Origin of the sequence: Ruegeria sp. HKCCA5463 (assembly GCF_013034175.1) — a bacterium.
GTDB lineage: Bacteria > Pseudomonadota > Alphaproteobacteria > Rhodobacterales > Rhodobacteraceae > Ruegeria.
In genome coordinates this window covers 1129941-1186850 of sequence record NZ_WQFL01000001.1, presented here as the reverse complement: position 1 = coordinate 1186850, position 56910 = coordinate 1129941, and the positions used below count along the sequence as shown (strand labels likewise).

The window sequence follows — 56910 nt, the reverse complement described above, 5'->3', positions numbered from 1 at the left end:
CTGAGCGTGGTTGCAACCGATCATTGCGCCTTTACAACCGAACAGAAACGCTTTGGCGTCGGGGATTTCACCAAGATCCCGAATGGCACCGGCGGGCTGGAAGACCGGATGCCGATGCTGTGGACACATGGGGTCAACACTGGGCGTCTGACACCGAACGAATTCGTGGCTGTCACTTCAACAAACATTGCCAAGATATTGAATTGCTATCCTAAAAAGGGTGCGGTTCTGGTCGGGGCGGATGCTGATCTTGTTGTCTGGGATCCTGAGAAAAGCAAGACAATCAGCGCCGCGTCGCAGCAATCTTCGATCGACTACAATGTGTTCGAGGGCAAAGAGGTCAAAGGTCTGCCGCGCTTTACTCTGACGCGGGGTCAGGTGGCGGTGCATGACGGTGAAATCCGGACGCAGGAAGGTCATGGGGACTTTGTCGCGCGTGAGGCGAACACCACCGTCAACAAGGCGCTGAGTACCTGGAAAGAGCTGACCGCCCCAAGACCCGTCGAGCGGACGGGAATTCCGGCGACCGGTGTTTGATCAGTTGGGGCCGCTTTGCTGGCGGCCCTGACACCACTCTTTTCAAGGCAATAAAATGAACACTGAAAGCACGACCCAGCCCGTCATCGAGGCAAGGCAGCTGGACCTGACATTCCAGACCAATGATGGGCCAGTACACGCGCTTAAAGACGTGAACCTGACAATCGACAAGGGCGATTTCGTCAGTTTCATCGGGCCGTCCGGCTGTGGCAAAACCACCTTTCTGCGCTGTATTGCAGCCCTTGAGACTCCCACGGGCGGGACGCTGACCGTCAATGGCATGACGCCTGATGAGGCGCGTCGAAACCGGGCGTACGGGTATGTCTTTCAGGCGGCGGGCCTATATCCCTGGCGTACCATTGCAAAGAACATAAAACTGCCTCTTGAGATCATGGGATACCGTGCTGCCGAACAGGATGAACGAGTGAGAAAGGTCCTGGAACTAGTTGATTTGGAAGGGTTTGGCGGCAAGTTTCCCTGGCAGTTGTCCGGTGGGATGCAGCAGAGGGCCAGTATTGCTCGGGCCCTTGCGTTCGACGCGGATATCCTGCTGATGGACGAGCCGTTCGGGGCGCTGGATGAGATTGTGCGGGACCATCTGAACGAGCAGCTTCTTGAGCTTTGGGCGCGTACGGAAAAGACGATCGGATTTGTGACGCATTCCATTCCCGAGGCGGTTTATCTGAGTACAAAGATCGTGGTGATGAGCCCACGGCCCGGGCGGATCGCCGATGTGATTGACAGCCCGCTGCCCAAGGAACGGCCGCTGGACATTCGCGACACCCCGGAATTCATCGAGGTCGCGCACCGTGTGCGCGAAGGTTTGCGGGGTGGGCATTCCAATGACGGCTGAGTTGAATGCGGATAAGATCCGGCGCGCGGCGCCAGACGATGTGTCAGCCTGCGCCAGGGTTGTTCATGACTGGGCCACGCAAACAAGCTGGATGCCCGACGAACTTCCTGTCGACGAGCTGGCAAAGCTGATCAGCGACGCATTCGACAGCCGCGAAATGTGGGTCGCAGGTGATCCGGTCGATTGCTACATGTCAGTGGACCCGGCACAGAATAAAATCGGCGCGCTGTATTGCAGCCGGACGGGGCAGGGTATCGGCAAGCGCCTTGTCGACAAAGCAAAAGAGGGCCGAAATTTTCTCTGGCTGACGACGCACCGGCCCAATACGGCGGCGCAACGTTTTTATCGCCGTGAAGGGTTTGAAGTGACGGCCGAGGAACCCCCTGTGCCGCCGGATACCGTGCCCGTCTATCGGATGGAGTGGCGTGCATGAAGCAAGTCATCGCCGTATTCACCGTCATCGCCGCAATTGTTCTGTTCTGGTACGTGGCCTGTATTCCGATGAACATAAAGGGCGTGTTGACCGAACAAGAACGCGCGGGGGCCATCGTGCAGCCGCCATCCGCCAAGGACCGGCGGGACATGTCTGAGGTTGGTCTTGTTTTGAACAACACATTCGCCATCCCGGCCACGTGGGAACAGGACAGGCCTCGTTTGCCGGCCCCGCATCAGGTCGCCGTGGAAATGTGGGAAACGACGGTCCAGAAAAAGATCACTTCGAAACGGTCGCTGATCTATCATGGCTGGGTCACGCTCAGCGCGACGATGCTTGGGTTTGCGATTGGCACCGGCCTGGGGATCCTTCTGGCCGTGGGTATCGTGCATAGCCGCGTGATGGACCTGTCGGTCATGCCATGGGCCATTGTCAGTCAAACCATTCCGATCATCGCGCTGGCGCCGATGATCATTGTGGTGCTGTATTCCGTCGGTATCCAGGGCATCATTCCCAAGGCGATCATATCGGCCTATCTGAGTTTCTTTCCGGTTGTCGTCGGCATGGTCAAGGGCCTGCGCAGCCCCGATGCGATGCAGCTGGACTTGTTGCGGACATATAACGCCAGCCGGTCTCAGGGCTTTTGGAAGCTGCGCCTGCCGGCATCCATGCCGTATCTGTTCACTTCGCTGAAAATCGGGATCGCTGCGTCGCTGGTCGGCGCCATTGTTGGTGAGCTTCCGACAGGGGCTGTTGCTGGTCTGGGCGCGCGGTTGCTTGCCGGCAGCTATTACGGTCAGACGGTACAGATCTGGTCGGCCCTGTTCGCGGCTGCCATTCTGGCGGCGTGCCTGGTTGGGTTGCTGGGGCTGATTGAACGGGCCGTATTGAAACGGATGGGGATGGCGCAATGATACTGGTTTTGTGTGCTGTCCTGCTTTGGCTTTTGGGCTGGTGGTTGAACAGCCGGTTGGCCAGCGGGCCTTATGCCGACACCCGAATGGTGCGGTTTCTGGCCCCGCTGATCTTTGGCCTGACGGTCATCGGGATCTGGGAGCTTCTGGTGCGCGGGCTTGAGGTTCCTCTGGTCATCCTGCCAGCGCCGTCGGTGATTGCGGTACGGTTTGCGGACAGCCTTCCGATCCTGTGGGCTGACTTTGTGCAGACCATCATCAAGGGCGCGTTCAGCGGATATGTCATCGGGTGCACCGCGGCCTTTCTGATGGCGATTGCGGTGGATCGCTGGGATTTCCTGCGTCTGGGCCTGTTGCCGGTCGGCAATTTCGTGGCCGCCCTGCCGATTGTCGGAACCGCCCCCATTCTGGTGATGTGGTTTGGGTTCGACTGGCACTCCAAGGCGGCGGTGGTGGTTGTGATGGTGTTCTTTCCGATGCTCGTCAACACCGTGGCGGGCCTGCGGGAAGCCACCTCGATGCAGCGCGATCTGATGGAGACCTATGCCGCAACCTATTGGCAGAGCTTCATGAAACTGCGTTTGCCCGCTGCGATGCCTTTCATTTTCAACGGGTTGAAGATTTCCACCACTTTGGCACTGATCGGCGCTATCGTGGCCGAGTTCTTCGGTTCACCGACACTTGGTATGGGGTTCCGGATCTCTACCAGTGTCGGGCAATTGTCGCTGGACATGGTCTGGGCTGAAATCGTTGTTGCGGCACTGGCCGGCACGGCCTTTTATGGGCTGGTGGCGGGGATCGAAAAAGTGGTGACCTTCTGGCACCCGTCACAGCGCGGATAAAACAAAGAAATCAACAGACCCCGAAATTGGGGCACAACAAGCAACTAGGAGAAATGAAGATGAACAAGCTACTCAGCGGGGCGGTTGCCGCCTTTAGCCTCGCAGCCAGTGCGGCGCTGGCGGCGGATGAGGTGACATTGCAACTGAAATGGGTCACGCAAGCACAGTTCGCGGGCTATTATGTTGCCAAGGACAAGGGCTTTTACGAAGAAGAGGGGCTGGACGTCACCATTCTGCCCGGCGGGCCTGACATCGCTCCGACGCAAGTGATTGCAGGCGGTGGCGCCGATGTGACCGTCGAATGGATGCCTGCCGCGCTGGCTGCCCGTGAAAAAGGGCTGCCGCTGGTGAACATCGCGCAACCGTTCAAAAGCTCGGGCATGATGCTGACCTGCTGGAAAGACGCCGGGATCTCGTCGCCCGAAGACCTCAAGAACCGCACGCTGGGTGTCTGGTTCTTTGGCAACGAGTTTCCCTTCATGAGTTGGATGAGCCAGTTGGGCATCAGCACCGATGGCAAAAGCGAAAACGGAGTGGAAGTTCTGAAGCAGGGCTTCAACGTCGACCCGTTGCTTCAGCGTCAGGCCGATTGCATCAGCACCATGACCTACAATGAATACTGGCAGGTCATCGATGCCGGTGTCAGCCCGGATGAGTTGGTGACCTTCAAATACGAAGACCAGGGCGTGGCAACGCTGGAAGACGGTCTCTATGTGCTGGAAGAGAACCTGAGCGATGCGGCTTTCGCCGACAAGATGGAGCGGTTCGTGCGCGCGACGATGAAGGGCTGGAAATATGCCGAGGAGAACCCGGACGAAGCGGCGGAAATCGTTCTGGAAAACGATGCAACCGGTGCCCAGACGGAAGAGCACCAAAAGCGTATGATGGGTGAGATCGCCAAGTTGACCGCAGGGTCGAACGGCGCGCTGGACCCGGCTGATTTCGACCGCACCGTCAACACATTGCTGGCAGGCGGGTCTGATCCGGTTATTACCAAAAAGCCCGAAGGGGCCTGGACACATCAGATCACCGATGCTGCACTGAATTGATCTCAGCCTTTCCTTAGGGAATTGAAGCGCGGTCCCAAGCGGGGCCGCGTTTTTCATTCTAAATGCCGGATATGTGTCTGTACTCGACCTGAAATCAGAGTAGTATTTACCTGTAAACGAACGCATTTCATACGAAATGTGAACTTCACGGGATAAAATGCAGGGATTTGCATCAGAATTCAGCTCTGCCATCGCGCTGATCTTTGAGGGAGACTCAGAGCTGTGGGCGATTGTGCTGTTGTCCCTAAAAGTATCCGTGTTTGCGGTTCTGATTTCTGCCCTGATCGGCATGCCCGTCGGTGCCGCCCTGGCTGTGGCCAGGTTTCCGGGGCGGCGGATGCTGATCGTTCTGATGAATGCCCTGATGGGGTTCCCGCCCGTGGTCGTGGGGCTGCTGGTCTATCTGATGCTGTCCCGTTCCGGCCCGTTGGGTGTGCTAGAGCTTTTGTATACCCCGACGGCCATGATCATTGCGCAGGTCGTGTTGGTCACTCCCATTATCGCGGCATTGACCAGGCAGGTGGTCGAAATGCTGGCCGAGGAATATTCTGAACAGCTGCGATCACTGGGCGTGTCGCGGCTGGCATCGGTTCCCGTGCTTCTCTGGGATGCGCGGCTGGCACTGGTTACGGCCTTGCTTGCGGGGTTTGGGCGCGCCATTGCCGAGGTCGGCGCGGTGATCATCGTGGGCGGCAACATCAATCATGTGACGCGCGTGATGACGACGACGATCGCGTTGGAGACGTCAAAGGGAAATCTGGCGCTGGCTCTGGCGCTGGGGGCAATCCTGATTGGGATCGCGGTGGCCGTGAACGCGATGGTCAGCGCGGTCAGCCTGCGGGCCGAACGGGAAGGGGTACGTCATGCGTGACCTGTTCTGCGACGCGGTGAATTGCCTGAAAGTCGAGAACCTGCAAATCCGAAGTAACGGCAAAGCGTTGTTGGACGTCTCGTCATTGGTTCTGGATGGGCCGGGGCCAACCTTGATTCTTGGCCCCAACGGTGCAGGCAAAAGCCTGTTGCTGCGCTGCCTGCACGGTTTGATCACGCCGGATCGGGGGCAGGTCGTCCAGGATGGAAAACCGCTGGGCGCGGCACAGAAAGCCCGCCAGGCGATGGTGTTTCAGAAACCGGTTCTGCTGCGTCGATCAGTTGCGGCAAACCTTGACTTCGTTCTCAAGCGTCAAGGCATGGGGCGAAGGGCCCGTAAGGCCCGTATCGCCGAATTGCTGGCCGAAGGCGGGCTGGACGGCAAGGCCAGACAACCCGCGCGGTCATTGTCCGGGGGAGAGGCGCAGCGATTGGCGATTCTCCGTGCGCTGGCGCTGGACCCCGAGACCTTGTTTCTGGACGAGCCCACCAGCGCGCTGGATCCAAGCGCGACCCAGATGATCGAACGAATGATATTGCGGGCATCGGCTCGGGCCGTGCGGATCGTGATGGTGACGCATGATATCGGTCAGGCACGTCGTTTGGCCTCGGACGTGGTCATGATGCAGGGCGGGCACGTCGTGGAACATGGTGTGGCAAAACAGGTTTTGAATTCACCCGAAAGCGATGCGTCGCGCCGCTATTTGGCGGGCGGATTGGTTACCTGAAACAGAGAAAGCGGAGAGAGTGATGTTCCGAAAAGCAATTCGGGCAGCAGCGGTGGCTTTGGGCCTGTTGACCAGCGCGGTTTCGGCGGAAGAGCCGTTTATTGTGGTGCAGTCGACCACGTCCACACAGAACTCGGGACTGTTGGAATACATTCTGCCGTGGTTCGAAGCCGATTCAGGTATCGATGTCCGTGTCGTGGCGGTTGGAACCGGTCAGGCCATTCGCAACGCCATCAACGGGGACGGGGATGTTCTTTTGGTTCACTCCAAACCGGCCGAGGAGAAATTTGTTGCTGACGGTTGGGGCGTAGAACGGAAGAATCTGATGTACAATGATTTCGTTCTGGTCGGCCCCAAGTCTGACCCTGCCGGAATTCGCGGCGGCACCGATGTGTTGGCCGCGCTGTCGAAAATCGCCGAGGCCGAAGCGCCGTTTGCATCACGCGGTGACGACAGCGGAACACACAAGGCTGAACTGGGCTATTGGTCCGCAGCCGGGCTGGACCCTGCCGAGGCTTCGGGTGCGTGGTATCGCGAGACCGGATCTGGTATGGGCGCGACGCTGAACGTGGCCAGTGGAATGGATGCCTATACGCTGACGGATCGGGCCACTTGGCTGTCGTTTGGGAACCGGGGAAATCTTGAGGTATTGGTCGAAGGGGATCCACGCCTGTTCAATCAATACGGCGTGATTCTTGTAAACCCTGACAAGCACGCGCATGTGCGGGCGACGGCCGGCCAGCGTTTCATCGACTGGCTGACGGGGCCGGACGGGCAGGAGGCGATTGCGTCGTTCAGGCTAGACGGGCAGCAGGTGTTCTTTCCGAACGCCGACTAAGCCGGCCTGCGGCGGGCGCATCCTGACAAGGTAAAAGGCGGATGAGGGCTCAACCGCTGGCACCGTTGTGGTGGATCGTGCCCAGGCCCGACAGGTCGTAGCCACCGAATTCACGGGCCCTTTGCGCAAATTGATCCGAGCGCAGCAGCGTTATCAGTTTCTGCATTGGCGGATCAAAATATGACCTGCGCCAAATCGCCAGATCCAGCCTCTCGGAATGGGTGGGGACGAAACCCAGGTTGTAAAGCCCTGCCAAAGCCCCCAGCCCAAAGCCGGCCTCGGCCTTTTCGCCGTGAAGGGCGATGGCCAGTTCCTCTTCGGTGCGTGCGCAGCCGGGGGTTGCGTCCAGATCGTCTCGGCTCATTCCATGGGCTTCCAGCTGGCTATCGAACAGGTGTTGGCTGGCCGCACTGTCCTGACGCATGATCACGCGGCGCGATTTGAGATCCTTGAACGATTTGATATCCGATATGCCCGGGGCAAGAAGCAGCCCGCGCTTGCGCCGGGCGACTTCGTACAACACCACCGGCCCTTCGCCCAAGGCGTCCCGCAGGGATTTTTCGTTGAACCCTCCGTCTTCGTGGATATGCAACACGGCCGCCTGTGCGCTGCGTTCGCTCAGCCGTGTCAGCCCGTCAAAAGAGCCGTCGTAATAGGTGGCAAGCCCTGATCCGCTTTCACGCAGCGCCCAGTCCAACAGAGGATCATGGCTGCCTGCTACAATCGGAGGCAGGGGCGGTTCGGCCACCTGCGGACCGGATCGCGACGCGTTGAGCCAAGCAACGATCTCGGCCCGCGGGAACAGCAGCTTGCCCATGGCGCGAACACAGGGCACCTCGCCCGAGGAGGCAAGATCATAGGCTTTGCGCTCGCCGATGCGCAGCAAATCGGCCAGTTCGCGGGTGGTCAGGTATTGCGACATTCAGTCGAGGCGAACGGCAGAGCCGGACGTGGCGTCGGCGGCGGTGAATCCGATCCGATCCAGCACGACAGGGGCTGCCACTGCAATGACGACCATCGCGGCGACCGCGGCAAGAAAGGCTTTCATGGTCTCCTCCAGTTCAGTTCCGGGCACCCGTTGCGCGGCGCAGAAAAGCAATAAGATCCTGACGATCCTGAGCTTGTGTAATTCGCTGCATCGGCATCTTGGACCCCGGAATGTAATGGTCAGGCCCTTCGTCGAAAAGAGCATTTATCGTTTCGTCATTCCAAATGATATCAGAGCCTTGCAGCGTATCCGAGTACAAATATCCCGGTAACGTGCCCGCGCGTCTGCCGAAAACCCCGTGCAAGGAGGGACCTGCGCGGCGTTGGCTGTCGGGTGTCAGGCTGTGACAGATCGAGCATTTCCGCGCGAATTGACGCTCACCATTGTCCATCTCGTCGGGGTTTTGCAGAAAACTCGGCTCGGCAGAAGCCATCTGTTGCCGGTCGGACAAGGTGGTGACTGGCCAACTGTACATGGCCTCGTCAATTCCGCCCGCATGGATGTTTTCACCATCGACCGAAAAGGCCAGGGCCCAGACTGGCCCCCGCAACGTTGCGCGAAAGTCCTGCGCGATGCGCCAGTCCGAGGTATCGATGACCATGATATAGCCTTCACCGTCGCCCACGGCCAGAAACCGACGATCCGGGCTGAGCGCCATGGCAAGGATCGGGCGACGATCCAGAGTGAAATCGCGTTCTTCACCGGTGGAAAGGTCCAGTATTCGGGTCACTCCATCAACAGCACCGTAAGCGATCCAGTTGTCCTGTTCATTCAGGACCAGTTCGTTGATGCCGAACCCGTGTTCGATGAGCCGGGTGATCTCTTGTCCACTCCTTACGTCCCAAATGCGCAGCGATCCATCCATGCCCGCTGAATAAAGCTGTGTGCCGTCTGAAGAAAACACCACGGCGTTCACACCGCTTCCGGTCGGCCCAAGAGTTGTGTGGGCGGTTCCGTTAACGGGCCAAACCCCAATCGTTCCGTCCCAACTGGCGGTTGCGACGTGGGTCTTGGACGCTGCCAGACCCACGATCTTGCCCTGATGTCGCCCAACCACGTCGCCGCCGGGCCACTTGCGCAGGGTGAAGTCATCGCCAGCCGAGTAGATGGCCGTGCCATTGAAGGCAACGGCGTTCACGGCGGCTTCATGACCTTCCAGCCATTCGGGGGTGCGATCAGCCCACAGCCCGACGGAATTGTCGAAACTGGCTGTTGCGATACGCCCGTCCGGGGCTGTGGCAATCCCCATGATTGGGCCGCCGTGTCCCTTGAGTGTGAAGAATTCGGCCAAGGCGGGCAGAGGAATCAGCGCCAGGGCCAGAACCAGCCCTCGCATCTATTCAGCAGGCGAGGCGGCGGTTTTGCCTGCCTCTTTTTCCTGAACTTCTTCCAGCCACAAAGAGTGGTGTTCACGGGCCCATTGTTCTTCGACCTCGCCGGTGCCCATGGCGTCAAAGGCGCCCTCCATTCCAACGGAGCCGAGATAGATATGCGCCACGATGATCGCAATGAACACATAAGCAACCATCACGTGCCAGACTTGGGCATATTGCATTTCTTCCTGCGGCGACATCTGCTCCGGCAGGTTCAAGCCCATCATTTGTGGAATACCGGTCGCATTGGCGATCTGGAAGGTTTTGGCAAACAAGGGCATCTCGAATGGGAACAACAGCGACAGACCCGACAGGCTGATGGAGACGCCCAGCAGGATGCAGGCCCAGAATATGATCTTTTGACCGGCGTTGAACTTCTTTGCCGGTGGGTGGCTGTTCTTGGTGAACAACCCGCCACCTGCGGCCAGCCATTTCAGATCGACGCGGTTGGGGATGTTATGGGCAATCCAGTTTACCGTGACGATGATCAGGCCCAGCATGAAGGCCCAGGCCAGATTGTTGTGCAACCACTTGCAGCCCTGTGCGAGGGCCGCAAAGCCCTCTTTCCCGAAAATCGGGATCAGGTAGTCGCGGCCATAAAGCGTCAGCAGGCCCGTGACGCCAAGGATCAGGAACGACCCGGCAAACAGCCAATGGCCGAACCGCTCGAATCCGTTGAAACGCGTGACCGTGCGGCCGGTTTTCTCACCATCGATGCGAATTTTACCTCGGATCAGGAAAAATAACAGGATGATGCCCAGCATCCCGGCAATGATATAGGTGCCGTATTCGCGCAGCGGTCCGGTGCGGAAGGTCAGCCACCACATGCCGCCATCCTGAATCAGCACGCTGTCTGCCGGACCATGAGAAGACACCGTCACATCAGCCGAGCCATAGCGCAAAGCGCGATACACGTCACTGTCCGAGGCCACACCGCGCGTGCCAAGCTGACCCAGCAACCCCTCGGCATTGCCCTGACCTGTGTTCTCGGAACGATAGCTGTTGTCGACGGTTTCACCACGCTGCCGGGCGAGAATGTCTTCCAGGGTTGTTGCTCCGCCGGTCGAGGTGCGCTCATCTGCCGTGGGTTCAGAGGTCTCTTGCGCCCATGCGGCTCCGGTCAGAAAAATCGAAACCAGCAGATAGTGGATCAGACGCATAGGGGTATCCTCCTGTGCAATTTCATATCAGCGGTCAAACCCGCCAATTTGCTGGTGAAAGACGGCGCCGACCGGTGCGAGCGCTTCGCGAAGATCATCCTTGGCCGGACCATACACGTCCAACCCCACTGGCGTCAGAAGGGCCAGAAACCGTTCAGCAAAACTGGCACCGAAATTCTGCATATGTATCATGGCATCTTCGGAACTGGCATAGCGTTCATAGATATGAACAGCCGAACCGGTCATGTGCCATTCATAGCTTCTGGCGCCGGTCTCCTGCTGCGTGGCCGCGACCATTTCCGCCCTAAGCGCTTCGAACTCATCCTTTTTATCCAGATCGAGGTCAAGCTTCAGCAGCCAGTAAACATCATTGGTCATGCGCGCCTCTCAAATTTGTTTGCTGTGAAGTTGCAGGAAACGGATCCCCGATCACATCACTTGAAAAGCCCCCCGCAAAGGGCGGGAGGCTGCTTTGTCAAAAGCCGGATTTCAACCGTCTTTCTGGTCGTAGGCCGTGCCCCAACCCCAGGCGCCCGAGCCGAAACCGCGCGCCACGACGCGCTCACGGTAAACTGCGGAAACCACGTCGCCGTCACCGGCGAGCAGGGCCTTGGTGGAACACATTTCGGCGCAGATGGGCAGCTTGCCCTCGGCGATCCGGTTGCGACCGTATTTGGCGAACTCTGCGGTCGAGTGCGTTTCCTCGGGGCCGCCGGCGCAGAAGGTACATTTGTCCATCTTGCCGCGCGATCCGAAGTTACCCGCCTGTGGATATTGCGGCGCGCCGAAGGGGCACGCATAGAAGCAATAGCCGCAGCCAATGCACAGGTCCTTGGAGTGCAGCACGACCCCTTCTTCGTTCTGATAGAAGCAGTCAACCGGGCACACCGCCATGCAGGGCGCATCCGAACAATGCATACAGGCGACCGAGATCGAGCGTTCGCCCGGGTTGCCGTCATTGATCGTCACCACCCTGCGGCGGTTGATGCCCCACGGCACCTCGTGTTCGTTCTTACACGCGGTTACGCAGGCATTGCACTCGATGCAGCGTTCAGCGTCGCAGAGAAACTTTGCTCTAGCCATTTATCGTCCTCCTTACGCTGCCCAGATCTTGCAGAGAGTCGCCTTGGTCTCCTGCATCTGGGTCACTGAATCATAGCCATAGGTCTGGGCGGTGTTGGTGCTTTCACCCAGCACATAGGGGTCTGCACCTTTGGGGTATTTCTCCCTCAGGTCCTCGCCCTGGAAATGGCCACCGAAGTGGAACGGCATGAAGGCCACACCGGCACCGACCCTGTTGGTCAGCATCGCCATCACCTTGACTTTGCCGCCCTCGGGGCCTTCGACCCAGACCTGTGATCCGTCCCGAATGCCAAGGTTGTTGGCATCACGCGGGTTGATCTCGACGAACATGTCCTGCTGAAGCTCAGCCAACCACGGATTGGACCGTGTCTCATCACCGCCGCCTTCATATTCGACCAGACGACCAGACGTGAGGATTATCGGGTAATCCTTTGAAAAGTCGTTCTTCTGGATCGATGCATAAAGGGTGGGCAGACGATAGGCCTGACGATCCTCGTAGGTGGGATAATCCGCCACCAGATCGCGCCGATTGGTATAGAGCGGCTCGCGATGCAGTGGGATTGGATCCGGGAAGGTCCAGACAACCGCACGGGCCTTGGCGTTCCCGAAGGGCGCACAGCCATGTGCGATCGCGACCCGCTGGATACCGCCGGACAGGTCGGTTTTCCAGTTGGTCTTTGGTCCGGCCACGGCGTCGATGGCCGCGCGTTCCTCGGCCGTCAGATCACCGTCCCAGCCAAGATCCATCAGCATCTGCATCGTAAACTCTGGATAGCCATCCTGAATTTCCGACCCAACGCTATAGACCCCTTCGGCCAGCAGGTTGTCGCCGTCGCGTTCCACGCCGAAACGGGCACGGAAGGTCAGGCCGCCTTCGGCCACCGGTTTGGACATGTCATAGAGGTTTGGTGTCCCCGTATGGCCCATTTCCGGTGTGCCCCAGCAGGGCCACGGTAGACCGTAGTACTCGCCGTCGTTTGGTCCACCAATGGCTTGCAGCGTGGTTCTGTCGAACGTGTGCTGGTTGGCCATATGGCTTTTCAGACGTTCCGGCGACTGACCGGTATAGCCGATGGTCCAGAGGCCCGAGTTGAACTCACGCGTGATGCTTTCAACATTCGGGGTTTCGGGATCTTCCATCTCGATATTGCGGAAGAACCGGTCCGCCCAGCCGAATTTGTTGGCGAACTTGGCCATGATGACTTCGTCCGGCAGACTTTCGAACAGCGGATCGACCACCTTGTCGCGCCATTGCAGAGACCGGTTCGAGGCCGTGACAGAACCACGGGTTTCGAACTGCGTACAGGCGGGCAACAGGTAGACGCCATCGGTACGGTCATGCAAAACGGCGGAAACGGTGGGATACGGGTCGATCACGACCAGCATGTCCAGCTTTTCCATCGCCGTCTTCATTTCCGTCATCCGGGTCTGCGAGTTGGGCGCGTGGCCCCACAGAACCATGGCGCGGACATTGTTGTCCTGATCCATGTTGGCCGGGTCTTCCAGAACACCGTCAATCCAGCGAGAAACAGGAATGCCGCGCTCGTTCTGCAGCGGTTTGTCCTTGCCGTCCTTGTCCTTGATCGTGGCGAATTGACCGGCCAGCCATTCGGGTTCTTCACCCCAGACGCGGGCCCAGTGACCCCATGCGCCTGCGGACAGGCCATAATAGCCGGGCAGGGTATGGGAAAGAACACCAAGGTCCGTTGCGCCCTGAACGTTGTCATGACCGCGGAAGATGTTGGTGCCACCACCCGAGGTTCCCATGTTGCCCAGTGCAAGCTGAAGTACGCAGTACGCGCGGGTGTTGTTGTTGCCGTTGGTGTGCTGCGTTCCGCCCATGCACCAGACAACCGTTCCGGGACGGTTGTTGGCCATCGTGCGGGCAACCCGCTTCAACTGCGATCCCGGAGTGCCAGTGACACGTTCCACCTCATCCGGGTTCCACTTGGCAACTTCTTCGCGGATCTGATCCATGCCCCAGACACGGGTGCGGATGAACTCTTTGTCTTCCCAACCGTTGTCGAAGATGTGCCAGAGGATACCCCAGATCAGCGCAACGTCCGTGCCGGGGCGGAAACGGACATATTCATCCGCGTGCGCCGCAGTGCGCGTAAAGCGCGGGTCGCAGACGATCAGCGGGGCGTTGTTCTGCTCTTTTGCGCGCAGAATATGCAGCAGCGAGACGGGATGCGCCTCGGCCGGGTTGCCGCCGATGATGAAGATCGCCTTGCTGTTGTGCATGTCGTTGTAGCTGTTGGTCATGGCGCCGTAGCCCCATGTATTCGCAACGCCCGCAACAGTGGTCGAGTGGCAGATCCGGGCCTGATGGTCCACGTTGTTCGTGCCCCAGTAGGCGGCGAACTTGCGGAACAGATAGGCCTGTTCGTTGTTGTGCTTGGCGGAACCCAGCCAGTACACGCTGTCAGGCCCGGATTCTTCGCGGATGCTCATCATGCCGTCGCCGATCTCGTTGATCGCCTCTTCCCAGCTGATGCGCTTCCACTCTCCGCCTTCCTTTTTCATCGGATATTTCAGGCGGCGCTCGCCATGGGCGTGCTCGCGAACGGCGGCACCCTTGGCGCAATGGGCGCCCAGGTTGAACGGACTGTCCCAGCCGGGCTCCTGCCCGATCCAGACGCCGTTCTGAACTTCGGCAACCACCGTGCAACCGACCGAACAATGCGTGCAGACGGACTTGATGTTCTCGACAGCCGTGTTGGCTGCGGTCTGGGCGCTGGCTGGCGTCACGGTTCCACCCGTGGCGCTGATCGCGGCAAGGCCGCCGATCGTCAGGCCCGATCCACGCAGGAATGCGCGGCGATCGACGGTTTTCTCGCCGACCTGGGACAGGATACTTGTCCGCTGGGGGCGTCTCGCAACCCCGTTGGTCTTTTTCCTAAGCATTTGTTTCCTCCCTTGCGCGCCGTGTATGCCACGGCTGGCTTGGTACTGCTGAAGCCGACGTCGGGGCCAATCGCAACCGTCAGTCGGGTGTGAAAACGTCCGATCCTAGAACCGGGTGCTTTCGATGTAGGCGCGTGTATGCGCGGTATCCTGGATGCGGGTATCGTCTGTCGGCGCTTCGGCCGCTTCGGCTTTCCCGGTCAGGCTGGCGGCGGCAACAGCAGCAGGCGCTGCGGTTCCGGCCAGTTTGAGGAAGTCGCGGCGTGTGGCGCCTTCTTCCTTGGTCTTGCTCATGGGCTCCTCCTGTCCCAATTGCGGTTTGGTGCCCACAGGGCACCGGCGATGTGCGGGCTACCCCGCTGTCATCCGGAACGCTTCGCGCTCGATCTCCATGAATACCCGACCGGCGGTGCCGACGGATGCATAGAGAACAGAGTTTTCAGCAGCTTCCAAATCCGAATAGAAATGTGCGGCCCATGGGCCGATATGTTTGCTCCAGAATGCTTTCTGGTCTTCAAGCGATGCCGGGCTGCCAAAACGCCCAACGATCATGCCTGCCATCATCTCCATCAATGAGGCGATGTTGTCCTCGGGCTCAAACACGTTCTGGGCGCGTGTGATCCCGCGCACCGCCATGTCATTGCGGAGCTGCGCCAGAGGTTTCTCGTTCAGAAAACCCGTGAGATAGAAGCTGGCATAGGGCAGCAATTCGCCCCGACCCAAACCGATGAACAATGCGTTGAATTCCCGTTCCGCGGCGGCGGGCTTGGTGACTTTTGCAACCCGCGCCATGGCTTGGATGGCCTGACCAAGATCAGTGTCATCCCCGCTAAGGCTCGCCATTTGATCCAGCAGCATCTGGTCGGGTGGACCGGCCAGCAGCAAGCCCAGAAAGTTGTAGAAATCCGCGCGCAGGCGATCCTCGGCTGAAACGTCCAGAGTGTGCGCGTCACTTGCGGTCATTCGGTCATCCTTCAAATTCAAATGTCATTCGACGTGGCGCCGGGGGCAGGTCGATTTCTTCCGGCTCGTCCGCGCGGGCGACGGAAACCGGTTCGGGCCCGGTATCGGGTTCGACCGGCGCGGCCTCGGGTTCAGCGCGTATATCGGCTTCGCTTTCAGCAGCATCGTCTTTGGCCTCTTCCGCGTCGGCCGCCAGTGCTTCGATATGTGCCAGCATACCTTTTCCAACCTGATAGGCGGTTTGCATGCTTTCGATCACGCAGGCCGCATCGGTGTAGTCCTCGCCGTAATCAACCAGCCCGTCGACATTGGCCAGAACCGGGTTCAGCCGCCACAGCCGACGCAAAGCCCGACGGCGCAGGCGATCAGGCACGGCCTTGGCCATGAAGCCCGAAACATCGTCGCCGGGTTGCAGGGTCTCTGGGTCGGGAAGGTTGAACTCGGCGAGGATCTCGGCGTCATCCTTTTCTTCCAGCTCCGCTTGCCGTTCTGCGATCGCCTGTTCTTCAAGGGCCAGTGCCTCGGCCTCGGCTTCGGCGTGAACGGCGGCCTTTCGGCGAGACCAGAAATCATCGGGCCGGTTCATTGCAGCGCCTTTCTCGGGGCGCGATACACGTCCGACGTCTGCCGGATACGAGCATCACCCTTGCCGTCTTCAACCAGATCTGTCCGCTTCTTGTCGCGGCGGCGCTTGACGAAAACTTCGTGCTGATGATGTTTCAAAGCAAAATCGCGGACCCAGGCAATCAGCCCTTCAGTCATCGGGATCTTCTCGACAATTTCTTCACCGGTATCCGCGTAATCCTGCCCCTCGAACGGAGAGGCGGTGATCAGAACTGCATTCAGGGGAGTTTCGCCTTTCAGTTCGTCCCGCAGCACAAGGTACAGCGAAGGCTGCCCATCCGACAAGTTAACCATGTAGGCTTCGGTTTCATCTGCCCAGAGCGTCAGGGGCAAGGTGGCCGCGTGATACTCGACGGCATCGCCTTCGCGGCGCAGTTCCTGCCAGTCGGCCGGCCCCGCGCCGGGTAAAAGGGCCACAGCGCGCCAGTTCCACCGGGCCCACCGTGTGACCCCGGGTGTCTTGCGCACGATGACGCCAACCGGCATTTCAGTCTGGCTTGCGGCCTTGGCCACTGGCTCCTCCCCGAAAGGCTCTCCCCTGCCTTTCCAAGTCCACTATGGTACACAAACTGGCTGTGTGCCAAGCCTAAGCTCTACGACTTTGGTCGTAGTCCAGGGTAGCAACTGCGTGAGCAGGTCCTGTGAATGCTTGTGTTTCGTGGCATTTATTGCCGAAATTCAACCCTGTGCAGGAAACGCGGCAAGGGGTTGAAGTTGCTTTCCCGGGGGTACAGCCTAGTGTGCATGGAACCGGGGCGGTTGCCCGAGGAGAGGATATGGCCACGAAACTACTGCTATGTGATTGCGCCGGAACACAGGCATTCGATCCGGACAAGATCGAAAGCGCCTGCGGCGTTGCCTGTTCCAGGTTGCATACCGCGCTTTGTACCGATGAGTTGCAGTCCGCCGCGGACTTGATGAAAGAAGGTGATACCGTCATCGCTTGTGCGCAAGAGCATGACGTTTTCAGGTCACTGGCCGAAGACCTGAATATTGACGTGCCCGGATTTGTCGATCTGCGCGATCGGGCCGGGTGGTCTGACCAAGGTGCGGATGCGACCCCCAAGATGGCGGCATTGGCGGCCGAGGCCGTTCTGGCGCAACCGGTCACACCCAGCGTGGATGTCTTCAGTGAAGGCACCTGTTTCATCATCGGACCCGGTGCGGTGGCCTTTGATCTGGCAGAGCGTCTGGCGGATTCGTTGGCAGTGACCGTCATGACGACTGATTTGTCAGAGCCCCTCTCGCGCGCCTATGACGTGGTGCGGGGGCAGCTTCGTTCGGTTTCCGGTGCGCTTGGTGGGTTTTCGTTGCGTCTGGACGCGCTTCAGCAGGTCGTGCCCGGTGGGCGCGGCGCGTTTGCTTGGACCGATCCAAAGGACGGTGCGCTTTCTTCGTGTGACATTGTCATCGATCTGGCAGGAGAAACACCCTTTGTTCAGGCCCCGGACAAGCGCGAAGGCTATTTGCGGGCTGATCCCAGGGATGCGGTTTCCGTGGAACGTCTGGCTTTTGAAGCCGCGCAATTGGTGGGGACATTCGAAAAGCCGCTTTATGTGCGCGTGGAAGAAACCCTGTGTGCCCATACCCGGGCCGAGCAGGTGGGCTGTACCAACTGTTTGGATATCTGCCCAACCGGTGCGATTTCCCCGGCGGGCGAGCATGTGGCGATTGACCCGATGGTATGTGCAGGCTGTGGTGCTTGCGCCGCGCTGTGCCCTTCAACGGCCATAACCTACGAAGACCCACCTGTTTCGGCGCTGTTGTCGCGGATGCATATTCTGGCCCGTACCTATCGACGGGCCGGCGGCACCGCGCCTCGGTTGCTTGTCCATGACGCCGACGGGGCCGAAATGATCCGGTTGGCGGCGCGTTTCGGGCGTGGATTACCTTCGGATGTGATTCCATTGGAATTGAACGTGATATCTGGCTTTGGCCATGCCGAGATGCTGGCTGCTCTGGCGCATGGGTTCGCGCGGGTGGATGTGCTGTTGGCGCCGACGACTGAACGCGAGGCGTTGAACCGGGAGCTTGAATTGGCACACGCCATTGCAGGCCACGAGGGTATAGGCCTGATTGACGAAGCAGACCCCGATGCGATGTCCGATCTGCTGTACGGGCAAGCGGTGCCCCGGCCTTTGTCCGATCCGGTCTTGCCTATGGGCAATCGCCGGCAAATCGCGCGGCTGGCAGCACAGGCGCTGAACCCGCAGGCTGAATCGCCTTTGCCGCTGCCTGAAAATGCGCCTTACGGGGCGGTTGCAGTGAATACCGACAGCTGCACCCTGTGCCTCAGCTGTGTGTCGCTGTGCCCATCCGGTGCGTTGATCGACAATCCGGACAAGCCGCAATTGAACTTCCAGCAAGATGCCTGTCTGCAATGCGGGATGTGCAAGACCATATGCCCCGAGGATGCGATCACGCTTGTTCCACAACTTGATCTCAGCGATGCGGCCCTGTCACAGCAGGTTCTGAACGAAGAAGAACCTTTTGCCTGCGTGGAATGCGGGGCATTGTTCGGCGTGAAATCCACCGTTGAGCGGATCATGGAGAAGCTTTCAGGCACGCATCCGATGTTCGCGACGTCGGATCAGGCGCGGATGATCCAGATGTGTGACAATTGCCGGGTGAACGTGCAGTTCCAACAGCAAGACAATCCTTTCCAGTCAAAGCCCAAGCCTCGGGTCGTCACGACCGAGGATTACTATTCAGACAGAAAGGATCACTGAAGTTTCAGAGGTGCACCCAGATCCGCAGCGTCGATGCGCGATACGAACGCCAGGATCGCGTCAAGATCGTCCAATGTCATCTCAACCGGGTGAATAGGAGACGGGCGTTCGGGATCGAAAGGCGGTGTCAGACCGTCGATCTGTGTGAATGCGGGGTGGGGGTTCAGGGCGAAAAACGCTTCGAATCGCTGCGACCAGTCGGGCATTGCGCGCAGAACGGCGAAAGAGGGCGTCGACCCCAGGCCATTCATGCGGTTCCTTGGCCCGATGACATGACAGCGCCCGCAATGGGTCATCGAAAGTTCTTCGCCAAGTTGGGTGTCGCCTTCAACGATGTCACCGGACTCAACCACGGCAATATCAAAACTGGCAGAGTAGGGCCCTCCGTCTGCCGGGGCAAAGCTTTCCACCGTGCGCTTGCCGATATCCGATTTCAGCCATTCAAGAAAACGGGTCTGGCGGTCGTTGTCTTCGATACGCAGGTGATAGATCACGTCGTTGCGGGCAAAGACCGGATCACCGGGCGGCGCGGTTTCCAGCACCATGACCCCGGCGTCGTCTGCAATAACACGGATCCCGGTCTTGAGAGAGAAGCGAGGAAGGATATGTTGCAACAGGCCGGAGTCTTTAACCTCTGCCGGGGCCGCAAGGCCAATCGACTCTTGTGACCAAGAGGGGGTGGCAGAGAGCGTCAGGCTCAGGCACAAGAGGACAAAGCGCATGGCTCAACGTAACTTCGCGGGGCGGGATGCGTCAAATGTACAGACAAAGACGGAGACACGTGCAATGAGCGGCGAGTCGATACGCACGCCCCTGTCAGCAGGGCGGATCAAGGGGAACAAGCATGAGTGTTCGTGACGCGGTTCTGGCGAACCTGAAAAAGATCACCGACCCGGTATCCGGGCAGGACATCGTAAGCGCAGGCATCGTGCGCGCCTTGAATGTGGAAGGCGACACGGTACGCTTCGTGCTTGAGGTCGATCCGAAATATGCGGAAAAGATGGAACCTGTCCGCGCCACGGCTGAAAAGGCCGCTCAGATGGTGGAAGGCGTAGCAAATGTTTCGGCCTTGATGACCGCGCATTCCGACAAGGCACCGCCGGATCTGAAACCGAAACCAAAGCCATCGCAAACCGGGCCGCAGGCAGTGCCGGGTGTGGATCGGATCATCGCCGTTGCGTCCGGCAAGGGTGGGGTTGGCAAATCCACCGTTTCGGCCAACCTTGCCTGCGCATTGGCTGCGGAAGGCCGGCGTGTAGGTCTGCTGGATGCGGATGTTTACGGGCCGTCGCAACCCCGGATGTTGGGTGTCTCGGGCCGTCCGGCCAGCCCTGACGGCAAGACGATCCTGCCGCTGCGCAACCACGGCGTCACCATGATGTCGATGGGTTTGATGACCAACGAAGGTCAGGCGGTTGTCTGGCGTGGGCCGATGTTGATGGGTGCGCTGCAACAAATGATGAGCCAGGTGCAATGGGGCGCGCTGGATGTTCTGATCGTCGATCTGCCGCCCGGCACCGGTGACGTGCAACTGACGCTGAGCCAGAAGTTCCAGGTGGATGGTGCCATTGTCGTTTCAACGCCGCAGGACGTGGCCCTGATTGATGCCCGCAAAGGGATCGACATGTTCAACCAGCTGAAGACACCCATTGTCGGGATGATCGAAAACATGTCCACGCATATCTGTTCGAACTGTGGATACGAAGAACATGTTTTCGGTCATGGTGGTGTCAAGTCTGAGGCAGAGGCGCTGGGCGTGCCGCTGCTGGGTGAAATCCCGTTGCATCTGGACATCCGCGTCGCCGCTGACGGGGGCGCGCCCATCGTTGTCAGCAAACCTGACAGCCCGCAAGCCGAGGCATTCCGCAAGATCGCCCGCGACATGATCGCCAAAGGCAACGCATGAGCCAGCCGGTTTTCCCACCCTTGCTGACGGGCCACCCGGTTCAGGGTGGGGAAGACCCGTTCGAGCGCGCGCAGGCCATGGCTGCGCTGGGCTGTGATGCGGGTACGGTTGTCTACAATATTCAGGCGGATTTCCTGCGCGTGGCAATTGTTTTTGCCCCCGAGGTGCCATTGCAGGAGGCGTTGGCGATGCTGCCGCTTTGTGCTGTGGGATTCCAAAACGCGCTGGGCGCTTTGGCCCCGCCAGAGGTTGCGGTGCATCTGGGTTGGGATGGTCTGATTTGCGTGAACGGCGCGCGGTGCGGCCGGTTCCGCGCGGCTGCGTCAACATCAATGCCCGAGGAAGAGCCGGACTGGCTGGTCGTCGGCTGGGAGCTGACACTGTTGCAAACCAGTGATGCGCCGGGTGAAACCCCTGATATCACCGCGCTGTACGATGAAGGCTGTGCCGAGGTTTCTGCAACGCAGCTGGTGGAAAGCTGGTCACGACACATGTTGACCTGGCTCAACCGTTGGCAGGAGGATGGCAACGCGTCCTTGCACGCCGAATGGATGGGCCTGCTGCGCGGCGTGGGCGAACCGCTGATCGACGGTGGCGTATTCCTTGGAACGGATGAACGTTTCGGGATGCTGATCCGCGACGGGGTCGATACGCATCTGCGCCCCCTGACTGACTTGTTGGAGAACCGAGAATGAAACTGGCCCGAGCGATCCATTTCGACGAAAGCGACATGAACGTGTTTCATTCCCCGGCGCGCACCGGAGAGTGGTGCGTTTCGGGCGGGTTTGAGTTTTCCAACTGGGGGCAGGGCGATCTTGAAGGCAAGGCACGACAGGCATTTGCGAATGGCTGGCTGGGGTTGGAAACCTTTGGTCGGGTGACTTTTGTCGCCGTGACGCAGATCGAAGCCGCAGAGAAAGATCAGATTGCGCATAACCTGGCCGAACATTTTGTGCAGTTCTATGGCGCACCCTCGGTCGAGGCCGCATTGGGCGTTGCGCAAGCTGAAATCGACCACATGTCAGAGTTGTGCGAAGACCATACGGCCAACACGCTGTTGACCGTCGCAAGGGAACTGACAGAGACAGGCGTGCACGAAGCCTTTCGCGTGATCACTCCGCAGGACGCGGAACTGGAGGCGTTGGCGGTTCACGGGTCGCTGGACGATTAGATCAGGTCGACAAACCCGCCGAACTGCCCGCGTTTGAAAATCAGCCCTTTGCCGGTGCGATACATGACCTGCTCTACCTGACCCACGATGATCAGATGATCCCCTGCGTCATGACGGGCATGAAGGCGGCAATCGAACCGGGCCAGACACTGGGCCAGATGTGGACGCCCGACCGTATCCTCGGTCCAGTTTGCATGTGAGAAATCCGCCCCATCGCGTGCAAACCGCAACGCCTGATCCTGCTGATCCTGCGCCATGACGTGGATCGAATAGAGATCACAGGTGCTGAACGTATCAAATCGGAATGATTCCTTGGCCAGACACCACAGGACCAGTGGCGGTTCCAACGAGACTGACGCAAATGAATTCACTGTTATGGCGCGCGGACCTTCGTCGGATTGCGCGGTAATTACCGTGACGCCGGTGCCAAAGCATCCCAGTGCTTCCCGAAAGGCGGGGCTTTGATCCGGGGTCGGTGTAAAGGTCTTTTCGGTCATTGCGCGCTTAATCCTTGGCCGCGCATCAGGTGCCATGCGTGGCCCGGATTGTCCATGAAAAGCTGACTGCCGGGTGCAATTTATGCCGTCAGTTCAGATCTTCCAGCAAACGACCATGTTTGCGGGTTTCCATGATCACCTCGCCAAAAGTCGTGAGGCCGCGTGCTTGCAGGATCGGCAGCATCTTGATCAATGCCTCGGCCGTGGCAACCGCGTCGCCCAGTGCGGTATGGCGCAACGTTTCGGGGATCGTGATTTCCAGCCGTTCACACAAGGCATCCAGTGTGTGCGTATCGCTTGCCCCGAACAGCACCGCAGATAGCAGGACCGTGTCGAGTATCGGATGATCCCACTCGACACCCATCCGTTTGGCATGGCGGCGCAGGAACGCCATGTCGAACGGGGCATTATGCGCCACGATCACGGCGTCGCGCGAAAACTGATGGAAAACGCGTCCGGCTTCGGCGATATCAGGCGCCCCCTGAACCATACGATCGCTGATCTTGTGTACTTTGGTCGACGCCGGGGGAATCGGAATGCCGGGATCAACCAGCATGTCCAGATGTTCACCCTGAACGATTTTACCATTCAGAACGCGCACTGCGCCGATCTGCACGATCTCATCCTTGTGAGGTAGCAAACCGGTTGTTTCCGTGTCGAAAACCACGAAACATAGATCCGACAGGGGGCGGTTCTCGAACGCATCATCCCCCGGTGTATTGAGAAGTTCGAAATCATAGACCAGCGGGCGGGCATCGTCCGGTGACATATGTGTCGCGCTGTCTTCGAAGACAAGCATATATCCGGGTGCATCGCCCAAGGGTTTCATCCGGGCGGAATAGGTCTGCCGCCCGTCCACGCTGGACAGGGTGCAATAGACGTCCTTTCCGGTTTTGCACAACTTGGCATATGCGTCTGTCAGGCCGGTGGCTTCGAGATATTCGAAAAGAGATGCGTTCAGACGAGGATGCGCGATCTGGGCAAGAACCTCGGCGGCCTGCCCGTCGTACAGAACAATCTGATGTTTCGGACTGGCCAGCAGCATGGCCACAGGGATTTCCGTCAGCAGCGCGGTCAGGCGTTGTTTTTCTGCGGCCAGATGCGCGGTTTCGGCGGCCACGGCCTCGGCCGTGCGCATGGCGTTCGAGGCCAGTTGTTCCGCCAATCCCGCCGCTGCCGGGGCAAGATCACCCAGATACCGCGCGGCCTGCATGTCCAGGTCGGTGCTTACACCGGCATGTGCACGGGCACGCAGTTGGGCGGAAAGCCGTTCGATCGGTTTGGCGACGTTGTCGTCGAACAGCAGCCAAACACCCGCGACCAGTGCCAGAAATCCAAATCCGATCAGGATTTCGGCGAAGACGAAATCATTCAGCAGACCGGGGTTTCCCGCACGGGAATAGGTGATCCAGAGAGCGGTGGCGCTGATGGCAACCCCGCCAAGGGCGAGGAGACAGAAGAACAGAAAAATCCTGAGCCTCAAACTCAATCCGGTCAGCATGATCACACCCCGCAAGTGGCTGCGATGACGGGGTCATTGGTTCCGGCTGCTATCCAGTCAGCGTTCACCAGACGCCCGTCCTCGGCAAATTCGGCACCATCCGCCAGGTTGGCGCGGCGGCCTTCTGCACAATTCACGGCCACCGGCAGTTTCGAAACCGGAGCCCAGCGGCCAAAGAAGTAAAGATCGACAAGCCGTTGTTCCGGAACGTTTTCGTTTGTGCGCACCGATACGGTGTCGATTGCGGCAAACCGGTCAACGAACGGAACCGCGTAGGTCCAGGGACGATAAAACGCGCGGCTTTCGACCTCTTGCACGATGGTCATCTCTTCCGGCAGTTGGTCGCGCGTGCGATCGTACCAGGAATATTCGCTGTTGATGGTCATCGCGATCATTCCAAGACCGGCCGCAACCGGCGTTGTCCATTTTGGCAAACGCCCTCCGGTCAGCTTGTTCAGCAGAAGAACGATTCCGGCACATGCGACCCCTGCGAAAATCGTGCCGATCAGTTCCAGAAACATGTGGTCTCTCCGTTGGTCAGTCGCATGTCAGCCCAGCATTCCCTTGCCGTGGCCAACTGCCGATTGCATCGTTTTTACCACCACGAAAGCATCACGCAGATGACTTCGCTCAAAGTCCGACAATTCAGACGGTGGCAGGTAGTTGTCGGGCATCGCTCCGGATTTAACCAGCCGCACCTGATGCTCCAGCCGGGTTTCAGCGATCAGATCATAGGCGTCCAGCAAGTCACGCGCACCAGAAGGGCTGAGCACGCCACTGGCCTCGGCTGCTTTCAGGCGGGCGCGGGTGTTGGCCTCGGTCAGCTCGCCTTGCAGTGCATAGATGCGCGCCAGATCGACGACGGGCACAACTCCGTTGTGTTTCAGATCCAGCGTATTGCGATGCTCGCCCGAGCGGATCGTCGCGAAACCGCGCAGCAGGCCCAGGGGGGGCGTGTGCTTCAGCGAGTTCGAAATCATGTGTGCGACGAAGATCGAGTTTGCCCTGGCCACTGCCAGAGTGTCCGCTTGCAGATCGCCAAACAACTCAAATGCGCCGCCGATGGGGCGCAGGTCGAACATGACCGAGGCCAGCATTTGCGCCTCGGGGTTTGGCTTAGCAATCCAGCCTTTGAAATAGTCGCGCCAGACACGAACCGGCTGACACCAGCGCGGATTGGTCGCCATCATGTCGCCGGGGCAGTAGAAGTACCCGCAGACGTCCAGCCCGTCAGAGACGAATTTGGCCAGTTTGGTGAAATAGGACATATCGGCGTCGGTGACGCTATCGTCCAGCATCAGGCAATTGTCCTGATCCGATACGCCGGTTTGTTCTTGCCGTCCCTGTGAGCCGCAGGCCAGCCACAAATAGGGTACAGGCGGCGGCCCCAGTTCAGATTCGGCCAATTTCAGCAGGCGGCGGGTAACCGTGTCTGCAATATCGGTGATCAGCCGCGTGACGATCTCGTGCCGGTTCCCGCCGGCAACCAACTGAACCAGCAACTGCGGAATTTCCGCCGTCACCCTCGCCATCTCTTCGGCACTGTCAGCCTTTGCGATCCGACCAACCAATTCGGCCGAGTTGACGGCCTGATAGTGGGTCAGATCGGTCTGCGTCACGATCCCGACCAGACGACCGCCTTCGGAAACCGGGATGTGGCCAATGCCGCGCTCCATCATGATATGCAGAACGTCCGAGCCGATATCGCTGGGCGACAGGGTTACGGGATTTGCAGTCATGATTTCGGAAATCCGTGTGGTTTCGGGCAACCCGTTGGCAACATATTTGCCCGAAATGTCCCGCAGGGTGGCGATACCTTTCAACTTCTCTCCATCTGTCACGCATAGCGACGAGATGTGTTTGTCGCGCATGATCTGTGCCGCTTCCTGAACTGTCGTGTCCGCAGGGCAGGTGGCGGGATCGCGCGCCATCAAAACGTCAATCGAACTGGTCGCAAGGCTTTGCGGGCCACTGCGATCTCCACGGGTTCGATTGAAGAATTTGGCAACGACGTCGTGGTTGTCGATCAAACTGCGCACCAAATCCGGTGGCAGAACCATCAGGACCGACGGCGTATGAGCACGGGCTTTGGTGGCGGCTTTGCCGTCTTTCAGCAGGCCCCTCTCGCCGAAGGAGTTGCGCAGCCCCAGATGAGAGACGATGGCCCCGTTCTCATCGGTAATCTCAACCTGTCCTTCGTAGATCAAGAAAACCCCGGGCAACTTGTGACCCAGCTCATAGACAGAAGCGTCCTCCTCAACTTCCCATACCTCGATCTGTTTGACGATCTGATCCAGGGCGTCGGAAGGCAACACGTCATAGGGGTGAACGGATTTCAGAAACCGGGCAATTTCATCATGGGACAGGGGCATGTGTTGTCTCCGGTGTTCTGGTTAAAAAATCCCGCCCAGTGGTGTGCCGGGCGGGAACAGTGGATCGAAAGACGCGGTCGAAGGCAAGAACCAACGACCGCATCAAGCTCACTTATTCTGAGCTGCGCCCGCACCACGGGGAATGCGCACGCTTTCGACCAATTCAACGATCTCCGGCGGAGTCTCTTTGGTCATTCCGGCGACGACGTAAGCGACGCCGAAGTTGATCATTGCACCGATGGCGCCGAACGAGGTCGACTTGATCGGACCCAGCAGCGGATCAGCATCAGTGAACGAGTTGGTGCCCGGAATGAACAGCCAGCCCTTGTGCAGGAAGATGTAAACCAGGGTTACGATCAGACCAGCCAGCATACCTGCGACGGCACCGGTGTTGTTGATGCGGGTCGAGAAAATCCCCATCATCAGCGCCGGGAAGATCGAGGCCGCCGCCAGACCAAAGGCCAAGGCCACGGTTTGCGCAGCAAATCCCGGTGGGTTCAGACCCAGATAGGTTGCAACGACGATGGCCACAGCCATTGCGATACGAGCGGCCAGCAGTTCTCCTTTTTCAGAGATTTGCGGGTTGATCGCGCCTTTGACAAGGTCGTGGGACACCGCCGACGAGATCGCCAGCAACAGGCCCGCAGCGGTCGACAGAGCAGCTGCAAGACCACCGGCAGCGACCAGACCGATCACCCAACCCGGCAGGTTGGCGATCTCGGGGTTGGCCAGAACCAGGATGTCGCGGTTGAACTTGGTCAGCTCGTTACCGACCCAGCCTTTTTCTTCCGCAAGTGCCTGCATGTCGGCATTTTGGTCATTGTAGTACTGGATCTTGCCGTCGCCGTTCTTGTCTTCCCAGTCCAGCAGACCAGTTTTCTGCCACGTCTGCATCCAGTCATAGCGTGGATCGTTGTCGATATCCTCGACGGAAACGGCACCACCTTCGATGCCACCGTTGGGCCACATCATGTCGGTGATGTTCAGACGCGCCATTGCGCCAACCGCTGGGGCGGTCAGATACAGCAGCGCGATGAAGACCAGCGTCCAGCCAGCGGACCAGCGGGCGTCAGACACCTTAGGCACGGTGAAGAAGCGCATGATAACGTGCGGCAGACCGGCAGTACCGATCATCAGCGACAGCGTGAACAGCACCATGTTCAGCGTGTTCGAATGATGCGCTGTATACTCGGCAAAGCCCAGCTCGGTCACGATCGCGTCCAGCTTGGTCAGCAGAGGCTCACCGCTGGCGGTATCGCTGAACAGACCCAGCGCCGGAACCGGCGTACCGGTCAACTGCAGCGAGATGAAGATCGCCGGGATGGTGTAGGCGGTGATCAGCACGCAGTACTGAGCGACCTGAGTATAGGTCACGCCTTTCATCCCACCGAACACCGCGTAGGCAAACACCACACAGGCACCGATCAGCAGACCGGAGGTGTTCGACACCTCAAGAAAGCGGCCGAAGGCCACGCCCACGCCGGTCATCTGACCGATAACGTAAGTCACCGAAGCAACGATCAGACAGATCACAGCAACGATACGTGCGGTCTGGCTGTAGAAACGGTCGCCGATGAATTCCGAGACGGTGTATTTGCCGAACTTACGCAGGTAGGGCGCAAGCAGCAGTGCCAGCAGCACATAGCCACCGGTCCACCCCATCAGGAAGGTCGAGTTGTCATAGCCGGTGAAGGCAATTAGGCCCGCCATCGAGATGAACGAGGCCGCAGACATCCAGTCTGCCGCTGTCGCCATACCGTTGGTGACCGGGTGAACGCCGCGACCGGCGGCGTAGAATTCCGATGTGGACCCCGCGCGGGCCCAGATCGCGATGCCGATGTACAGCGCAAATGACGCGCCGACAAACAGCAGGTTGATGGTAAACTGGTCCATGCTGCTTACTCCTCGTCCACGCCGAATTCAGCGTCCAGCTTGTTCATGCGCCAGGCGTAGTTGAAGATCAGCACCAGAAAGACCAGGATCGATCCCTGCTGAGCGAACCAAAAGCCCAGATCGGTGCCGCCAACGGCGATGCCGGACAGCAATGGACGCAGCAGAATGCCGAATCCAAAAGACACCAGCGCCCAGATCACGAGGCTGATGTAGATGAGACGCAGGTTCGCCTGCCAATAGCCTTTGTCGGCTTCGGCAGTCTGCGCGGAGTTTGTTGATTGATCCGCCATTGCGGGTTCCTCCTTCGCTTCCTCGTTGGACGGCCCGATGCCCACATCCTCCAGTGCGTCGGGCCGCTTCTCACTTGCGCCAGACGCCATGTGACGTCAGGCAAAACTCCTCAAGTCCGCCAAAGCGGTCTTTTGAAGTATTCTGTTTGGGATCAGAGCCTTGCGGCCCTAAATCCACCCCCTATTTCATGACTTTACTAACGATCCCTTCAAGGTCATTGGCAATGTCTTCGATCCTGCCCATGGCGTTTGTACGCTGCAGCACGCCCTGACCGTCATAGTAGACGATCAGTGGTGCCGTCTGCGCGTGGTACGCTGCAAGGCGCGAGGCCACCGTTTCGGCATTGTCATCCGCGCGGCGCTTGAACTCGGTATGGCCACACTTGTCGCATTTGCCTTCTTCGACAGGCTTCTTGAACTGGTCATGGTAGCCTTCACCACAGCCGGCGCAGGTGTAGCGGCCCGAAATACGGGTCACCATTTCCGCGTCTTCCACCTCGAGGCTGATTGCGGCGTTGATCTTCTGGTTGTTCGATGCCAGCAGGCTGTCCAGCGCTTCCGCCTGAACCGTCGTGCGCGGGAAACCGTCCAGAATGACGCCCTTGGCGCAATCCGGCTGTGCCATGCGGTCGCGCAGGATGGCGATGACGATTTCATCGCTGACCAGATCGCCGGCTTCCATAACGGCTTTTGCCGCTTTGCCGGCTTCGGTTCCGGCCGCGACCGCTTCGCGCAGCAGGTCACCGGTGCTGAGTTGTACAAGTCCGAATTTCTCTTCCAGCATCCGGGCCTGTGTGCCCTTCCCGGCACCCGGAGGGCCGAGAAGGATGAGAACGGCGGGCGTGGTGATCGTGGCAGCGTCCATCATACCCTCACTTGTTCGCACGGTTTTCGATCAGGTCTTCGACCACCGACGGATCGGCCAGTGTCGAAGTGTCGCCCAAGGATCCGAAATCGTTCTCGGCGATCTTGCGCAGGATACGGCGCATGATCTTGCCCGAGCGCGTTTTCGGTAGGCCGGGTGCCCACTGGATCACATCCGGGGATGCAATTGGACCGATCTCGGTGCGGACCCATGTGCGCAGCTCTTTCATCAACTCGTCCGAAGGCTCGCGATCATTCATCAACGTGACATAGCAATAGATGCCTTGCCCTTTGATTTCATGAGGGTATCCAACCACCGCAGCCTCGGCCACAGCAGCATGTGCAACCAGCGCGCTTTCCACCTCGGCTGTGCCCATGCGGTGACCGGACACGTTGATCACGTCATCTACACGACCGGTGATCCAATAGTCGCCATCTTCGTCGCGACGGCAGCCGTCACCTGTGAAGTAGTAGCCTTTGTAATCCGAGAAATAGGTTTTCTCGAACCGCTCATGATCGCCCCAGACGGTGCGCATCTGGCCGGGCCAGCTGTCTTTGATACACAGAACGCCCTCGACACCGTTGCCTTCGATTTCGACACCGGATTGCGGGTCCAGAACCACCGGTTCGATGCCAAAGAACGGCTTCATCGCCGATCCGGGCTTCATCGCATGTGCACCGGGCAGCGGCGTCATCAGGTGGCCGCCGGTTTCGGTCTGCCACCAGGTATCGACGATGGGGCATTTGCCTTTGCCGACAACCTCGTTGTACCAGGTCCAGGCTTCGGGGTTGATCGGTTCACCCACGGTGCCCAGAATGCGAAGATCGCTGAGGTCGCATTTTTCGACAAACTCATTGCCCTGACCCATCAGAGCGCGGATCGCAGTGGGGGCGGTGTAGAATTGGTTGACCTTGTGCTTTTCGCAGACCTGCCAGAAGCGCGAGGCGTCGGGATAAGTGGGCACGCCTTCGAACATCAGCGTGGTTGCGCCATTGGCCAGCGGGCCATAGACGATATAGCTGTGCCCGGTGACCCAGCCCACGTCAGCGGTGCACCAGTACACGTCACCTTCGTGATAATCGAATGTGATCTCTTGCGTCATCGAGGCGTAAACAAGATACCCCCCCGTGGTGTGCACAACGCCCTTGGGCTGACCGGTCGAACCGGACGTGTAAAGAATGAACAAAGGATCTTCGGCGTTCATTTCGGCTGGGGCGCAATAGTCGTCAGCCTCAAGCGCCATTTCGTTGTAGTCAAAGTCGCGACCGTCGATCCAGGTGGTCTGACCACCGGTGCGCTTGACCACAAGGCATTTCACAGTGTCCTTGCAGTGCAGCAGGGCGGCGTCTGCGTTGGATTTCAGCGGCGTTTTGCGGCCGCCACGCGGCGCTTCATCCGCAGTGATCACAACCTTGGCGTCGCACCCGTTGATGCGCGCGGCCAGAGCGTCGGGCGAGAAGCCCGCGAAAACGATGGAATGAATTGCGCCGATCCGCGCACAGGCCAGCATGGCATAAGCGGCTTCGGGGATCATCGGCAAATAGATGACCACGCGATCACCCTTGCGCACGCCAAGGGATTCCAGAATGTTAGCCATCCGGCAGGTGCGGCGGTGCAATTCTGCGTAAGAGATATGCTGGGCCGGGTCATTTGGATCATCCGGCTCCCAGATGATCGCGGTTTGGTCGCCGCGGGTTTTCAGATGACGATCCAGGCAGTTGGCCGACACATTCAACGTGCCATCGGCATACCAGTTGATCTTGACCGAGCCAAACTCGTAACTGACGTCCTTGACCTGGGTGAAGGGCTTGATCCAGTCGATGCGCTTGCCTTGCTCGCCCCAGAACGCGTCGGGGTCGCTGATTGAGGCTGCGTACATGTCAGCATACTTTGCCGCATCGACATGCGCACGAGCGACAGTTTCTGCGGATGGCGGATAAGTCTTGGCATCTGCCTGGGCAGCGGTGGTCATCTTTGAGGCTCCTCCCTCTGGACTGGATTGCTTGTGGATTTTTTGCCTGTCATTCAGGCAATGTCGATCCTGTTCCTCCCCAAGTTTGAATATTACCGCGTTCTGAAAATAAATAAATAAATTGGTGTAATCCTTGGATTTCTTTGTAAAGAAATTTCAACAATATGGCCAAATCTGTAAAAAAATCGGCAAAAGAATCACTAAAATAGAACAAAAACAGCCACTTAAAAGTAACGAGAATTGAGGGCGCTGTGTGTCAATTGTGGTTGCAACGACAGGTGACCTCAAGGCTTCTGTCGTCTTGGGTCGTTTCTGGGGCTTATTCTGCAAAATACGCAAATCCCGGTTAGGGTTGGCACAATCGAATGTTGGCGCTAGCTTGATCGGCAAGCGCCTCGGTAGGGGGCGCACCTATGGGAGACGATACTATGAAAAAGATGTTGAGCGGTGCCGCAGTCGCCGCCCTTGGCGTTGCTTTTGTGACCGAAGCCGCGGCGACAGAATGGAACGCATCCGTCTGGGGCAAGCGCCGCGCCTTTACGGAACATGTTGAAAAGCTGGCCGAACTGGTCAGCGAAAAAACCGGTGGCGAATTCACCATCAATGTCAGCTATGGCGGGTTGTCCAAACCCAGGGAAAACCTGGACGGGATCGAAATCGGCGCCTTTGAGATGGCTCAGTTCTGTGCTGGCTATCACCGCGACAAGAACCGGGCGATCACCGTTTTGGAACTGCCGTTCCTAGGTGTGAATAACCTGCAGGAAGAAGTTGCGGTAAGCCATGCGGTATACGACCATCCGGCGGTCAAGGAAGAGATGGCGCAATGGAACGCCCGCATCATCATGACCTCGCCAATGCCGCAGTATAACCTTGTCGGCACGGGCGAGCCGCGGGATGAACTGGCTGAATTTGACGGAATGCGGGTCCGGGCGACCGGCGGCCTTGGCCAGGCCTTCGAGGCGGTCGGAGGGGTGCCGACATCGGTTCCGGCGACCGAAGCCTTCAATGCGATGGAATCGGGCGTCGTCGACACCGTGGCCTTTGCCCAGCACGCGCACCTGTCATTCGGAACGATCAACGAAGCGGACTGGTGGACCGCGAACCTGAATCCAGGAACGGTGAACTGCCCGGTTGTCGTCAACATCGATGCCTACGAGGCCCTGCCAGCCGAACATCGTGAGGCTCTGGACAGCTCGATTGACGAGGCGATCGATCACTACCTGGCGAATTACGGCGGCTTGCTCGAACAATGGGACAGTGTCCTTGAAGAAAAGGGTGTCCAGAAGGTCATGATCGACGAAGCGGTAATTGAAGAGTTCCGCACAAAGGCCGCTGATCCGATCCGTGAAAAATGGATTGCGGACATGACCGCACAGGGCCTGCCGGCGCAGGACCTTTACGATCTTGTCCAGACGACGCTGAAGCAACAGCGCGGCGGCAACTGATCCATAAGGCTGGGTGCTTTCAAGGCGCCCGGCAACAAACAACAAGGAAACACCGGAATGGCAGGACAAGCCACGGTTCTGGTAGACGGCAGCCGTCTGAGCCAGTTGGATCAGCGTTTGCTCGTGCTCGAACGGTTTCTGGCACTGATCAGCGGATTGGCGGTTTTTTCACTGATGGTATTGGCCGTTGTGTCGGTCAGTGGTCGAAATGCGCTGAATGCTCCTTTGCCGGGCTATGTGGACTGGATCGAACAGGCGATGCCTCTCATCGCTTTTCTGGGCATTTCATATGTTCAGCGTGATGGGGGGCATATCCGGATGGATATCGTCATATCCCGCTTGCACGGTCGAGCTTTGTGGCTGTTCGAACTGCTCTCGGTGGTTCTGATCCTGATCCTGATGCTGGCTTTGGTTTGGGGCAGTTGGTCTCATTTCGACCGGTCCTTTGATTTTGGCGCCCCAATGTGGAGCCGGGACAGTTCGATCGACATCGGTATACCCTTGTGGCCGGCCAAGCTGCTGGCACCCGTTGCATTTTCCGTTCTCTGCCTGCGCCTTGCGCTGCAAGTCTGGGGGTATGGTCGGGCGTTCTGGCTGGGGCTGGACGCTCCGGCGGCCGTTCCGTTGATACAGGATGCAGCTGCGCAGGCGGCGGCCGAGGCCGAACAGTTCGAAGGGCAGGACTGATAGATGGACACGATTGATATTGGCCTCTGGGTCACTGGCGGCCTTCTGGTCCTCGTCGTGGCGGGCATGCGGGTTGCCTTTGCAGCCGGTTTGGCAGGGCTTGTCGGACTGGTTTGGATTTTCTGGGCCAAGTTCGGTTACGATCCGGAACGGTTTGGCAAGGCGCTGACAGTGGCGGTCAAGACCGCGGGGCAGGTGCCACATTCCAAGGTCGCGTCCCACACTCTCAGCCTGATTCCGACCTTTATCCTGATTGGATATCTGGCGTATTACGCGGGGCTTACCCGCGCTTTGTTCGAGGCCGCAAAACGCTGGGTCGCATGGGTGCCCGGCGGGTTGGCGGTTTCGACCGTTTTCGCCACGGCCGGCTTCGCTGCGGTGTCCGGAGCTTCGGTTGCGACGTCCGCCGTCTTCGCCCGTATCGCGATTCCGGAAATGCTGAAGGTGGGCTATAATAAACGCTTTGCAGCAGGTGTGGTTGCCGCGGGCGGGACGCTGGCCTCCCTGATCCCGCCTTCGGCCATTCTGGTGATCTACGCGATCATCGTCGAGCAGGATGTCGGGAAACTGCTGTTGGCGGGTTTCATTCCGGGTGCGTTTTCCGCAATCGTGTACGGCCTTTTGATCATTGGGATTGCAGTGATCTTCAAATCCGTTGGCCCGCCGGTCACGGGGTTTTCCTGGAAACAGCGCTTTGCAGCACTTCCCGGTGCCATTCCGATTGTCGCCGTCATCTTGATCATCATTTGCTTTGTCTACAATCCGTTTGGTGAAAAAGCATGGGGCACTCCGACGGAAGGCGGTGCCATTGGTGCCTTCATCATATTCTGTTTCGCCTTGTTCCACGGAATGCGCTGGGCCGAGCTCAAATCCGCACTTTTGGAAACCGCCAAACTGACGGCGATGATCTTTTCGATCATCTGGGGCGTTCTGATCTATGTGCGCTTTCTTGGGTTCGCCGACCTACCGGGTGCCTTCTCGGATTGGATTACGGGGCTCGAGATGTCGCCCATGATGATCCTGATCTGCATTCTGCTGGCATACGCGGTGTTGGGCATGTTCATGGACGCGATCGGGATGCTGCTTTTGACCTTGCCCGTCGTCTATCCGGCGGTAATGGCCTTGAATGGTGGTGAGACCGTCAGTGCCGCCGACAGCGCGTTTGGAATGTCCGGCCCGATGTGCGCGATCTGGTTTGGCATTCTGGTCGTCAAAATGGCCGAGTTTTGCCTGATTACACCGCCCATCGGGCTGAACTGCTTTGTCGTTGCCGGTGTGCGCCCGGACCTGAGTGTTCAAGATGTGTTCAAAGGCGTCACGCCCTTTTTCATCGCGGACGCCCTGACCATCGCAATGCTTGTGGCATTCCCGGGTATTGTCCTCTACCTGCCATCGCTTGCGGGATAGCTCGGAAGCGAGGCTCTGCCTCGCGCTCCGGGATATTTGTGGCCAGATGAAGTTCGGATCCCCTGCTTCATCTGGCTGAAAATATCCCGGGGGAGGCGCGCGCAGCGCGGCGGGGGCAGAGCCCCCAAGATCGCGCGCTATCCAGCTCGCATCAACATTCCGAACAAATCGCGCGGATCGTCCGGGTCGGCCAACATGTCCAGAGGTTCAAAGAAGGTTGTGCCTTCAATCGCCTGTTTCACATAGCGCAGGGCCGAGAAATCCTCGATGGCAAAGCCTACACTGTCGAACAAAGTGATCTGCCGCTCATCGATGCGCCCCGTGGCGGCGCCGGTGATGACCTGCCACATCTCGGTCACAGGGTGATCTGCGTCCAGCGCCTGAATTTCGCCTTCGATCCGGGTTTGTTCGGGGTACTCGACGAAGATGTCCGAACGTAACAGGATGTCGCGATGCAACTCGGTCTTGCCGGGGCAATCGCCTCCGATGGCGTTGATGTGCACGCCGGGCCCGACCATGTTGTCGGTCAGGATCGTTGCGTATTTCTTGTCTGCCGTGCAGGTGGTGATGATCTGGGCACCTTCGATGGCGTCTTCCGGCGTCTTGCAAGGGATGACTGTCAGGCCCTTGCCCTGCAAGTTCGCAGCGCATTTCGACGTGGCATTCGGATCGATGTCATAAAGCCGAACGGTGTCGATCCCGCACATTGCCTTGAAGGCGAGGCACTGGAATTCGGACTGTGCGCCATTGCCGATCATGGCCATTGTCCTTGCATTTTTCGGGGCCAGATAGCGCCCGACCAATGCCGAAGTCGCAGCCGTGCGCAGCGCGGTCAGCATTGTCATTTCGGTCAACAGCGTCGGATATCCGGTGTAGACATCCGCCAGCAGGCCGAATGCGGTAACGGTTTGCAGCCCCTCGGAGGTGTTCTTGGGATGGCCGTTTACGTATTTGAACCCGTACGCCTCACCATCCGAAGTCGGCATCAACTCAATTACGCCATGAGGAGAATGCGCCGGAATGCGAGGTGTCTTGTCGAAGCTTTCCCATCGTTTGAAATCGGCCTCGATCTGAGCGGCAATCTGCGTGATCATCTGTTCGACGCCAATGTGGTGTACCAGTCGCATCATGTTGTCGACGGAAACGAATGGTACCAGGGCCTTGTCTGAAGGTTGCATGGTGCTCTCCTATCGGCGGGCAAGGTGAACGCCTGCAATCATGCAGCGCACGGACCCACCGGCGGTTTCAATTGTTGGAACGGACAGCGGCAACGGTGTTGAACTGTCCTGGATTGTTGCGATTTGGTCTGGTGTGAGGGCGGCAAGTGCCCTGCTGGACAGGGCCAGAACCAACCCATCCCGTCCGGTCAGTTCAATGGCGTTGCCTGCGAACTCGGCAATTTGGTCGTGCGTCAGGTCAACGACCGTTCGACCGGATTCTTCCAGCCGATTGCGAACGGTCATGCGGCGGGCCGGGTCCGAAATCATGTCGAGGCAAATCAGGGCGTAATGCGTGCCGATACCCATCAAAACGTTGGTGTGATAAACGTCCCGGCCCTTGGCATCGCGGGCTTCGAAGGCGATTGGTTCATAGTTGAAATGTGTGCAAAACCGTTCCAACAGGACCGGATCGGCGCGATTGGACGTCACCGTGTAAGCGATGCGGGCCACATGATCCAACACCATCGCGCCGGTCCCTTCCAGGGCCAGGTTGTCTTGTTCCAGCCCGGAATAGTCGATGACATCCTGCACACGGTATTCCTGTTTGAGCAGTTCGATTACATCGGTCCGGCGTTCGCGTCTGCGCGATGGCACGAACATCGGGTAGATCGCCACATGGCCGCCGGGATGCGTCGAGAACCAGTTGTTTGGAAAAACGCTGTCAGGTGTGTTGAGGTCGCCGAAATCGTCAAACACATGAACAGTGACTCCGGCGTCGCGCAATTGCTGCACCGCCCGATCATGTTCATCCCTGGCCGCTTCCGACGTGGCCTGGGCGGATGCGGTGCTCAGCGTTTGAAAGGCATTGTCATCGCGTGTTTCCGGATTGGACGCAAAAGCGTGCGGCCGGATCATGACGGCGGCAGATGGCGCTTGAAGAGACAGCATCAGAAACTCCGGGTGGGACGGTCGAAGATACGGCGACCCATCAACGAGGCGGCCAGATCGACCATCAGTTTTGCGGTTCGGCCCCGGTCATCCAGAAACGGGTTCAATTCGACTAGGTCCAGCGAGCAGACAAGTCCGCTTTCATGCAGCAGTTCCATTACCAGGTGAGCTTCGCGCTCGGTTGCACCGCCGGGCACGGTCGTGCCGACCGCGGGGGCCACTGCCGGGTCGAGGAAATCGACATCCAAAGAAACATGTAGCAGAGCGTTTTCTGCCTTCACGCGATCAAGAAAGGCCAAAAGGGGGGCTTTGATACCGTTTTCATCAATGCTGCGCATATCCGCCAGCATGGCGCGGTCTTGCTCCAGCGCCGCCCGTTCCGCCGGGTCAACAGAACGCAATCCGATCATGCCGACGCGATCCGTCGGTATGACGGCGGGCAAAGGTGGGAAATCCTCGAATCCGGGTCTGCCGGTGAAATACGCCACCGGCGTGCCGTGCAGATTGCCGCTGCCGGTACTGTCCGGAGTGTGAAAGTCGCTGTGGGCGTCAAGCCATAGCACAAAGAGAGGGCGGTCGATCCGAGCAGCATGGGCGGCCATTCCGACCACCGTACCCATGGACAGGGCGTGATCACCCCCCATGAAAATCGGAATGCCCTGACCCGCCGCGTCTTGCGCAGCTTTGCTGAGAGCGTGCGTCCACCCCACACATTCGGGCAGGGCGAACAGGTGCGGGTGTTGGGGAATGTCGACGTTTTCGGCCTGCACGTCGCCCCAATCGTGAACGGTGTGACCAAGATCAGACAGCGCTTGATCCAACCCTGCCACGCGATACGCATCAGGTCCCATCCGGCATCCCTGACGACGTTTCCCGGCGTCCATTGGGGCGCCGACCAGTATGATATCCTTGATTTCCATGTGTTCATTTAGGCCGTCGGACTGTCTTGCGTGAAGTCGGCAAAATGCTCAAAATGGTCTCGGAAAATCCTTTATGAGAAGATGCCATGGACGAATTGGACAATCGGCTGCTCAATGCGTTGCAACGGGATGCACGGGCAAGCCTTTCAGAACTGTCGGAAACACTGGGCGTGACACGCACCACGGTCCGCAGCAGGTTGCAGCGGCTGAAACAGTCCGGTGAAATCGTCGGCTTTACCGTCCTGACGCGTCGCGATCTGGCGCAAAGCCCGGTGCGCGGGTTGATGATGCTCGAGATTGAGGGGCGCGGGACGGAACGCGTCATGGCCCGGATCGGTGCCATGCGTCAGGTGACGGCAGTTCATTCGACAAATGGCAGTTGGGATCTGATCGCCGAGATCAGTACGGAAACCCTGGCTGAACTGGATGAGGTTCTGTTTCAGATCCGAAGGATCGACGGCGTGACGCGTTCGGAAACGAACCTTTTGCTGTCAACACGCAAGGGGCGGCTCTAGCGCTTTGAGATAAAACCAAAATGTGCCAGAGTCCGTTGGCAGATGATGTCTGAATCATCGACGGGCGGGTGAGCCGCGCGTGGTATCTGCGATCAGAAACTGGCGGGGACGTGCAGTATGACCAATGCGGAAAGTGACGGTGAACCTCTGGCCGTACACTGGGCCGAAAAGCTTACGGCCATGTTGGAAAAACCCTGGCTGCGGATTGCAATACCGGTTCTCGTGACCGGGATCGCGCTGACGGTTCTGCATGATTTGTCGGCGCATGTGAAATGGTCAGATGTCCAGACCGATATCGCAACGACGTCGTGGAAACTGATGTTTTTCGCCTTGTGCTGGACCGCGTTCAGTTTCCTGTCGCTGTCGCTCTATGATGTGTTTGCCGTGCAAAGTGTGGCGGGCGGCAAAGTGCCATTGCCTGTTGCCGGAATGGCAGGGGCCAGCGGCTATGCCGTGTCGAACTGTCTGGGTTTTTCCTACATTACCGGAACGGCGATCCGGTATCGGATATATGCGTCGCTGGGCTTGGATCTGGGGCGGGTGGCCGGGGTTATCGCAACGTCCTGGGTCGCGTTCTGGATGGGGCTTGTTCTGGTTCTGGGTGTGTTGCTGACCGTGCATCCGGATGGGATCTCGAAAGTGATGCCTGTCAGCGAAACGGTGGAAACCGTCATCGGGCTGTGCCTTTTGGGGGCATTGGTTGCGATGTTCATATGGTTGTCCAGCGGGGGCAGGCGGTTGGCCGTCGCCGGTATAGGGTTTGACTTGCCGGGTGGCAAACTGGCCAGCCTTCTGACACTGGCCGCCATCGGAGATCTGGTTGGCGCGTCCATGGCGCTCTATGTCCTGATGCCGGACGATCTGGGCGTTGGCTATCCCTATTTCTTCACGGTCTACATCGCCGCCATCGCCGTTGGAATCCTCAGCCACGCGCCGGGCGGGCTCGGGGTATTCGAAGCCACGCTGATCGCGGGGCTTGGGGCGTCGGGACGTTCGGATGTGATCGCAGCCTTGTTGCTGTATCGCGTCGTTTACACCTTCTTGCCGTTCGGTATCGCCAGCGTGTCGATTGCGGTCGCGTCCGCACTGACGCAAAGGCACAGGATCGGCGGCGCCGCGACATGGGTCTATCGGGTCATCCGTCCCATTGTTCCGATGGTGGCAGCCGGGGTTGCGGCCGTGGCAGGGGTGGTCCTGCTGATATCCGGCGCATTGCCAGCGGGCACGCAGAACCTTGGCGTCCTGAGAGAGGTCTTGCCGCTGTCGTTTGTCGAGGCATCGCACCTTGCCGGCAGTGCTGTCGGCGTGCTGCTTTTGCTGGTGTCCCGCGGTTTGTTTCGAAAGCTCTACCGCGCATGGGTGGTGGCAATGTTGTTGATGGTGGCCGGGTTCTTTGCCTCGCTGGCAAAGGGGCTGGACACTCACGAAGCGCTGTCGATGCTGGGCACGATTGGCCTTCTGGCGATGTTCCGCGGGGCGTTTTATCGGGTCAGTGGCGCGTCGATCTTCAGGCTGAATATTCCTTGGTTGGTCAGTGTCGTGGCGCTGTTGGCGGTGATATTCTGGATCGGACTGTTCGCCTATTCCCATGTCGAGTACCAGAACGCCCTGTGGTGGGAGTTTGCCTGGAACGGTGACGCTTCGCGCTTTTTGCGCTCCAGCCTCATCGTGGCGGTGATCGTGGGCGTCGTGGCCGTGAACTCTCTGTTCGGGCGAGAGATTCCGACGCCTGTGCGCACGGAAATCCCCGAGGTCGTTGAACGGCTTGTGATGGAGTGCGAAGATACCGAATCCCAAATCTCGCTTACCGGTGACAAGCAGTTCCTCATCTCACCGGATCAGACCGCATTCATTGCGTATGCAGACACGGGCAACGCTCTGATCTCGAAGGGAGAGCCGGTCGGTGATGAAACGGCGGGGCGGCAGTTGATCTGGCAACTCAGGGAAATGGCGGACCGAGAAGGAAAACTGTGTGCCTTCTACAGTGTTTCAACCAAGTACCTGCCGACATTTCTGGACCTGGGCCTGTCGATCCTGAAGATTGGTGAGGTCGCGCGGGTTCCGCTCAAGGATTTCTCGCTGGACGGAAAGTCACGCAAGCGGTTCAGACAGGCCAGAAACCGGGCCGAGAGGGAGGGCTATGTATTCGAGATCATCCCGAAAGAAGACCTGGCCCCGGTATTGCCGGAACTGCGCGCGATTTCAGATCATTGGCTGGCGCAAAAGGCGGGTGCCGAAAAGGGCTTTGCGTTGGGGGGCTTTGACGATCAGTACCTGTCATATTTCGATCATGCGGTTCTGCGTGACGGTAAGACAGGCAAGATCATGGCCTTCGCCAACCTGTTTCAGGGCGGCAACAAATCCGAGCTGTCACTGGATTTGATGCGCTATGAACCTGACAGCCCAAGCTTTGTCATGGACGCGCTGTTTGCAGAGATGATGAACTGGGGATCGCGGCAGGAGTTCCATTGGTTCTCGCTGGGTGCGGCGCCGTTTTCAGGAATCGAAAACCGTCAGCTTGCCTCGCTTTGGAACCGCATCGGCGGCTTTGTCTATGAGCATGGCGAGCAGTTCTATCATTTCGAAGGGCTGCGCGCCTTCAAACAGAAATTCGATCCGGAATGGAGCCCCAACTATCTGGCCAGCCCCGGCGGGCTGGCCGCGCCCCGCATCCTTTACGAGGTCAATATCCTGATCTCGGGCGGTCTGCGCGGGTTGACCAAGTAGCGCCTAGTTCAGGCTGGCTCGGGTCGGGGTTTTTTCAAGCAGATCGCCCCAATCGGTGCGATAGGCCATTTCCGCCAGCACGGTTTCAGGCAGGAATTCCTGGTTTTGCCGGATCTGCCATCCGCCGCCCAGACCCTTGTAAACGGCAACCAGATTGCTGGACACCTGCTGCCGCGCTTCGATCAGATTTGCCTGCGACCGCAAAAGCGCGGTCTGCGTGTTCAGAATGCGAGAATAGCTGGCGATTCCATCCTTGTACTGGCTTACGGCGATATCCGCGGCCTTGCGCGAAGCTTCGACGCTTTTCTGATAGAACCCAACCTGTTTTCGCGCTTGCGCATAGGCGACCATTGCGCTTTCCACCTCGGAATACGCGGTCAGAACGGTGTTCTGGTAATTGGCAATCAGCGCTTGATATGCCGCATCCTGCGCGCGGACATTGTTCTTGATGCGACCATAATTAAGCACGTTCCAGACCACGCCGGCACTGGCCAGACCGGTGGTGCTGTTGCCGCTGAACAGATCGCGCCCGCCCGATGCCTGCAAACCGATTGCGCCCGACAGCACGAACTGAGGATACAGGTCAGCCATCGCGATACCCACCTGCGCCGATTGAGTCGCAGCAGCCAATTCCGCCGCGCGGACATCCGGGCGGCGGCGCAGCAATTCTGCCGGCACCCCAACGGCCACATTTGTTCGCGCTGACGGGATACGGCCGGAATTCCCCAGCAGGTTGGTCATCCGGGACGGCGTGGCCCCCAGCAGCACGGCCAGCGCATTCTTGGTCTGTTGCAGGTCGCTTTCCAACTCGGGCACCAAGGCCTTGGTATTGTTGAGCAGCGCAGTGGATTCCTGAACGTCCAGTTCGGTCGTGACCCCGTTGTTGAACCGCAGCTGGGTCAGGTCCGCCGATTCCTGCTGCAATTTGATGTTTTCCCGGGCGACCGCCAACGATTCCTGCAACGCGCGGATATTGACATAGAGCGCGGCCACGTCGCCGGTCAGTGTCACCAATGCGTCATCATAGTTTGCGACCTGCAAAGCCAGATTCGACCGCGCCGCCTGCACGCCGCGCCGTTGTGCGCCCCAGACATCCAGCTCCCACTGGGCGTCGAACCCAACCTGAGACGTCGAGAATTCGGTATCCAGGGGGATGATCCGGTTGATATCGGCAACAGGCCCAAGATTGTCGCTGATTTGCCGCCGCTGCAAAGACGCGCCTATGGCCTGGGATTGCGGGTACAATTCGCCGAAAGCGATCCCCAACTGTGCCCGCGCTTGAAGCACCCGCGCTCCCGCGACCTGAAGCGTCAGGTTCTGGGCATAAGCTTCGGCAATCAGACGGTTGAGGGTCGGGTCATTGAATGTTTCCCACCATTTGACCACGGGTGCGCTGCGCGATGTCAGGCCGCTTTGGCCGACGCTGGGGCTGTTTACCTCGATCCATTGCTTGACGACCGGAGAGTTCGGGCGCACGAAATCGGGCCCCACGGGCGTGCAGGCCGCGAAGGTGGCGGCGCAAAGTGCAGTTCCCATCAACCGGCGGAGTGTCATGGCGCGCATCCTCAGATATCCAGCGGTCGAATGAAGTTGGCGAAGGAATAGAGACGGATGTTGATGCGTCTCAGGAACTCAAAGCTTTTGCCCATGCCGGTGTAGATCGCCACGGCGGCGTGGCCGCCAGCCGGGAAAGTGTGCCCTTCCGGGATATCGACGGTGATCTGCACGGCAATTCGACCGGGCAGTTTCGGCAGTTCAAAGCCGGGCAGGCGGCCTGAAGGGATCAGTTGCCCTTGGCGCGTGGCCCACCAGATCGCCTCGACCTTGCCCGTCAGGATTTCGCCCGGGTAAAGATCCAGCGCCACTTCGACTTCTTGCCCCGGTTCCACGAATTTCAGGTTCTGCTGGCGAAAGGTCGCAAGAATATAGGGGCTGTCCTCGGTAACGAAACTGGCAATCGCGCCCAGTCGAACATCGCCGACGACCAGACCGGGGCGGGCTTGTTGCGATACGATCATGCCGTTTTCAGGCGCGTAGATTGTTGTGTTTTCAAGAAAATACTCAGCCTCGGCCAACTGCGCCCTTGCCTGGAGAATACCCGTGTTCACGCCGTCTATCTGGGACTCCACGGCCAGTTGCGCCTTTTCCAGATTTGCTTCGGCCTGTTTGACGGCAGCAAGGTCTTCGGTCACCTGCTCGTTCCAGCGGTCCAGTTCGTCTTGCCGCGCTCCACCGGCGGGCACAAGAGTTTCGTACCGGGCTTGCTGAGTCTGCGCATAGGCCAGCTGCGCGTTTGCGCGTTCAACAGCTTCGGTCGACGCGATCACATCCTGTTCCAGAATCTTGGAATTCTGTTCAGCTGCGACCAATTGCGCCTGCGCATTGTCTACCGCCAGTGAAAATACGGTGTCGTCAAAGCGGTAGAGCGGATCACCCTTGGTGACCGGTGTGTTCGGTTCGACAAGAACTTCGGTCAGGATCGTCGGCTGTGTCAGTTTGGGAATGATCTGTATGGTCGAACGCACCACGTGGCTGTCGGCCGAGAAGGGTTGAAAGAACCGCAATGCGACCAGAAAAATCAGTAACAGGTGCGCGCCAACCCAAAAGGATACGATGCCCCAGGCGATGTTGAATTTCAGCAGTTCCAGCTTGAAGAAAATAAGCCAGACGAAAATGATGTAAAATAGCGTGATGCCAAGGGCGACAAACATGTTTTGTGACTTCCTCTGGCCTTAGCTTTGCTGCGGATCGTCTGTTTCCAGACGACCTTGATATTCAGGCCGGACATCACCACCCAGACGTTTGATTTCATCACGAATGGCGTCTTTTTCCTCGTCAGGGCCACGGCGAATGTCGACCGTAACGCCATCATGGAACGCCCACATGAAGGCATGGACCCAGGGCACCACGGCCAGAAATCCCATCCAGCCCATTATCTTTACGGCCTCGGCATGGGGATGGTTGCGCTTGATGGCGATCCGACCCGGAAGACCCATCAGAAAGAGAAACAGTGCCATCACCGCCGCCAGAAGCAGGATCAATGCCACGAAAGTCAGATAGTCATAATAGCCAAGCGGTTGTCCCAGTAATCCCATGCTCGCGCCTCCTTTTGGGGAAGGTTACGGTATCTTCAGTTGCCGGCGTCCAATTCGTCAATCAACTTGTAGCTTGTCGGCGGGTCGGCGCAGATACCCGGCCCGCATTCCAGCAAGGTTGAACCCGCGTTCAGCACCGCCAAAGCCAGCATGACGAAAAACGCGATCTTGGCCAGAGCATTTCCGCCGAACCTTGGTTCCTGACCAGAAGGGTCCGCGTATTGGCGTTCAAACAACAGCATGATCGATGTGCCCAGCAACACAAGGAAAAAGGCGATCCCGGCCCAGGTATAGTAGTGCAGGCCCAAAACAGGAGAGCCGTAGTGCCCGGTGCCGGGTACGATATGCAGAAGAATTTGGCGGATCGATACAGTGCCGCCATACAAGGCCGCAATCAGCACGATGGCATAGTGTTGCGGCCGTGGACCGTAGAGCAGGTTCAAACCAAGCCCCACACCGACGGCAACGAACCCAACACGTTGCAGCAGGCAAAGCGGGCAGGGCAGTTCATAGAGGACGAGCTGATAGAAAAACGCCAGGGCCAGTACAAGGCAGACGGCAAGCATACCGATCGCGTTGAGGGTGCGGGACAGTTCAGGTGTCATGACAAGCCCCTCAGAGTTGAATAGTCAGCGGTGTGGTGGCGTGGAATTTCAGCCAGTAGATACACATGGCCAACGTGACGAAAAACAAAGCGTTGCCAGCCTTGGTCAACTTGAAATAGTTCAGCCCCATCGTGGCGATAAACAACGAAAATAAAAGCGCAATCATGGCCCGGTCCTCCCCTCCCGTGCACAAATTTTTGTATTAAGGATAGTGTCAGGCCAAGTTCGATCTGGCAAGCCGCGCAACTCGCGCGGACGTTGTTATTTGCCCGCCTCTAGTCGCAGATGATGACATCTGTCTGCCACTCGCGACAGTGCTCTGGCAGCTTGCCGGGCAGGGGCAGGTCGCTATAGACCGTGTCAAGCTCGGCAATTGATCCTATCCGCGCCGGGGCCGAGCGTTGAAACTTCGAATGATCGGCAACCAGAAAAGTGCGGCGCGCCTTCTCGATGATGGCTTGGCTGACCTGAACCTCCTGAAAGTCGAAGTCCAAAAGATCGCCATCCGTGTCGAGGGCCGAACATCCTATGACAGCGATGTCAAATTTGAACTGCCGGATGGCCGATACGGTCAGGTTGCCGATCAGCCCACCGTCTGTTCGACGCAAAACGCCGCCGGCCATGATGATTTCGCAGTCCGGGTTTTCGACAAGAATGTTTGCAACGTTCATGTTGTTGGTCACCACCAGCAGGTTCTTGTGGTTCAGCAACTGCCTTGCCACGGCCTCGGTCGAGGTTCCGATGTTCATGAAAATTGATGCGCCATCCGGGATATCAGCCGCGCAGGTCTGAGCGATGCGGGTCTTGGCGTCCGCGTTCAGCGCGCGGCGGTCCTCGTATCCGATATTCGAAACACCCGAGCGGAGGACAGCGCCCCCGTGAACCCGGTCCAGCTTGCCCGCGTCTGCAAGCTCGGTCAGGTCGCGCCGGATCGTCTGAACGGTGACGCCAAAGCGTTCAGCCAGCCCCTCGACGGTAACGCGCCCTTCGATGCTGGCGATTTCCAGAATGTCGGATTGGCGAAAGGACAAGGACATGGGCAGTTCCGGTGTAGAGGATTGATTTTCGTTTTTGTTCTTTTTGTCGATTTTGGCAAGCCAACTTGCTTGAAAATCATACCAGTGTTGCAAAAAGAAAAAAAACGAACATAAACATTGACGAAGCGAAAGTCATTCTGGCTAATGCCCGCAACCGTGTCAGGCAGGGAATCAATGGATATGCAGTCAACGGACAACCAGATCACAGACCTTTTCATCATCGGCGGCGGGATCAATGGCTGTGGAATAGCGCGGGACGCCGCCGGGCGAGGTCTTTCGGTGACGCTGGCCGAGATGAACGATCTCGCTTCTGCCACGTCCTCTGCCTCGACCAAGTTGTTTCACGGCGGATTGCGGTATCTTGAGTATTTTGAAATTCGCCTGGTGCGTGAGGCTCTGATCGAGCGTGAAACCCTGCTGCGCGCGATGCCGCATATCAGCTGGCCCATGCGTTTTGTGCTGCCCTACCACGAGGATATGAGGTTTGATTCCGAAACGCCGACTTCGCGGTTGCTCAGCACGGTCATGCCGTGGATGCGCGGGCGGCGTCCGGCCTGGCTGATCCGGTTGGGCCTGTTCATGTATGACAATCTGGGCGGGCGCAAAATCCTGCCGGGCACGACGTCATTGAACCTGCGGTCAGCGCCCGAGGGGGCCCCGTTGCAGGACAAGTTCGAAACCGCTTATGAATATTCCGACTGCTGGATCGAAGACTCGCGATTGGTGGTCCTGAATGCGCGTGACGCCGAGTCGCGCGGCGCGCAGATCATGGTCCGAACCGAAGTGACCTCGGCCGAGCGGGTCAGTGATCTTTGGGAAGTGTCCGTTCGGGATCGGAACAGTGGTGAGACTCGTGTGGTCCGGGCCAAAATGCTGATCAATGCGGGTGGGCCCTGGGTGGGCGACATCATTCAATCCAAGATCCGCGTGAACTCTCGCGAGGGCGTGCGGCTTGTTCGGGGCAGTCATATCGTGACGCCCAGGCTTTACGATCACGAAAAATGCTACTTCTTCCAGGGCGAAGATGGCCGCATCATTTTCGCCATACCATACGAGCAGGATTTTACCTTGATTGGGACAACGGATCAGGATCATCCGGACCCGTCGACCAAACCGGTCTGCACCGAGGCCGAGCAGGATTACCTGTGCGCCTTCGCATCAAAGTACTTCAAAAAAAGCATAACGCGCGACGATGTCGTGTGGACCTATTCCGGCGTGCGGCCTCTTTATGATGACGGCGCAAGCAGTGCCACTGCTGCAACGCGGGATTACACGTTGAAAGTCGATGCGCAGGGCGGGGCGCCTGTTTTGAATGTGTTCGGCGGTAAGATCACGACCTATCGCAGGCTTGCAGAAAGCGCGCTTGAGAAGGTCGGTGAGTTTTTTCCGAACCTGCCCGGCCCCTGGACCGCTGGTGTCGCACTGCCGGGGGGGGATTTTCCGGTGGATGCCGTCGAAACCCTGAAAAGCGATCTTTTGGCGGCCTATCCCTTTTTGACCCAAAGCTGGGCTGCCCGCCTGATCAGAGCTTACGGGACCGAAGCAAGGGATGTTTTGGGTGATGCAAAACAGGTATCCGATCTGGGAGAGGATTTTGGCGCAACCCTGACAGCGAAAGAGGTCGCGTGGCTGATGGACAAGGAATATGCCCGTTCAGCCGAAGATGTGGTTTGGCGCCGCAACAAGCTGGGCTTGCGGCTGAGTGCCGAGCAGATTGCGCGGATCGATCAATGGATGTCCGAACGGTCCGAGCATAAGGGATAGCCTGAAAACGCCTTGATGTTGTCAGCGGATTTGTAAGAAAGCTCCATCAGTTCAGATGGGGCTTTCTGTGTTCAGGCGGCTTTTTCCGTAGGGCCGGGGTCGCTCTTGCTGCCCTTCAACCATTCCCGCATGCCTTGCATCAGGGCATAGAGCACGGGCACCACGATCACACCAACCAGCGTTGCGGCCAGCATCCCGCCAAATACCGCGACACCAATCGCCTTCTGGCTGGCGGCACCGGCTCCGTTCGCGGCCAGCAGGGGGACAACGCCAAGTAGGAAGGACAGCGCAGTCATCATCACAGCGCGAAAACGCTGATACGCAGCCTCTGCGGCGGCCTCTTTGATGGAAAGCCCCTGGGCGCGTTGCTCCATGGCGAACTCGACGATCAGAATACCGTTCTTCGAGGCCAGCCCGACAAGCATGATCATACCGATCTGCGTATAGAGGTTGATGTCACTGCCCACGATGGCCACCGCCGCCACGGCCCCAAACAAGGCCACGACAACGGAAAGCAGGATTGAAACAGGTAAGGTCCAACTTTCGTACTGACCCACCAGGAACAAGTAACCGAACAGGATGGCAAGCCCGAGGATGATGATCACCAGACTGCCCGAAGCCAGCTGCTGCTGCGCTGTCCCCGTCCATTCGAACGCATAGCCCGGGGGCAGGGCGGTTGCGGATTCTTCGGTCATCACGCTGATTGCATCGCCGCTGGACAAGCCGGGTGCAGGGACCGCCGTCACCGTGGCCGACCGGAACAGGTTGTGGCGCTTCAGAAGGACCGGACCCAGCACGTTTTCAACGTCGATCAGTGTCCCCAGCGGCACCATGTCTCCGTTTTGAGAACGGACATAGAGGTTCGCGATATCTTCGACATTGTCCCGATAGGTCCCATCGGCCTGAATCATCACGCGATAGACACGGCCGAACAGGTTGAAGTCATTGACATAGTAAGACCCCAGCTGCGCCTGCATGGTCTGAAAAATCTCGGCGACCGAGACATTAAGCGTTTTGGCCTTTTCGCGGTCCAGATCAACGAACAACTGCGGGACGTTGGCGCGGAAGGTTGTATAGGCCTGCCCGATCTCGGGTCTCTGATTGGCCGAATACACGAACGAACCCACGGCCGAGGCCAGATCCTGCGGTGTGCCACCGCCGGTTTGCTGAACTTCCATCTCGACACCGGCGGACATACCAAGGCCCTGGATGGGCGGTGGGTTGAAAGCAAGGACCGAAGCCGCTGATTCACCGTTCGCGATCGCCAGCACTTTGGCCAGAATGGCGTCCGCGCTCAGATCGTCTTCCTGCCGTTCGCTCCAGTTTTCGAGGTTGACGAAAATCGCAGCGCCGTTGGTGATCGTGCCGTTCAGCATCGAAAAACCGTTGACCAGAACCGTGCTCGCGACGCCCGGGATTTCACTTATCTGTTCATCCAGACGTGCGGTCACCGCCTCGGTCCGTTCCAATGTTGCGGCATCAGGCAACTGTACATCAACGAACAGATACCCGTTGTCTTCAAGCGGAATGAATCCGGCCGAGGTGTTGGACATGATTGTTCCGGTTCCCATGCCAAGCCCAACCACGATGGCCAGCGCAATGGCCGGAAAAACCAACAGCTTTCGTACAATGGCGACATAGCCGTTGCGTACGGTGCCGATGAAGTTTTCGAACATCGCAAGCACCCCTTTGGGAGGGCCGGACCGGGGACGAAGAACCAAGCCGCACAGGGCAGGCGAAAGGGTCAGTGCGTTGATGGACGAGATTACGACAGCGGTCGAGATCGTAATGGCAAATTGGGAATACAGCCGCCCCGAGATGCCGGGCATGAACGTGACCGGCACGAACACCGCCAGTAGAACCAATGTGGTCGCGATGACTGGCCCCGTGATCTGGCCCATTGCTTTACGGGTCGCTTCAGCAGGGGGCAACCCTTCATCCGCAATGATGCGCTCCACGTTCTCGACGACGACGATGGCATCATCCACCACGATACCGATGGCCAGCACCAAGGCGAACAGCGATATGGTGTTCAGCGACATCCCGAACGCCAGCAGGAAGGCAAAAGTACCGATCAGGGATACCGGGATTGCCACCGCTGGAATGATTGTTGCGCGCCAACTTCCCAGGAACACGAACACGACCGAAATAACCAGAATGAAGGTCAGGATCAGGGTCGAAACCACGTCGTTCAAAGACGCCTCGACAAAGTCGGTCGTGTTGAAGGGGACATCATATTCGACATCCGTCGGAAAGGCGCGGGACAGCCGCGCCAATTCCGCCTGCACACGTTCCGAAACCGCCAATGCGTTTGCACCGGGGGCCTGATAGATGCCGATGACCGTGGCTGGAACCGCCTGAAAATAGCCCGAAGCCGCATAATATTCTGCGCCAAGCTCTACCCGGGCGATGTCTTTGACGCGGACGATGGCACCGGCGTCACCTGTCCGGATGACAATGTCACCGAATTCCTCTGCGGATGTCAGGCGGCCTTTGGATTTGATCGTGTATTGAAACGTCTGCCCTTCGGGAACGGGTGGCGCACCGATCGAACCGGCGGACACTTCGATATTCTGTTCCCGGATCGCATTGATGACATCCCCTGGTGTGATGGACAGCGCCGCCATCTTGTCCGGGTCCATCCAGATCCGCATGGCGTATTCAAGGTTGGTAAGAACATCGGCCTTGCCGACGCCTTGCACCCGCGCCAGCGCATCGCGCAGATTGATCGAGGCATAGTTCGACAGGAACACACTGTCATAGGTCCCATTTGGTGAAGTCAGAGTGACCAGCATCAGCATGTTGGTCGAAGATTTCTGTGTCACCACGCCAGACGAAGTCACTTCGGCTGGCAGCGACGACATGGCCTGCGCCACCCGGTTTTGAACGTTGACCGATGCGATGTCGGGATCGGTGCCGACCTCAAAGGTCACATCCAGCGAATAGGACCCGTTATCCGATGATCTGGACGTCATGTAGATCATGTCGTCCACACCGTTGACCTGCGCCTCAATCGGCGCGGCGACTGTGTTTTCAACGGTCTCGGCGTTTGCGCCGGTATAGGTGGTCGAGACATTGACCACGGGCGGGGTGATATCGGGAAACTGCGCGACCGGCAGCACAAGGTATCCGATACCGCCCATAATGGTCAGCACCAGCGAAATGACGAGCGCCAGCTTGGGCCGGCTGATGAACAGGGCTGAGAACATCTGTTACTCTCCCGGTTGCTCAGAGGCGACGACTGCGTCAACAGCGACGCCGGGGCGAACCCGTTGCAGGCCCTCGACAATTACGCTTTCGCCTTCGCGCAGCCCGTCCAGCACAATAATCGCGGTTCCAACCGTGTCACCGGTGGTGATGTAACGCTGTTCAACCATCTGCTTGTCGTTGACGACCAGGACAAACTCGCCCCGCTGATCGCGCTGCAAGGCGGCTTGAGGCACCAGAACCTGCAAGGTCGGTTCCAGCGCTTCGATCTGCACATTCACAAAGGCGCCGTCCAGAATCAGCCGGTCCGCGTTGTCGAACTGGGCGCGAATGGTAATTGCGCCGGTCAATGGGTCGATACGGTTGTCAACGAATACAATTCTGCCGACTTCATCCATCTCGGTGCCGTTGGGTAGGATGACGTGCACGTTCGGGCTTTGCGGGCTTTCCGCCAGCGATGCCGAGTTTTCACCATAAGTCTGTAAGACTGAGGTGAAGAGCTTTTCGTTCAACGAGAAATTCACATATATGGGCGTCTCGCTGACGATATTGACCAGAGGAGGGTTGTTTGGCCCGACCACATCTCCGACGCTGGTCGTGATCCTGCCGATACGGCCGTCGAATGGCGCATGTATCTGCGTGTAGCTCAGGTCAAGCTCGGCCTGCTGGATCGCAGCATTGGCCGCCTTCACCTCTGCCTCGGCGACCAGTTCGTTGGCGCGGGCAATGTCGCGTTCTGACTCTGGCGTCGCGTCGCGTTTGTAGAGCTCTTCTTTACGCGCCAGATCGACCTTTGCCAGTTCAAGATTTGCTTCGGCCCGGTTCAGATCGGCCTTTCGGGCCTCAAGCGTCGCCTCGTACAGGTCGGGTTCGATGGTGAACAGCAGATCACCTTCTTTGACGGTCGCCCCATCCTCGACCTCGCGGCTGTTGAGAAACCCGTTTACGCGCGCCACGATATCGACCTTGTTGATTGCCTCGGCGCGTCCGATGAACGTGGCTTCGTCGGTGATTTCCTCGGTATAGGCCGCCGCTATGGAAACCTTTGGTGGTGCCCCTTCTTCCTGCGCGGTCGCCGGATGCGCCAAACCCAAGGACATCAGCATGAATGCGGCGGCCAAATGCCTGCTGATCTTGTTGGGTGAAAGGAATGCTGGGGACATGGCGAAAGCCTCGTTCGATGCGGAAACAAAAGATACCGACCCAGTCGCCAGGGCGACGCGAGTCGGAGGAACCTGATCTCAGGATGACTTTTTTGCGCCGATATCTCAAGCGTGATGAGTCCCGCCCCGGTCGGGGCGGAGGTCAAAAGTTCAAGCAACTATGCTGGCTTAGGCCCTGACGTGGCCGTGGGGCCCAAACAAGAGGGGCCCGAAACGAGCCCCCTGCGTCCAATGCGCCGGACCGATCAGTCGCGGGTTCCCGCGAACCTGTCCTGCCATTCTTCGCGCTGTTCATCCGTTATCTTGGCGAACAGAACGTCTGGCACAGTAAAGTCGTGACCGGACGGCAAGGCGTTCAACGCGGTGGCAGCATCATCGGGCCAGCTGGTATCCAGCGTGTTCATCGCGCTCAGCATGCGGGCCGAGGTGTCGGGGATGAACGGCGCGCTGAGCACGGCGTAAAGCCGGATCAGATTCAGGCCAAGACGTACCTGCGCGGCGGCTTGCTCGGGGTCTTCCTTGAACGTGGACCACGGAGCTGCGGCCTGTAGATATTCATTTCCTGCGACCCAGATTGCCCGCAGCTCCTGCGCGGATTTGCGAACCTCCATCGCCTCCATATGGCCTTCATAGGCGCGGACACGTTTGGTGAGTTCTTCGATCAAGGCCTGCTCGCGGGGGCCGAACTGTCCACCATCGGGCACGGTCTCACCAAATTTCGAGCGGCAGAATTTGGTGATCCGACTGACAAAGTTGCCCAGAACGTCTGCAAGGTCCTTGTTCACCGATTGCTGGAAGTTCTCCCAGGTGAATTCGCTGTCGCTGCTTTCGGGCGCATGGCTCAGCAGCCACCAGCGCCAATAATCGGCAGGCAGAATGTCCAGCGCCTGATCCATGAACACGCCACGGCCCTGGCTGGTCGAAAACTGGCCGCCGTCATAATTCAGGTAGTTGAACGACTTGATGTAATCCACCAGCTTCCAGCGTTCTGGTGATCCGGTCTCTTCATTGTGCGCGTTGGTGCCCAGGATGGTGGCCGGGAAGGACAGCGTATGGAACGGCACGTTGTCCTTGCCCATGAACTGGACATAGCGCACGTCGTCCGCGCCCTTGTCGGTGCGCCACCAGCGTTCCCAATCCGCTTCGGTCCTGCCGTTGGCATCGGCCCATTCCTTGGTGCAGGCGATGTATTCGATGGGGGCGTCGAACCAGACGTAAAAGACCTTGCCTTCCATCCCAGGCCAATCCTGATCGCCTTTCTTGACCGGTACACCCCAGTCCAGATCGCGGGTAATGCCACGGTCCTGCAAGCCGTCGCCGTCATGCAGCCACTTCTTGGCAATCGAAGTGGTCAGGACCGGCCAGTCCGTCTTGCTGTCGATCCACGCATCCAGATTGTCCTTCATCGCGGATTGACGCAGATACAGGTGCTTGGTCTCGCGCACTTCCAGGTCGGTCGATCCGGAAATGGCCGAGCGCGGCTCGATCAGGTCCGTCGGATCCAACTGCTTGGTGCAGTTTTCGCACTGGTCGCCACGCGCGCGATCATAGCCGCAATTGGGGCAGGTGCCTTCGATATAGCGGTCAGGCAGAAAGCGACCATCGGCGTTGGAATACACCTGTTTCTCGCTGACTTCGCGGATCAGGCCCGCGTCATCCAGCTTGCCCGCAAAATGCTGGGTCAGGCGCTTGTTCTGCTCGCTGGACGAACGGCCGAAGTGATCGAAGCTGAGGCCAAACCGGTTGGCGATATCAGCCTGAATCGCATACATGTCGGCGCAATACTCCGCCACCGGCTTGCCGGCCTTGGCGGCGGCCAGCTCGGCGGGTGTGCCGTGTTCATCCGTGGCGCACAGGAACATGACCTCGTTCCCCCGGCCACGCTGGTAACGCGCGTACAAATCAGCCGGTAATTGCGAGCCGATCAGATTGCCGAGGTGTTTGATCCCGTTGATGTAGGGGATCGCCGAGGTGATGAGAATCCGAGCCATGATCCGTTTCCGCGTAACTGTCTGCGCGCCCGTCTACATGATGTGATCGCCCAGCAAAAGCCCGGCATTGACCTGCTTGTCGATTTAGATCCCGAAGGCAACGAAAATCGTGCTGCCGCAACGATCTGGATCGCGTTCCGGGGACATGCCCAAAGCTTTTGGGGCAAGCAGAGGGACTCCAACGCCTTAAATCCGAGTCGCAGTGCCCCGTCCTTGTTCCATACCGAACCAACCGAAAAGGCCGGGGTGATCAAAAAAGACATCCAAAGAACAGCGGGGGCGCCCAGTTTTTCACTCTTCCCGCGACCGTTTCAGAAGGCGACCAATCGTGAATGAGGTGCGCGGGGCGTAAACATAATTCGTGCGTTCCTCGGGGGTGGGGCGTGACCGCATCCGCGCCAGACCAAACACGATCAGGAAGACATGCCCGAACGCCACGAAGGCAAAGAGGGCACCCGGGCCAAATTGCTGGATCAGGGTCGAGGTTATGTAGGGCGATGCAATTGCCCCCAAGGCAAACCAGAACATCAGGGCAGCCGAGAGTTCCACCCGTTCCTCGGTCGTGGCAAAGTCGTTTGCGTGGGCGGATGAGACCGAGAAGATCGGAAAGGTTGTCAGGCCAAAGAACACGGCCGCCGACATGACCCCGATCGTTCCGGTGCCGCTGGCTGCCATGGTGACGCCGCAGCTGAGTACCGCGGCAGCCGACAGCCATATAAGGACCCAGCGCCGGTCATATTTGTCAGCCAGCCAGCCGACGGGGTATTGAGCAAGCGCTCCACCAAGTACGAAAGAGGCCAGGAAGAATGCGATCTGATCGACGCCAAGTCCGACCTCTTGCCCGTAAACCGGACCCACCATTCGGAACGAGGCCGAACTGAGCGCGGCCACGATCACGCCAGCCACGGCCAAGGGTGAGCTGCGCCAAGCCAGCTTGGGTTTCAGGCGGGGCGCGTCAGGTGTTTTGGGTTGGCTTGCTTTGGTCAGCGTCAGCGGCAGCAGTGACGCACAGCACAGGATCGCCAGCAGGTTGTACGAAACGTAAGAGGCCGGGGGCAGAACGGCGATAATCAACTGGGCGCACAGGGACGCGCCCATATCCGCGATCCGGTACGTTCCCATTGCACGCCCTCGGGTTTCATTGGTGACCTTCGCGTTCAGCCAGGCCTCGATCACCGTGTATGCGCCTGCCACGCAGGTGCCCGAGGCCACACGCAGGGCGGCCCAGATATATGGGTTTTCGGTCAGCGTATGTCCGATGAGGCCCATCGCGCCCAACGCGGTGCAAACTGCAAATGCGCGCGAATGACCGACATTGCCCATCAGACGTGGTGCCCACCAGCAGCCGATGAAAAACCCCAGAAAGTGCGAAGACCCCAAAAGACCGATCTGTTCGGTCGTGAAATCCAGCGTGATGCCGGATATGGCATCGAGTGGCCCGACGCCTCCTGTCGAAAGCTGAAGCAGAATGACCGAAAGAAACAGGGCTGCAAATGAAATGATCGTGCGCATGGTGGTCTCAGATTGGCAGGGTCGCCGCACAATGCGCGCATCAATTCGACTTTAGCGAGTCGTTTTTTGCCGTTCGGCGATCAGGTCGCGCGTATGATCTCGGCGCGGATGTCCAGGCCGACGGTGTCGTCAACCAGGTCAGGATAGCCCGAAGCTCCGAAGTCGTGCCGGTTCAAAGCGCCCGTCAGGCCAATGGTCAGGCGGCTCAGATCGTTCACTGCACTTCCTGCCTGCCGGTACAGATTGGCCTCCAACGTGATCGGGCGGGTCACGCCGCGGACCGTCAGATTACCCGTGATCCGTGCGCCATCTGATATTCGCCCTTCCGCGCCCAGCTGTATGTCCGTTGACACAAACCGGATCGTTGGGTGCTGCTTCGCGTCCAAAACGCTGGGGCTGAGCATGGGCATACGGGCAAAGGGAAGCCGCGTTTGGGCTTTACTGACGTCCAGCGTCACCGTGACCTGGCTGTTCTGCAGCCGACCTGTGTCAATCTGAACATCGGCGGTCCGGATCGGCATCGTCCCTGACTGTGTAACCCCCGCAAGATCAAACGTGAACCCGACCCGGGTGCCTTCATCCGACAGGATGTATGGCCGCAATGCGGCTTGTGCCGCCTGGGTCAGGGGCAGGGTTGCCAGCCCGGCAAGCAGGCTGCGACGGGTCAGAAGGGTCATGCCATGACACCTTCCCGTGTGGGGCGGGATCTTCTGAGCAGCATCAGAACGATCGCAATGTTCAGACCATTCCAAAGGATGCCATTCACGAACGCCAGTTGGTAGCTTCCGGTGAGGTCGTAGATCCATCCTGACATCCAGCCACCGAGTGCCATGCCAAGAATGGTCATCATCATGACGAACCCGACCCGCGCACCAGCTTCTTGCGGCGGCATGTATTCGCGGACAATCAACGCATAGCTGGGCACGATGCCGCCCTGTGCCAGACCAAAGAGCAGGCTGATGGCATAAAGCGACACCATTCCATCGTAGGGCAGGAACAGGAACAGGGCGATACATTGCAGGAGCGAACCGATCAAAAGCGTCATGACCCCGCCAAGCCGATCTGCCAACAAACCCGAGATGATCCGGCTGACAACACCACCCAATAACATCAGTGACAGCATCTCGGCCCCGACCGCGGGCCCATATCCCAGCCCGACGCAATAGGAGACGATATGAACCTGTGGCATCGACATGGCGACGCAACAACCGATCCCGGCCAGGCCCAGAATATATTGCAGCGCGCGCGGTGACACACCGACACTTCGTGCATTGATTTGGGCGGATGCTGCGGCGGTGCTGTGTGCCTCGACCGGAACCCTGCGGCGTAGCAGCAGCGACAGGGGAATGACGACGACAAGCGTCAGCAC

General features: G+C 58.7%; 54 protein-coding genes (2 of these 54 running past the window's edge). 19 read left to right on the top strand and 35 right to left on the bottom strand.

Annotated features, from left to right (window positions below):
- The 9 genes from hydA to GOW09_RS05850 form a co-directional block, all read left to right on the top strand.
- Positions 1 to 537, top strand: partial view of a dihydropyrimidinase gene (hydA, locus tag GOW09_RS05890; protein WP_171116401.1) — the 3' portion only. It extends 918 nt beyond the left edge of the window; the window shows 537 of its 1455 coding nt (coding positions 919–1455); the start codon falls outside the window, past its left edge; its stop codon occupies positions 535 to 537.
- 55 nt (positions 538 to 592) lie between these two features.
- On the top strand, positions 593 to 1390 hold the full coding sequence (locus tag GOW09_RS05885; RefSeq protein WP_171116399.1) for an ABC transporter ATP-binding protein: 798 nt from the start codon (positions 593 to 595) through the stop codon (positions 1388 to 1390).
- The gene (locus GOW09_RS05880) at positions 1380 to 1823 is read left to right on the top strand and encodes a GNAT family N-acetyltransferase (RefSeq protein WP_253284173.1); all 444 of its coding nucleotides are present in this window, start codon (positions 1380 to 1382) and stop codon (positions 1821 to 1823) included. Before GOW09_RS05885 ends, GOW09_RS05880 begins: the two co-directional genes overlap by 11 nt.
- Positions 1820 to 2737, top strand: coding sequence for an ABC transporter permease (locus tag GOW09_RS05875; RefSeq protein WP_171116397.1), 918 nt, complete (start codon positions 1820 to 1822; stop codon positions 2735 to 2737). Before GOW09_RS05880 ends, GOW09_RS05875 begins: the two co-directional genes overlap by 4 nt.
- Positions 2734 to 3579, top strand: a complete 846-nt coding sequence (locus tag GOW09_RS05870) for an ABC transporter permease (protein WP_171116395.1) — start codon at positions 2734 to 2736, stop codon at positions 3577 to 3579. The genes GOW09_RS05875 and GOW09_RS05870 overlap by 4 nt, the downstream gene beginning before the upstream one ends.
- A 59-nt stretch (positions 3580 to 3638) precedes the next feature.
- Positions 3639 to 4628, top strand: a complete 990-nt coding sequence (locus GOW09_RS05865) for an ABC transporter substrate-binding protein (protein WP_171116393.1) — start codon at positions 3639 to 3641, stop codon at positions 4626 to 4628.
- 157 nt (positions 4629 to 4785) lie between these two features.
- Positions 4786 to 5499 carry an ABC transporter permease gene (locus GOW09_RS05860; protein ID WP_152457703.1) on the top strand — a complete coding sequence of 238 codons (714 nt, stop codon included), beginning with the start codon at positions 4786 to 4788 and terminating at the stop codon, positions 5497 to 5499.
- Positions 5492 to 6226 carry an ATP-binding cassette domain-containing protein gene (locus GOW09_RS05855; RefSeq protein WP_171116391.1) on the top strand — a complete coding sequence of 245 codons (735 nt, stop codon included), beginning with the start codon at positions 5492 to 5494 and terminating at the stop codon, positions 6224 to 6226. The genes GOW09_RS05860 and GOW09_RS05855 overlap by 8 nt, the downstream gene beginning before the upstream one ends.
- A 22-nt stretch (positions 6227 to 6248) precedes the next feature.
- Positions 6249 to 7064 carry a substrate-binding domain-containing protein gene (locus tag GOW09_RS05850; RefSeq protein ID WP_171116389.1) on the top strand — a complete coding sequence of 272 codons (816 nt, stop codon included), beginning with the start codon at positions 6249 to 6251 and terminating at the stop codon, positions 7062 to 7064.
- A 49-nt stretch (positions 7065 to 7113) separates the two neighbouring features.
- Here GOW09_RS05850 and GOW09_RS05845 read toward each other — a convergent pair whose 3' ends face one another.
- The 11 genes from GOW09_RS05845 to GOW09_RS05800 all read right to left on the bottom strand — a co-directional run bounded on the left by GOW09_RS05845 (position 7114) and on the right by GOW09_RS05800 (position 16675).
- On the bottom strand, positions 7114 to 7986 hold the full coding sequence (locus GOW09_RS05845; RefSeq protein WP_171116387.1) for a helix-turn-helix transcriptional regulator: 873 nt from the start codon (positions 7984 to 7986) through the stop codon (positions 7114 to 7116).
- Positions 7987 to 8112, bottom strand: coding sequence for a hypothetical protein (locus GOW09_RS22775; RefSeq protein ID WP_256367747.1), 126 nt, complete (start codon positions 8110 to 8112; stop codon positions 7987 to 7989).
- A gap of 13 nt (positions 8113 to 8125) precedes the next feature.
- Entirely contained in the window at positions 8126 to 9388 is a 1263-nt protein-coding gene (locus GOW09_RS05840; protein WP_171116385.1) for a c-type cytochrome, read from the bottom strand.
- The gene (locus tag GOW09_RS05835; RefSeq protein WP_171116383.1) at positions 9389 to 10585 is read right to left on the bottom strand and encodes a formate dehydrogenase subunit gamma; all 1197 of its coding nucleotides are present in this window, start codon (positions 10583 to 10585) and stop codon (positions 9389 to 9391) included.
- Between the two features lie 27 nt (positions 10586 to 10612).
- Positions 10613 to 10963 (bottom strand): antibiotic biosynthesis monooxygenase, encoded by a 351-nt coding sequence (locus GOW09_RS05830; RefSeq protein WP_171116381.1) that lies wholly within the window; start codon positions 10961 to 10963, stop codon positions 10613 to 10615.
- Positions 10964 to 11074: 111 nt separating this feature from the next.
- Entirely contained in the window at positions 11075 to 11668 is a 594-nt protein-coding gene (fdh3B, locus tag GOW09_RS05825; protein ID WP_010439472.1) for a formate dehydrogenase FDH3 subunit beta, read from the bottom strand.
- Positions 11669 to 11680: 12 nt separating this feature from the next.
- Positions 11681 to 14575 (bottom strand): formate dehydrogenase subunit alpha, encoded by a 2895-nt coding sequence (locus GOW09_RS05820; RefSeq protein ID WP_152457710.1) that lies wholly within the window; start codon positions 14573 to 14575, stop codon positions 11681 to 11683.
- A 105-nt stretch (positions 14576 to 14680) separates the two neighbouring features.
- The gene (locus GOW09_RS05815; protein ID WP_171116379.1) at positions 14681 to 14869 is read right to left on the bottom strand and encodes a ubiquinol-cytochrome c reductase iron-sulfur subunit N-terminal domain-containing protein; all 189 of its coding nucleotides are present in this window, start codon (positions 14867 to 14869) and stop codon (positions 14681 to 14683) included.
- A gap of 57 nt (positions 14870 to 14926) precedes the next feature.
- Entirely contained in the window at positions 14927 to 15538 is a 612-nt protein-coding gene (locus GOW09_RS05810) for a molecular chaperone (RefSeq protein ID WP_171116377.1), read from the bottom strand.
- Between the two features lie 4 nt (positions 15539 to 15542).
- Positions 15543 to 16124, bottom strand: coding sequence for a DUF3306 domain-containing protein (locus tag GOW09_RS05805; protein WP_171116375.1), 582 nt, complete (start codon positions 16122 to 16124; stop codon positions 15543 to 15545).
- Positions 16121 to 16675 carry a DUF3305 domain-containing protein gene (locus tag GOW09_RS05800; RefSeq protein WP_171116373.1) on the bottom strand — a complete coding sequence of 185 codons (555 nt, stop codon included), beginning with the start codon at positions 16673 to 16675 and terminating at the stop codon, positions 16121 to 16123. The genes GOW09_RS05805 and GOW09_RS05800 overlap by 4 nt, the downstream gene beginning before the upstream one ends.
- 263 nt (positions 16676 to 16938) lie before the next feature.
- Here GOW09_RS05800 and GOW09_RS05795 point away from each other — a divergent pair, with 263 nt between their 5' ends.
- Complete coding sequence (locus GOW09_RS05795; protein WP_171116372.1) at positions 16939 to 18891, top strand: 4Fe-4S binding protein; 1953 nt, start codon at positions 16939 to 16941, stop codon at positions 18889 to 18891.
- Here the strand turns inward: GOW09_RS05795 and GOW09_RS05790 are convergent.
- Positions 18885 to 19613: a cytochrome c gene (locus GOW09_RS05790; protein ID WP_171116369.1), complete on the bottom strand. Its 729-nt coding sequence runs from the start codon at positions 19611 to 19613 to the stop codon at positions 18885 to 18887. The genes GOW09_RS05795 and GOW09_RS05790 overlap by 7 nt on opposite strands.
- A 122-nt stretch (positions 19614 to 19735) precedes the next feature.
- Between GOW09_RS05790 and GOW09_RS05785 the strand changes: the two genes are divergently transcribed.
- From GOW09_RS05785 to GOW09_RS05775, 3 genes are read left to right on the top strand one after another with little or no spacing between them, the layout of a single operon-like run.
- The gene (locus GOW09_RS05785) at positions 19736 to 20797 is read left to right on the top strand and encodes an Mrp/NBP35 family ATP-binding protein (RefSeq protein ID WP_171116367.1); all 1062 of its coding nucleotides are present in this window, start codon (positions 19736 to 19738) and stop codon (positions 20795 to 20797) included.
- On the top strand, positions 20794 to 21492 hold the full coding sequence (locus tag GOW09_RS05780) for a biotin/lipoate--protein ligase family protein (protein WP_171116364.1): 699 nt from the start codon (positions 20794 to 20796) through the stop codon (positions 21490 to 21492). The genes GOW09_RS05785 and GOW09_RS05780 overlap by 4 nt, the downstream gene beginning before the upstream one ends.
- Positions 21489 to 21968 (top strand): DUF6505 family protein, encoded by a 480-nt coding sequence (locus GOW09_RS05775; protein ID WP_171116362.1) that lies wholly within the window; start codon positions 21489 to 21491, stop codon positions 21966 to 21968. The genes GOW09_RS05780 and GOW09_RS05775 overlap by 4 nt, the downstream gene beginning before the upstream one ends.
- Here GOW09_RS05775 and GOW09_RS05770 read toward each other — a convergent pair.
- The 8 genes from GOW09_RS05770 to acs form a co-directional block, all read right to left on the bottom strand.
- Positions 21965 to 22465, bottom strand: coding sequence for a flavin reductase family protein (locus GOW09_RS05770; protein WP_171116360.1), 501 nt, complete (start codon positions 22463 to 22465; stop codon positions 21965 to 21967). The genes GOW09_RS05775 and GOW09_RS05770 overlap by 4 nt on opposite strands.
- A gap of 88 nt (positions 22466 to 22553) precedes the next feature.
- Complete coding sequence (locus tag GOW09_RS05765; protein ID WP_171116358.1) at positions 22554 to 23966, bottom strand: PolC-type DNA polymerase III; 1413 nt, start codon at positions 23964 to 23966, stop codon at positions 22554 to 22556.
- A gap of 2 nt (positions 23967 to 23968) precedes the next feature.
- A complete protein-coding gene (locus GOW09_RS05760) occupies positions 23969 to 24487 on the bottom strand; it encodes a hypothetical protein (RefSeq protein WP_171116357.1) in 519 nt (172 codons plus the stop codon).
- Between the two features lie 27 nt (positions 24488 to 24514).
- Complete coding sequence (locus tag GOW09_RS05755; RefSeq protein ID WP_171116355.1) at positions 24515 to 26338, bottom strand: DUF294 nucleotidyltransferase-like domain-containing protein; 1824 nt, start codon at positions 26336 to 26338, stop codon at positions 24515 to 24517.
- Positions 26339 to 26446: 108 nt separating this feature from the next.
- Positions 26447 to 28231, bottom strand: a complete 1785-nt coding sequence (locus GOW09_RS05750) for a sodium:solute symporter family protein (RefSeq protein WP_171116353.1) — start codon at positions 28229 to 28231, stop codon at positions 26447 to 26449.
- Between the two features lie 5 nt (positions 28232 to 28236).
- Entirely contained in the window at positions 28237 to 28521 is a 285-nt protein-coding gene (locus GOW09_RS05745) for a DUF4212 domain-containing protein (protein ID WP_171116351.1), read from the bottom strand.
- 181 nt (positions 28522 to 28702) lie between these two features.
- Entirely contained in the window at positions 28703 to 29386 is a 684-nt protein-coding gene (locus GOW09_RS05740) for an adenylate kinase (protein WP_171116349.1), read from the bottom strand.
- A 7-nt stretch (positions 29387 to 29393) separates the two neighbouring features.
- Positions 29394 to 31358, bottom strand: coding sequence for an acetate--CoA ligase (gene acs / locus GOW09_RS05735; RefSeq protein ID WP_152457725.1), 1965 nt, complete (start codon positions 31356 to 31358; stop codon positions 29394 to 29396).
- Between the two features lie 428 nt (positions 31359 to 31786).
- On the opposite strand from acs, the gene GOW09_RS05730 reads away from it, so the two are divergent.
- Genes GOW09_RS05730 through GOW09_RS05720 form a run of 3 tightly spaced genes read left to right on the top strand, consistent with a single transcriptional unit; the run spans position 31787 to position 34897 of the window.
- Positions 31787 to 32803 carry a C4-dicarboxylate TRAP transporter substrate-binding protein gene (locus GOW09_RS05730; RefSeq protein WP_171116347.1) on the top strand — a complete coding sequence of 339 codons (1017 nt, stop codon included), beginning with the start codon at positions 31787 to 31789 and terminating at the stop codon, positions 32801 to 32803.
- 57 nt (positions 32804 to 32860) lie between these two features.
- Entirely contained in the window at positions 32861 to 33490 is a 630-nt protein-coding gene (locus tag GOW09_RS05725; protein ID WP_152457727.1) for a TRAP transporter small permease, read from the top strand.
- A 3-nt stretch (positions 33491 to 33493) separates the two neighbouring features.
- On the top strand, positions 33494 to 34897 hold the full coding sequence (locus tag GOW09_RS05720; RefSeq protein ID WP_171116345.1) for a TRAP transporter large permease: 1404 nt from the start codon (positions 33494 to 33496) through the stop codon (positions 34895 to 34897).
- A 137-nt stretch (positions 34898 to 35034) separates the two neighbouring features.
- On the opposite strand, the gene GOW09_RS05715 is transcribed toward GOW09_RS05720, so the two are convergent.
- The 3 genes from GOW09_RS05715 to rocF are packed head-to-tail and all read right to left on the bottom strand — an operon-like array spanning position 35035 to position 37925.
- Positions 35035 to 36075 (bottom strand): ornithine cyclodeaminase, encoded by a 1041-nt coding sequence (locus GOW09_RS05715; RefSeq protein ID WP_171116342.1) that lies wholly within the window; start codon positions 36073 to 36075, stop codon positions 35035 to 35037.
- Between the two features lie 9 nt (positions 36076 to 36084).
- Complete coding sequence (gene ctlX / locus GOW09_RS05710) at positions 36085 to 37005, bottom strand: citrulline utilization hydrolase CtlX (protein WP_171116340.1); 921 nt, start codon at positions 37003 to 37005, stop codon at positions 36085 to 36087.
- A complete protein-coding gene (gene rocF / locus GOW09_RS05705) occupies positions 37005 to 37925 on the bottom strand; it encodes an arginase (RefSeq protein WP_171116338.1) in 921 nt (306 codons plus the stop codon). Before rocF ends, ctlX begins: the two co-directional genes overlap by 1 nt.
- Before the next feature lie 86 nt (positions 37926 to 38011).
- Here rocF and GOW09_RS05700 point away from each other — a divergent pair, with 86 nt between their 5' ends.
- Both GOW09_RS05700 and mprF read left to right on the top strand, forming a co-directional pair.
- Positions 38012 to 38440: an Lrp/AsnC family transcriptional regulator gene (locus GOW09_RS05700; protein WP_152457732.1), complete on the top strand. Its 429-nt coding sequence runs from the start codon at positions 38012 to 38014 to the stop codon at positions 38438 to 38440.
- Positions 38441 to 38557: 117 nt separating this feature from the next.
- Positions 38558 to 41167, top strand: coding sequence for a bifunctional lysylphosphatidylglycerol flippase/synthetase MprF (gene mprF / locus GOW09_RS05695; protein ID WP_371808019.1), 2610 nt, complete (start codon positions 38558 to 38560; stop codon positions 41165 to 41167).
- A gap of 3 nt (positions 41168 to 41170) precedes the next feature.
- Here the strand turns inward: mprF and GOW09_RS05690 are convergent, their stop codons facing one another.
- From GOW09_RS05690 to GOW09_RS05665, 6 genes are all read right to left on the bottom strand, one after another.
- Positions 41171 to 42721, bottom strand: coding sequence for an efflux transporter outer membrane subunit (locus GOW09_RS05690; RefSeq protein ID WP_253284172.1), 1551 nt, complete (start codon positions 42719 to 42721; stop codon positions 41171 to 41173).
- An 11-nt stretch (positions 42722 to 42732) separates the two neighbouring features.
- Positions 42733 to 43878 carry an HlyD family secretion protein gene (locus GOW09_RS05685; protein ID WP_152457734.1) on the bottom strand — a complete coding sequence of 382 codons (1146 nt, stop codon included), beginning with the start codon at positions 43876 to 43878 and terminating at the stop codon, positions 42733 to 42735.
- Positions 43879 to 43899: 21 nt separating this feature from the next.
- Positions 43900 to 44262, bottom strand: coding sequence for a DUF3302 domain-containing protein (locus GOW09_RS05680; protein ID WP_171116334.1), 363 nt, complete (start codon positions 44260 to 44262; stop codon positions 43900 to 43902).
- Between the two features lie 35 nt (positions 44263 to 44297).
- Positions 44298 to 44867, bottom strand: a complete 570-nt coding sequence (locus GOW09_RS05675) for a disulfide bond formation protein B (RefSeq protein WP_171116332.1) — start codon at positions 44865 to 44867, stop codon at positions 44298 to 44300.
- 10 nt (positions 44868 to 44877) lie between these two features.
- The gene (locus tag GOW09_RS05670; RefSeq protein WP_171116330.1) at positions 44878 to 45033 is read right to left on the bottom strand and encodes a DUF5993 family protein; all 156 of its coding nucleotides are present in this window, start codon (positions 45031 to 45033) and stop codon (positions 44878 to 44880) included.
- Positions 45034 to 45142: 109 nt separating this feature from the next.
- Positions 45143 to 45904, bottom strand: a complete 762-nt coding sequence (locus tag GOW09_RS05665) for a DeoR/GlpR family DNA-binding transcription regulator (RefSeq protein WP_171116328.1) — start codon at positions 45902 to 45904, stop codon at positions 45143 to 45145.
- A 174-nt stretch (positions 45905 to 46078) separates the two neighbouring features.
- Between GOW09_RS05665 and glpD the strand changes: the two genes are divergently transcribed.
- Entirely contained in the window at positions 46079 to 47668 is a 1590-nt protein-coding gene (gene glpD / locus GOW09_RS05660) for a glycerol-3-phosphate dehydrogenase (protein WP_371808018.1), read from the top strand.
- Positions 47669 to 47739: 71 nt separating this feature from the next.
- Here glpD and GOW09_RS05655 read toward each other — a convergent pair whose 3' ends face one another.
- From GOW09_RS05655 to GOW09_RS05630, 6 genes are all read right to left on the bottom strand, one after another.
- Positions 47740 to 50877, bottom strand: a complete 3138-nt coding sequence (locus GOW09_RS05655) for an efflux RND transporter permease subunit (RefSeq protein WP_171116326.1) — start codon at positions 50875 to 50877, stop codon at positions 47740 to 47742.
- Positions 50878 to 50880: 3 nt separating this feature from the next.
- Positions 50881 to 51981, bottom strand: a complete 1101-nt coding sequence (locus GOW09_RS05650) for an efflux RND transporter periplasmic adaptor subunit (RefSeq protein ID WP_171116571.1) — start codon at positions 51979 to 51981, stop codon at positions 50881 to 50883.
- Between the two features lie 302 nt (positions 51982 to 52283).
- Positions 52284 to 54029, bottom strand: coding sequence for a methionine--tRNA ligase (gene metG, locus GOW09_RS05645; protein WP_171116324.1), 1746 nt, complete (start codon positions 54027 to 54029; stop codon positions 52284 to 52286).
- Positions 54030 to 54320: 291 nt separating this feature from the next.
- Positions 54321 to 55541, bottom strand: a complete 1221-nt coding sequence (locus tag GOW09_RS05640) for an MFS transporter (RefSeq protein WP_171116322.1) — start codon at positions 55539 to 55541, stop codon at positions 54321 to 54323.
- A gap of 80 nt (positions 55542 to 55621) precedes the next feature.
- The gene (locus GOW09_RS05635) at positions 55622 to 56218 is read right to left on the bottom strand and encodes a YceI family protein (protein WP_171116321.1); all 597 of its coding nucleotides are present in this window, start codon (positions 56216 to 56218) and stop codon (positions 55622 to 55624) included.
- Positions 56215 to 56910, bottom strand: the 3' portion of a protein-coding gene (locus GOW09_RS05630) for a CynX/NimT family MFS transporter (protein WP_171116319.1). 519 nt of this gene lie beyond the right edge of the window; the window shows 696 of its 1215 coding nt (coding positions 520–1215); the start codon falls outside the window, past its right edge; the stop codon is at positions 56215 to 56217. Before GOW09_RS05630 ends, GOW09_RS05635 begins: the two co-directional genes overlap by 4 nt.

Excerpts from the sequence above, each read along its gene's own strand:
- metG (WP_171116324.1), bottom strand. The coding sequence starts at position 54,029 with ATGGCTCGGATTCTCATCACCTCGGCGATCCCCTACATCAACGGGATC.
- GOW09_RS05730 (WP_171116347.1), top strand. The coding sequence starts at position 31,787 with ATGAAAAAGATGTTGAGCGGTGCCGCAGTCGCCGCCCTTGGCGTTGCT.
- GOW09_RS05845 (WP_171116387.1), bottom strand. The coding sequence starts at position 7,986 with ATGTCGCAATACCTGACCACCCGCGAACTGGCCGATTTGCTGCGCATC.
- GOW09_RS05860 (WP_152457703.1), top strand. The coding sequence starts at position 4,786 with ATGCAGGGATTTGCATCAGAATTCAGCTCTGCCATCGCGCTGATCTTT.
- GOW09_RS05680 (WP_171116334.1), bottom strand. The coding sequence starts at position 44,262 with ATGGGATTACTGGGACAACCGCTTGGCTATTATGACTATCTGACTTTC.
- GOW09_RS05770 (WP_171116360.1), bottom strand. The coding sequence starts at position 22,465 with ATGACCGAAAAGACCTTTACACCGACCCCGGATCAAAGCCCCGCCTTT.
- rocF (WP_171116338.1), bottom strand. The coding sequence starts at position 37,925 with ATGGAAATCAAGGATATCATACTGGTCGGCGCCCCAATGGACGCCGGG.
- GOW09_RS05805 (WP_171116375.1), bottom strand. The coding sequence starts at position 16,124 with ATGAACCGGCCCGATGATTTCTGGTCTCGCCGAAAGGCCGCCGTTCAC.
- GOW09_RS22775 (WP_256367747.1), bottom strand. The coding sequence starts at position 8,112 with ATGAAAGCCTTTCTTGCCGCGGTCGCCGCGATGGTCGTCATTGCAGTG.
- GOW09_RS05725 (WP_152457727.1), top strand. The coding sequence starts at position 32,861 with ATGGCAGGACAAGCCACGGTTCTGGTAGACGGCAGCCGTCTGAGCCAG.
- GOW09_RS05870 (WP_171116395.1), top strand. The coding sequence starts at position 2,734 with ATGATACTGGTTTTGTGTGCTGTCCTGCTTTGGCTTTTGGGCTGGTGG.
- GOW09_RS05855 (WP_171116391.1), top strand. The coding sequence starts at position 5,492 with ATGCGTGACCTGTTCTGCGACGCGGTGAATTGCCTGAAAGTCGAGAAC.
- GOW09_RS05885 (WP_171116399.1), top strand. The coding sequence starts at position 593 with ATGAACACTGAAAGCACGACCCAGCCCGTCATCGAGGCAAGGCAGCTG.
- ctlX (WP_171116340.1), bottom strand. The coding sequence starts at position 37,005 with ATGCTGTCTCTTCAAGCGCCATCTGCCGCCGTCATGATCCGGCCGCAC.
- GOW09_RS05785 (WP_171116367.1), top strand. The coding sequence starts at position 19,736 with ATGAGTGTTCGTGACGCGGTTCTGGCGAACCTGAAAAAGATCACCGAC.
- GOW09_RS05715 (WP_171116342.1), bottom strand. The coding sequence starts at position 36,075 with ATGCAACCTTCAGACAAGGCCCTGGTACCATTCGTTTCCGTCGACAAC.
- GOW09_RS05875 (WP_171116397.1), top strand. The coding sequence starts at position 1,820 with ATGAAGCAAGTCATCGCCGTATTCACCGTCATCGCCGCAATTGTTCTG.
- GOW09_RS05880 (WP_253284173.1), top strand. The coding sequence starts at position 1,380 with ATGACGGCTGAGTTGAATGCGGATAAGATCCGGCGCGCGGCGCCAGAC.
- GOW09_RS05835 (WP_171116383.1), bottom strand. The coding sequence starts at position 10,585 with ATGCGTCTGATCCACTATCTGCTGGTTTCGATTTTTCTGACCGGAGCC.
- GOW09_RS05670 (WP_171116330.1), bottom strand. The coding sequence starts at position 45,033 with ATGATTGCGCTTTTATTTTCGTTGTTTATCGCCACGATGGGGCTGAAC.
- GOW09_RS05640 (WP_171116322.1), bottom strand. The coding sequence starts at position 55,541 with ATGCGCACGATCATTTCATTTGCAGCCCTGTTTCTTTCGGTCATTCTG.
- GOW09_RS05690 (WP_253284172.1), bottom strand. The coding sequence starts at position 42,721 with ATGACACTCCGCCGGTTGATGGGAACTGCACTTTGCGCCGCCACCTTC.
- GOW09_RS05740 (WP_171116349.1), bottom strand. The coding sequence starts at position 29,386 with ATGGACGCTGCCACGATCACCACGCCCGCCGTTCTCATCCTTCTCGGC.
- GOW09_RS05850 (WP_171116389.1), top strand. The coding sequence starts at position 6,249 with ATGTTCCGAAAAGCAATTCGGGCAGCAGCGGTGGCTTTGGGCCTGTTG.
- GOW09_RS05830 (WP_171116381.1), bottom strand. The coding sequence starts at position 10,963 with ATGACCAATGATGTTTACTGGCTGCTGAAGCTTGACCTCGATCTGGAT.
- glpD (WP_371808018.1), top strand. The coding sequence starts at position 46,079 with ATGGATATGCAGTCAACGGACAACCAGATCACAGACCTTTTCATCATC.
- GOW09_RS05760 (WP_171116357.1), bottom strand. The coding sequence starts at position 24,487 with ATGTTTCTGGAACTGATCGGCACGATTTTCGCAGGGGTCGCATGTGCC.
- GOW09_RS05665 (WP_171116328.1), bottom strand. The coding sequence starts at position 45,904 with ATGTCCTTGTCCTTTCGCCAATCCGACATTCTGGAAATCGCCAGCATC.
- GOW09_RS05865 (WP_171116393.1), top strand. The coding sequence starts at position 3,639 with ATGAACAAGCTACTCAGCGGGGCGGTTGCCGCCTTTAGCCTCGCAGCC.
- GOW09_RS05750 (WP_171116353.1), bottom strand. The coding sequence starts at position 28,231 with ATGGACCAGTTTACCATCAACCTGCTGTTTGTCGGCGCGTCATTTGCG.
- GOW09_RS05820 (WP_152457710.1), bottom strand. The coding sequence starts at position 14,575 with ATGCTTAGGAAAAAGACCAACGGGGTTGCGAGACGCCCCCAGCGGACA.
- GOW09_RS05780 (WP_171116364.1), top strand. The coding sequence starts at position 20,794 with ATGAGCCAGCCGGTTTTCCCACCCTTGCTGACGGGCCACCCGGTTCAG.
- GOW09_RS05685 (WP_152457734.1), bottom strand. The coding sequence starts at position 43,878 with ATGTTTGTCGCCCTTGGCATCACGCTATTTTACATCATTTTCGTCTGG.
- GOW09_RS05815 (WP_171116379.1), bottom strand. The coding sequence starts at position 14,869 with ATGAGCAAGACCAAGGAAGAAGGCGCCACACGCCGCGACTTCCTCAAA.
- GOW09_RS05650 (WP_171116571.1), bottom strand. The coding sequence starts at position 51,981 with ATGCTGATGTCCTTGGGTTTGGCGCATCCGGCGACCGCGCAGGAAGAA.
- GOW09_RS05655 (WP_171116326.1), bottom strand. The coding sequence starts at position 50,877 with ATGTTCTCAGCCCTGTTCATCAGCCGGCCCAAGCTGGCGCTCGTCATT.
- GOW09_RS05795 (WP_171116372.1), top strand. The coding sequence starts at position 16,939 with ATGGCCACGAAACTACTGCTATGTGATTGCGCCGGAACACAGGCATTC.
- GOW09_RS05675 (WP_171116332.1), bottom strand. The coding sequence starts at position 44,867 with ATGACACCTGAACTGTCCCGCACCCTCAACGCGATCGGTATGCTTGCC.
- GOW09_RS05755 (WP_171116355.1), bottom strand. The coding sequence starts at position 26,338 with ATGCCCCTGTCCCATGATGAAATTGCCCGGTTTCTGAAATCCGTTCAC.
- GOW09_RS05720 (WP_171116345.1), top strand. The coding sequence starts at position 33,494 with ATGGACACGATTGATATTGGCCTCTGGGTCACTGGCGGCCTTCTGGTC.
- mprF (WP_371808019.1), top strand. The coding sequence starts at position 38,558 with ATGACCAATGCGGAAAGTGACGGTGAACCTCTGGCCGTACACTGGGCC.
- GOW09_RS05765 (WP_171116358.1), bottom strand. The coding sequence starts at position 23,966 with ATGCTGACCGGATTGAGTTTGAGGCTCAGGATTTTTCTGTTCTTCTGT.
- GOW09_RS05790 (WP_171116369.1), bottom strand. The coding sequence starts at position 19,613 with ATGCGCTTTGTCCTCTTGTGCCTGAGCCTGACGCTCTCTGCCACCCCC.
- GOW09_RS05840 (WP_171116385.1), bottom strand. The coding sequence starts at position 9,388 with ATGCGAGGGCTGGTTCTGGCCCTGGCGCTGATTCCTCTGCCCGCCTTG.
- GOW09_RS05745 (WP_171116351.1), bottom strand. The coding sequence starts at position 28,521 with ATGGCGGATCAATCAACAAACTCCGCGCAGACTGCCGAAGCCGACAAA.
- GOW09_RS05635 (WP_171116321.1), bottom strand. The coding sequence starts at position 56,218 with ATGACCCTTCTGACCCGTCGCAGCCTGCTTGCCGGGCTGGCAACCCTG.
- GOW09_RS05810 (WP_171116377.1), bottom strand. The coding sequence starts at position 15,538 with ATGACCGCAAGTGACGCGCACACTCTGGACGTTTCAGCCGAGGATCGC.
- GOW09_RS05700 (WP_152457732.1), top strand. The coding sequence starts at position 38,012 with ATGGACGAATTGGACAATCGGCTGCTCAATGCGTTGCAACGGGATGCA.
- acs (WP_152457725.1), bottom strand. The coding sequence starts at position 31,358 with ATGACCACCGCTGCCCAGGCAGATGCCAAGACTTATCCGCCATCCGCA.
- fdh3B (WP_010439472.1), bottom strand. The coding sequence starts at position 11,668 with ATGGCTAGAGCAAAGTTTCTCTGCGACGCTGAACGCTGCATCGAGTGC.
- GOW09_RS05775 (WP_171116362.1), top strand. The coding sequence starts at position 21,489 with ATGAAACTGGCCCGAGCGATCCATTTCGACGAAAGCGACATGAACGTG.